We start from the raw sequence: 57,671 nt of genomic DNA on the forward strand, positions 1-57,671 counted from the left end.
AGAGTCTTGGCGGGACAAGAAACGAACAGGATCACGGGACGGGGTTCTGCGACAGCCGCCGGTAGCAGGCTGCCTGCAGGCACGCGAAACACCCAAGCTGGGCAGGCAGGCCGACTACTATGGTCAAGAACTCAAGCAAGCCTTGTGGCCCCGTGGTGAATACAAGCCCTACCAACCACCCCGCGAACAGGCTTATCCCAATCGTATACACTGCGGAGAGCAGGTTCACACAGGCCAGCCTGACACCGTATCCCTCGCCCATGGTCGTGCTCTCCGTCCAGGCGTTGCCCCGGCCCAGAGAAATACCCGTTAGGTAGAGCAGCTGCCTTTTAGCTATCACCAGCTGAGCCGCCAGATACGGCAGTACGAAAGCGAGAATGGTGCCCAAGGGGGCGGGAATACCTGGTTCGGGAATCTTCGAGAGCGCGAATCCCACGGCCAGGGCCGGCGCGGCACCCATCGCCGCGACCATCACCGTACCCAGGAAGTACCGCCATGTGTTGCGTTCTTTCAGCTGGGTACTCAAGGAAGACTGGCTCCCGCCAGGGGAAAGGACCATGCGGTGGACACGTATGGAAAAGGCTGAGGCGAGAGCCGCCACGAACAGAGCGCATACAAACGGGACGCCAAAGCCAAACAGTGGGGTGTCTGGGGCCAGGGCGATTGTCCCCACACCCAGAAGCCCTGTGGATACCACGGGAAGAGTCCAGAAGAGCATTTTCCCCGGATTGAACGCCGCCAAAGACAGGGCCTCGGCGAAAACAACGAAGACCGGCAGGTTTCGTGACAGGAGAGGGCCTTCCGGACCTTTCACCGCTTAATCGTCCGAAGCGGATTCGGACATGGCCAGCCCCGAACGCAATCGCCTGTACATGTTCGCTCCAGCCACGCAAGACACTATCAGAGTAGCGAAGCCGAGCGCGTAGCTCACCAGCGGGAACCACCAGCTCTCGGCCAAGCTCTTCCAAACCTCCCAGCCGCTCGCCAGATAAGAAAAGGCGTTGAGCGTGTGTTCCGGTGCCCATATCATGGCCATCACCGCCACCATGCGCCAGCGCGCCTTCTTGCCTGCCTCGCCCAGTCCGCCCGGCTTAAAAAGCAATCCCTGGCCTCCCATGGCCACTTCGGGAAACACCAGAATCACCCTGGGTGCGAGCACCGCATACAAAAGACCCAGCAGGACGAACATCCCCACTGCCGGTGCGACCGACTTGACCATCTCCGGCACTGAACCGGCCAGACCGCTCTTGGCCAGCGGCGCTGCAAACATCGCTGCGAGCAGGACTCCCGGCCCCATGAAACCGATGAACAGGCATATGACCCGGACATAGGCCCAGAGGTATTTCCAGGTTCTGGGTTCAATAAGATCAAGACCGTAGAAGTGGCCAGGGTCTTCATCCAGAAGGGCCTTGCGATAGAGCCTCACCTCCAGAGGGATCCTGATCCAGAGGAGGATAAAGCCCAGAAGAAGCAAGCTTGGCATGAAGCCGGAAGCATTCTCCAACCCTTCCGGAGAACTCGGCGAAAAGTAGTGGAATGCCAGACCGAAGGCCAGAGGCGCTAAAGCCCAACCAGCAATCGCCTTGAGGTGAAATGCCGTGAAGGCCAGGCTTTCGGTCACCACTGCCAAGGGTGAAAAACGCCAGGGAGCTTCCTTGCTCTCCCCCATGCAGAATCTCCTTGAAGCTCAATTGGCCGCAACACCTTCAGAACGCGTAGACGGGCGATTGAGCATATGTTGACAACTTTGCCCGGTGTGGCTTGGCTGGCTCGTTACACGAGCTTGGAACAACCAGGACGGGCAGGGGTTCTCTGGCACCCCCCGAGGGGAGCGTCAAGAGCGGGCGGTGAAGACCGTACTTACGGCTCAATTCGTTCCCGGCGGCGCATCATTCCCCTCGCCTCCGGCAGTGCCGGACGGAGCAGCCGAGTCGGGTGGGATTGTCTGGTTCGTGGTCCCAGTCTCATCAAGAGACTGCGGATCAGGCAAGCCGGACAGAATCCGGTACGCCACGGCGGGTACGCCCACTGAAGTCACGTAGCTGAAGAACGTCAGGATGACCTGTAACGGAACGACCGCCATGCTGATCAGCTGCGATTTTCCGGAACCGAACGCCTTGGCAAGAGAGTCGATCCCCTGTCCCAGAACGGCAAACAGGATTGCGCTTCCGACCACGCACAGAAACAGACGGAACTTTACATGCGCCCCCAATGAGTATGCTCGATTCAGGGAGGGCTCCCGTTCTACGGAAGCCGCAGGATAGATCAGGTTGAGCGGCGATGTCAGGATGAAAAACGCCATCATGAGCGTCACTGTGACCGCTCCTGCCATGACCACCCGCACCTGCCCGGCATCTTCAAGCCTGCCCACGCCCATCAGGATCACCGGCAGAGCCGAGATGACTATGCCGGCCACCTGGATGAAACCCACCAGTATGGCATACCCCAGATACCTGAGGCTTACGGAAGCGAACACCTTCTCCACATACCCGCCGGGTTCCACCCGGCCGGTAACCGCAAGCTGATTCACTCGGACCGCGTACGGCACCCAGGCCAGCATGCAGAATATGGCCGCCGGAACAAATGCCATCCACCAATAAGGAAAACCGGAACTCTCACCGCCCGCCGGCTGCAACCAGAGTCCCAAACCGAAAGCCGCTCCCAAGGCTACCAGGCTCATGATGATCGGGATGAGCGACCACCTGAAAAGTTTGCCGATGTGCAGGCCGAATATGGCCATGGCCTGGCCTATGGTGGAAAAAACAGGAAGGTGAGGCATCAAAGACCGCCGGGTTCGAGGTTGGGATTTCGGTCATGGTGACCAAAAACCCCGCCCGCGTCAAACCCGGCTGGCACTAAAATGCGCAAAGAAATCAATGTCCGTAGAACTTCTTCCGGCGCTCCTTGGCCTTTTCCATGAATGCGGTGAACTTCTCCTGCTGCCCCGGTTCCAGGACAGCTCTTATCCGGGCGGCCCCGTCCTTCAACGCTTGCTCTTCCCCGACAAGGCACGGTTCGCGGATTTCACGAATGCGGGCCAGAACATCATCGATGATCGGCCGGATGGCGTCCTTTTGATCGGAAGAAAGCTTGACAGCGTGATCCATGCGCTCAAGGAAGAAACCGGCCGGCCCTGCCTTGTCCATTCGGGCCATAGGCGACAGGCGAGCCTTGGCGAACCAAGCCATCCCGGCTCCGCCAGCCAATGCTCCAGCCAGGAAGATGCCTATTCCCAAAAGTATGAGTTTTCGTTTGTTCATCATGAAATCCTAGAATCCCGCCCAGGGGTGGCCTGAAACGAGAAGCGAGAGCTCCGAAATATATCCCGCCTGCCACAACACGGCCCAGGCCAGACCGAAACCGATGGAGGCGGCGCCTCCTCCGGCCATGAGCGGCACGGCCACCCTGCGCATGAACCAGCCTTCCAGGGCCATCTCGGCGCGTTCGCGAACGTGGGCCATCACCCTTCCGGCAAAGCCGGGAGGCACGGCCACGGTCTGGCGGCCAGAAACCACCTTTGCGCAAATGCGGTCCAATCTGTCGTTCATGGCTTCACTCCCTGGCCCAACAAGCGTTCGCACTTGCGGGCCATCTTCTTGCGGGCGCGGTGCAATCGCACCTTCACCTTGGACTCGCCCCAGCCCATCATCTCGCTGATCTCGGCCACGTCGTATTCCTCGGCATAGAAGAGCTCCACCGCAATGCGGTCCTCGGGTGTCAATTCTTCCATCAATGTGGCCACGAGCTTGGCGGCGTCCCTGCGCGCGGTCAATTCCTCGAACCTTGTGGAGGAATCCTCCACCATCACCTCTTCAAGCCAGGCCAACTCTTCGGCGCTGGAGAAATCGATCCCCCTTTCGGCACGCCTTGAATTCTCCCGCCAGAAGTCGGCCGAACGCCTGAGCGCTATGGAGGAGAGCCAGGCCTTGAACCTCTCGGGCTCACGCAGCTTGGAGAGATTGAGGAATGCGTCCAGCAGGGCTTCCTGAGCCGCCTCGGCCACTTCGCTTTTCGGCAAATGGCGAGACAACAGCCTGAAGAGATGCCCCTCGTGCGCGCGCACCAGCACCTCGAACGCCTCCGTATCTCCATCCAGGACGCGCCGAACCGCCTGCGCATCACTCGGGGGGGTCATTCCCACGTGAGCCTCCGCGGGGTATGTCGCGGTTGCGGTGTCATCTGGTTACAGGAAATTGAGGGGAAATCAGGAATCGCCCGATTGAGGCACATGCGCGGGCATTCCCCATTTGGCGCGCATGTGCACGCGCCGAAGCGGCCTGACCAGTGCGAACACGGTGCGCCGCTTCTCGCGAAGGACCTCGCGGGCAGCTTCCAACTGCGCCTGCTCGGACCCCTTGGGCTTGTATTTGACCTTGGCGGTCTGGAAAGCAACGGTGATCTTGTTCTCCTGGAGCTCCTGGTCGATGGCCGTGGCCAGGTCGGATTCCACGCGGTATTTGTCCCGGAAATCCTCGATCCAGACATACAGCTCAAACTCAAGCCCCAGTTTTCCGAACTGCCTGAGCATTACCGAGGGTGCCGGGTCCGTGAGCACGCGGTCCTGGGCCTTGGCGGTTTCCAGGAGAATCTTGCGGACCTTCTTGATCTTGGTGCCAGGCACCACGCTCACGGGAATAGTCAGACGGATACGCTTGTCCTGATAGCTCCAATTGATGATCTCGCCCTTTAAAAAACTGGAGTTGGGAATGATCACCATGGAGTTATCCAGGGTGCGAACGGTGGTGTTGCGCACGGACACGTTGGTCACTTCACCAAGGATTTTCCCGGTCTGAACCACGTCGCCCTTTTTGATGGAACCGCCAAAGAGGATGATTAAGCCCGAGACGAAGTTATTGATGATGTCTTTTAGCCCAAAGCCCACGCCTACTGACAGGCCGGAGGCAATCCAGGTAAGCCCGGTCAGGGGCAACCCCAAGATGTGGAGCATGGCCAACAGAAAGGCCAGCCACGTCGTATACGACGCCAGCGTTGAAAGCGTGTGCGACAGCGCCGGGTCCATTTGCTTTCCGGAAACACTGGCCCGCTCCAAGAAAGCCTCGAGCCAGGCCAGAACCATCCTGGCCGCGAAGAAAAGCACCGCCATGGCCGCCAGGGCGTCGAGCGAGAGCTTCACGGGACCAAGCGCAAGTTCCAGGGTGAACACGTAGTCCATGAACCCCGGGCCCCCCATGAACAAGAGCACCCAACTCAAATAGGCAACACCCAGAAGAGTCACGACTAAAGGGTGGACATACTTCAGCCACACTTCACCCCATCCGGCCAGCGTGGCCCTTACAGAGCGGGCAGACCCCACAGAGAGCTTGAACAAGAACCAGGCCTGAAGCGCAACCAAGCTCTGGGAACCGAAACCGCATAACGCAGCAAGGCCCAGCAGGGCGAGTCCGGCCGCATCCCCTTTCCTTTGCCGTTTCCAGCGATTCCAAATGGCAAAAGACAGGCCCAGCGGGATGACCAGGCAGAGCATTTCCGAAGGGAACAGGAGAATCTGAGCAACCGTTCCGGCAGCGTAGAGGCCCAGAAAAAACAACAGATCACCTGGAGGGAGATGGTGCTGAACGAGGATCGTTGCACCCAAAGCTCCTAATGCCACTACTCCAAGGTTCAGAGCATGGCTCGCTGTGAAAGGCAATTCCATCGTGACCAGCCATATGACCAGCCCGAACGACAGGAGAAACCATCCCAGGCGGACTCTCCGGTCACAGCCTACACCAGCTTTCGACACCCCCCAGAGCCCCACCAGCCAAAGGCCCAACCAGATCGGTACACCGTACAGGGCTAAGTCTCCCCAGTGAGTCCAGGCCAGGACAGGGGTGATGAACCTTGGAAAATCTGCTTGCCAATCGGCATAGCGGCTCTTGAGATACATCAGGCCGGATTGAGTGATAGCCGACGGAGTCCTGCTGAAAAAATGCTCTTTTAAGCTTGCTATGTATTCTTTGTTAAAATCCTTCCCAAACTCATTCAAAACGTTCTGCAAGGAATCGAATTGGGCCAGAGTATTGTCGATGTCGGCCTTGAGCAGGTCGACCTCGGTCTTCATTGCCTCAAGCTTCGCGGCCGGTGCTTCCAGGGCGGCCACGGTTGCGTTATTGTAGTTGTTGCTTGGCCCTTTGCGCCTGATTTCCCTGACTGTGGAGTTCTCTTCCTTGATGCGGTTCAAGTGTTCCTTGGCGATGTGGAGCTTCTGGGCGCTGGCGGCAAGATTTCGTTCCAGGCTTATGCGATGCCCCTTCAATGTCCGAAGCGCCCAAGGGGTGTACCCGGACACGCCTTGCAGGATGATCACCTGCGTCAGCTGGTTGTCGATACGGGCCAGCGAGTCCTGAGCCTCGGCGATCAGGCCAGGCAATTCGCGACGAATATCCTCCACCTCGGCATTGTGCCGGTCGATGTCCCGGTTGATTCCGCGCAGCACTTCTTCCCAGCCACGCCCATCCTGACCGAAGGACAATACCGGTCCTGTAAATACGAGGAAAAGCGTAAACATGATGGCCAAGCGAAGCATGTTCACCTCCAATCCTTTATGGCATCAAAGATTGGCACCGGTTTGTCCTGCAGCCTCACTGTCACATCGTTGCCTGAAGGATCGGCCAGTCCCAGACGGAAATTTCCCCCGGGTATCTGGAAAGGCCTGACGGAACGCGCGTCCAGATCGAATTCCGCCCACATCTTGTCCACCACCCGACGGTGCGACCACAACTGCGCGTCCTCGCCCGTGAGTTCGGCCTTGAGCATGAAGTGATTGACCGGCTCCCTGAAGTTCAACGTGGTTGCGTGTTTCTTGAACGTATCACTCCATTTGCCTGAACCTTCGCCGATGTAGCGCTCCACTTCCTGAAAGGTCTTTCCGTCGTCCGTGGAATAGGACAGCCTGACCATATTCTTGCCTGTGGGATCGGCCACCACCCTGGGGTACCATTCCAGGCGGGCCCGTTTCACGGGCAGGGCCGAAACGAACCGTGCGGTGAAATAACACGGGCGTTCCTCGCGGCAGGTGAGGCCTCCGTCGTTGTCGGCATCCGGCGTGGGGCGAAGATTCTCCGACGAGCTGAAATCGAGCTTGTCGAACACATCCTTTGAAAAGTCCGGAGACCAGATGAGCATGCTCCGCCCGCCGGGATTGAGCATGAGGGTCGATCCGGCGGGCGCCACGATGGGTATGTCCACCTTCTGGTCTCCCACGAGAAGCGACGGCACGTGCATGCGGCCGGAGAGGATGAGCCCGCGAGTCTCGAACGGACGAGAACTTGTCGTGGCGAATTCCGGGTCACGCCCGGAGAGTCGCAAAGGCAAATCGTAGAAATACGCCGCCGGTTCTCCGGAATCGTCCTTGAGGACATGAACCGGAGCCAGCTCGGGGTATCTGGCCTGGAACTCTCGAAGTTCTCCTGGCGACCCGAGCGGCTGCCCGGACCGTGCAAGCCCCTCCCTGGCGGCAAAGGCGAACAGACCGTCCAATGCGGCCGCGCCGGGCCGCCACGGCTGGACATGGTTGTTGGAAAGAAGGTTCGATAGTTCCAACTGTAGTCGAGACGTGCCACCCGTGGCTGCACCGGTTGTGTACACTTCGAAGCTTAGTTTTTCGACCTCCAGATACCCTTCTGATATTCCGGGTAAAAAACGGAACCCTATCCAGATGTCTCTTCCTAAACCGCCTGGAAGTTTACATGTCATACTCGTCTTCGCGCACGTCTGGTACATGGCTTGTTCTTCATATCCAGCACAGGAGCTGAGACTGAGTTGACCGGAAGGACCAACGAAATCACGCTGGGATAATATCCCTATGGGTTTTAAAGCATGGGGATCAGGCCCACCCAGAATTTCAATTTTTGAGTCCGATGGGTGTTTGCTGTTTTTTTTGTAAAGAACTGCATTCACTCGGAGAGAGGCGTCTTTAACAGCAACCCCATCCGGAACCTTAAAATTGTAGAACACTTCCCCTGTTTGCGAAGTCCGTACTGGAGCCATGTGACGCATGGTGAGGTCAGGAGCGACATTTGCCGCACTATAGGCATCAGAAAGCATCCGTAGAGTTGAGAAATCGTCTTCATATACGAACCGGCCAGCGTCATCTGGCCACACCTGAATGGGGGAACGCGACGTGATTGCGACCAACTGAGTTCGCGTGCGGAAAGGTCCGAACGACTCATCCCCACAAATTCGGGCTCCTGGGACGGCGATCGTCGGTTCACGGCCAGCTTGATTTTCAACCAGGAGTATCCGGGAGTACAGTGGATGGGAGAAATCGCCTGAACTTGCGAACAGACCCGGCAAGTACCATCGTGCACCAAACCTTTTAGATTTTCGTTTCCAACCTTCCACGGATAGTTTTTCTGTAGGTTGTGCCGTTGCCCAAACCCAATAGAGATAGTCTCTATCCAGGCTGATAGATCGTTCATAGACTTCAGGCAGTCGTTGAATCTGTGGCCAGCAAAGAGCAAGACACAATAACGTCCCTGTAGCTAAGGTGATTCGCTTACCGCCTGGTAAAAGACTTTCCAATAGTCCCCAAAGTCCTGCTGCAGGCAAGAGAGTCACTAACCCCATTAGGTTGAACAAATGCCGTGATGAGACAATCTCACTCATTACAGACTTTGATAAAAGCACAGATGCTGTGGGAAGCAATGACCACAAGAGTAATAGGCTGAGTTCTCTCGTTTTCCGAGCGAGAAGACAGTAGAGAACTCCTGATGCCATCAGAAGCAACAAGGTCGGAACGAACCAAGCCTGTGCGGGAAAAGCTGGATAAAAAAAGCCAGCCACGAGTTCCTGCACAAAACCCCAGGAAAGCTTTGAAAACGGATTTACTCCAGGATCGTGAAACATCTCCTGGAGAAAAACTACTGCAGGAACCCAAGGCAGATAGGTCAGGAAAGTAATAACCGCGGCCATTCCGGCAAGATAGAGTTGCTTTCCAGCACCAGGCTGACGCCGCCACCAACGCCCCCCCGTCACAGCAAGAACCCAGATCATTTGCCCCACAAAAGCTGGAAGACCAATGTAGGCCGAATAGACCATACCAATGGCCGTCAAACTCCAACCCGTCCAATACCAAACACGCCCTTGAATGGATGCGACGTATGCAAAAAAAACGGACCAGACGGAAAAACAATAAAACAAGCCATAAGCCTTGATGGCTCGAGAATACTCCACATGAAAAAGTGACAAAGTAAGTAGGAGCGCGGAAAGAAAACCTACTCCACATCCGAAGAGCTGACGCCCCAAGGCGAAAGTCCCCCATATGGCTAGTATTCCTGCTAAGACGCTTACTCCCCTAGCCGAGAAGGAGTTTTCGGAAATAGCAAGCGCAAGATGTGTTAGGGCAAACGATAATGGTGGCTGGAAGTCGTATGGTGTGTCCGCAGGCCCCTGCCATTTCTGGAATTCCCACATCCGGTCCAGAGGCATAAGCGCCCGGTCAATGTTGAGGTAATCATCCTCCCAAAGGGCCGGGCGGTCGAGCTGCCAAATCCTCAGTGCCGCTGCGACGACGAGAACGGTCACCAAGAGTATGGTCGTCGCTTTCGCCGTGAAATTGTTCTGATTCATTTGCGGGAAAATGTGACCCAGCATCGCCGCGATGTCAAAGCCTCTTGCCAGAGCGGCCCCAGCGACTTAACCAGACTGTCGCGGAGTACATCCATGGCCCTGACCAACAACCTGGACCTTCTCGAGGCTATCGACGCCGGCATTCTGGTGGTGAGTGCGGCCTCGAACGTCATTCTCCACGCCAATCCCAAGGCCCTGGAGCTGCTCGGCCGTTCCGAGGGTGACGTAGTTGGCCGGGAATGCCATGGGCTGGAATGTCTGTGCCATCCTGATCAAGCCCCGCCACTGGACCTCAACAAGCCCCTGCTTCCGCAGGAACGGATGCTTCAAGGTACCGGAGGGGGCCGACTGCCGGTACTCATCGCTGCCCAGCCCTTAGACACGCCGCAGGGCCGGGTGAGCATACTGACGTTCACAGACCTCACTCCGCTCAAGCAGGCCGAACGCAAGTACAAGTCCTTCTTCAAGAACGCCGTGGAGGGCGTTTTTCAGTCCTCAGCCGACGGGCGCTTCCTGGCGGTGAACCCTGCCCTGTGCGGCATTCTCGGTTACGACAACCCTGAAGAACTGATCAGTTCCCTCACCGACCTTCGCACCCAGCTCTACGTCGATCCGGCCGACCGGGACCACTTGATCGAAGAGCTTGAGACACATGGGCGCATAACCGGATTTGAAACCCGGTTTTGGACAAAAAACGGAGATATTCGCTGGATCATAACCAGCGCCCGCCAGGTTCGCGATCACAACGGAGCCTTTCTCTACATCGAAGGCCTGAACATCGACATCACGGAGCGCAAGAAGGCCGAGCAGTCGTTGCGCATGGCGGAAGTATCTCTTCGGGAGTCCGAGGAAAAATTCCGCCGCACGTTCGACCAGTCCCCCATCGGAGCGGCCATTCTTTCCCTGGATTGGACCTTCATCCGGGCGAACGAGGCCTTTTGCCGCATCACCGGATACGAGGAGCAGGAACTTCTCGAAAAAAACATCATCATGCTCACCCACCCCGATGATGTGGAAGGTGCGCTGGATCGCACTGCCAAACTGCGCGGCGGCGAAATAGACAACTATGAGCTGGACAAGCGCTACATCCACAAAAGCGGCAAGGTGGTGTGGGTGCACCTTTCAGCCGGGCTGGTGCGGGACGCTTCCGGCAAGCCCAGCTACTACCTGCCCATGGTGCAGGACATCACCAAACGCAAGGAGGCCGAGGAAAAGCTCGCCCGCACCCAGGCCCGGATAAAGGCGCTCATGACCAGCTCTCCGGCAGTCATCTATTCCAGGCGGCCGGTTGGAGAGCTTGAGCTGACGTTCATATCCGACAATGTGGAGGACCTGACCGGATTTAGCCCGAGCGACTTTCTGAACGACCACCGGTTCTGGCTCTCGCGCTTAAATCCCGAAGACGCCCCCATCATGGAGGCCGAACTGCGTCTGCAACTGGCCATGGGCCAAGGCACCCGGGAGTATCGCTTCACCAACGCCCAGGGTCTTACCCGCTGGATCCGCGACCAGTTCCGCCTGGTGCTGGACGACCTGGGCCGGCCCGCGGAAATCGTTGGCTACCTCACGGACGTTACTGCCAGGCGCCTTATCAAGGAGGCCCTTGAGTCGAGCGAAGCCCGCTACCGGGCCATAGTGGAGGACCAGACCGAACTCGTCTGCCGGTTCCGCCCGGACGGCTCCATCACATTCGCCAACGAGGCGGTGGCCCGCTACTTCGGCAAGACCAAGGAAGAGCTTATCGGCGCCCCTTTCATGCCTGATCTTCCACCTGACGAAAGCGAACTGCTGGAGCGGCATCTGCGTTCGCTTTCACCGTCCAACCCGGTGGGCACCATCGAATACCGGCTGGTCATGCCAAACGGCGAAGAGCGCTGGCTCTCGCGAAACGACCATGCCCTCTTCGACCAGCAGGGGCGGCTTGTCGAATATCAGTCCGTGGGCCGGGACATCACCGGCCGGGTGCTCTCGGAACGAGCCCTTGAAAAGGCCATGGATGAGAAAGAACGGCTGCGCTTGAACCTCGAAGCCGTTTTCCGCTCCATCCCGGACGCGCTTATCGTGGTGGACACCGAGATGAACGTCATCCAGACCAACCGGGCCCTTTCCGAACTGTGTTGCATCGGCGGGGAGACCACCCATGGCAAAAGCCTGCACCTTGTGGGCGGACACTGCAAACGGGCCTGTTTCGAGGTTATCTCCACCACCTTGAAAACCCGCGAGCCGGTTCTGGAATACCGCGTGGAGTGCAAGGGCAACCGACCCGGACAGACCGTGGTCATTAACTCATCGCCGCTTCTTGACCCCGAAAACAATTTCGTGGGCGCGGTGCTCGTCATCCGCGACATCACCCGCCTGGCGGATCTGGAAAAGCGCCTCACCGACCTGCACGGACACAGGGGGCTTATCGGCAAGTCCAAGGTCATGCATTCCATCTACGCCGTGCTGGACCAGCTCTCCGAGGTGGAATCCACCGTCCTGGTCACTGGGGAATCTGGAACGGGCAAGGAACTGGTGGCCGAAGCCCTGCACTACGGTGGTCCAAGATCCAAGGGGCCGCTCATCAAAGTGAACTGCTCGGCCCTGTCTGAGAGCCTGCTGGAAAGCGAACTTTTCGGGCATGTGCGGGGCGCGTTCACCGGCGCCATACGCGACAAACTCGGCCGGTTCGAGGCAGCCGAGGGCGGCACCATCTTCCTGGACGAAATTGGCGACGTTTCCCCACGTATTCAGCTGAACCTCCTGCGTGTTCTGGAGCGCAAGGAATTCGAACGCGTGGGCGATTCCAAGACCCGCAGGGCCAACGTGCGTGTCATCGCCGCCACCAATGCGGACATGACGGACAAGATCAGGCAGGGCCTCTTCCGCGAGGACCTCTACTACCGCCTCAAGGTCATGGTGATCAACCTGCCGCCACTTCGCGAGCGAACCGAAGACATACCGCTCCTGTGCGAGCATTTTCTGGGCTTTTTCCGGGCCAGCTTCGGCAAGCACATCGCCCGTGTCGGCGAGGAGGTCATGCGAATCTTCATGACACACCACTGGCCCGGAAACGTGCGCGAACTCCGTTCCGCACTGGAGCATGCCTGCATCCTCTGTCCCGGCGAAGAGCTTTTGCCCGAGCACCTTCCTCCGGAACTGTCCCGGGGTACCATGCCTCCAATTCTGGCCGCGCCAATTCCAGCCCGCCACATCCCGGAGCGTTACTTCCAGAGAGGCTTGAGCCGCGAGGACATCCTTGAGGCGTTGGAGCGTTCCGCCAACAACCGGGCCAAAGCAGCCCGAATGTTGGGGGTGGATCGGCGCACCCTGTACCGGAACATGGAAAAGTACTCCATCCAGTAACCCCAACCACGTGTGGCAGTCGCCACACATATGTGGCGACTGCCACACCAATCGCCACACTTTTCCCCACCCCATCAGATTCTCTTTCCCAGCCCAATTCTATTCAAACAGCCTAGATTAATAGCATTTTCTATCACCCTGCCGCCAAGACCCCACTGGCATGTTTATTGCCTTGTCCTGTGAACCGTTTTTGGGATAGTGTCCTTACAGCTTGAACCAACCTAACCAAACCCGGCCACCCTCCCTGGTCGGCTTTAGCAAGGAGGCCCGCGGCAAGTCAGCACCGTGAGGATACAGCGCCGCCCTGGACCAAGGTGGCAAGGTCCGCAACCAACGTTCATTTAACGAAAGCGCGATCGAGGAGAGGGAAATGGCAGGGAAAAAGATTTACAAATCGCTGTACTTTTGGGTTTTATTCGGCATCGCCTTGGGCATCGCCTTGGGCATGATCCCCGAGACCAAGGCATTCGCCGCAAAGATGGAGCCTTTTGGCAAAGCCTTCATTAAGATGGTCAAGATGATCATCGCCCCGATCATTTTCTGTACCGTTGTCACCGGCATCGCCAAAATGGGTGACATGACGAAGGTCGGCCGCGTTGGCTTGAAAGCCATGCTTTATTTCTGGACCATGACTCTCTTCGCCCTGGCCATCGGCCTTGTGGTCGTTAACGTATCCCAGCCAGGGGTGGGCCTCGACGACTACGCCGCGAAGATGCAGTCCAGCCAGGCTGAGGTTAAAAAAGTGGAGGCCTTCGCCGGGCAGACCGCCAAGGTCACCAGCACCGTCGACTTCCTGATAAACATCATCCCCTCTTCAGTGGTTGATGCCTTCGCAAAGGGCGATATTCTTCAGGTTCTTTTCTTCTCCATCCTCTTTGGCGTGGGATGCTCGGCATTGGGAGACCGGGCCCGCAACGTGGTGCAATTCATCGACGAATTCTCACGAGGCATGTTCAAGGTCGTCCACTACATTATGTACTTCGCGCCGTTCGGCGCTTTCGGCGCCATCGCGTTCGTGGTTGCTTCCCAGGGACATGACGCCCTTCTTGCCCTCTTGAAGCTCATGATGGACGTGTACATCACCTGCATCGCCTTCATCTTCATCGTGCTTTGGGCCGTCTGCAAGTTGGCCGGCTTCTCTCTGTGGAAGTACTTGAAGTACATCTCCGAGGAGATCCTCCTGGTGCTCGGCACCTCCTCCTCCGAGGCCGCCCTGCCCCGCATGATGGCCAAGATGGAGAACGCGGGCGCCAACCAGTCCGTGGTGGGCCTCACGCTCCCCATGGGCTACTCCTTCAACCTGGACGGGACCTGCATCTACCTGACCATGGCCGCCATCTTCCTGGCCCAGGCCACAAAAACTCCGCTGACCATGGGCGATCAGCTCTACATTCTGTTCATCCTGCTGCTCACGTCCAAGGGCGCGGCAGCGGTCACGGGCGGAGGCTTCATTACCCTGGCGGCAACTCTCCAGTCTCTGAGCGGCCCCAGCGCCATTCCCGTGGCCTCGCTCACACTGCTTCTGGGCGTTGACCGCTTCATGAGCGAAGCCCGCGCCATCACCAACCTGATCGGCAACGGTGTGGCCACCCTGGTGGTCGCCAAGTGGGAGGGCGCGTTGGACGAGAAGAAGCTCCAGTGCGTGCTTGCGGGTGACGTCACCGGCGACTTCGCCGACGATCCCGAGGAGATGCTCGCGGAGGGCAGATCCGTGACCAACGGGACCTGCCCCACCGACAAGGCATAGAAACAAACCTTGAGGGGCCTGGGGGGATGTCCGGTCACGGCGATCCTTCCAGGCCTCTGCAAAGCCTCAGAAAGACCGGAGGAATTACATGTCGATACCGTCCATCGCGACCCACCAACCCGTGTCCAGCTGCAAGTGCGCGGCCTATCTGGACTGGCTCCAGATGCTTTCCGGCGCGTGTCTGGTCATGTTCATGTGGGCGCACCTGTTCCTGGTGTCCAGCGTCATCCTCGGCCCCGGGGTCATGAACGCCATCGGCCACTTCTTTGAGTCCACCGGCATGGCCCAGGTGGGCGGCCCGGTGATCTTCGCGACGTTTTTGGCGCACTTCGTGCTCGCCGCCCGCAAGATCCCCTTCACCTCCAAGGAGCAGGGGCTCATGCTGGCCAACGCCAAACGCATGCGCCACGGCGACACCTGGCTCTGGGTCGTCCAGGCCGTAACGGCCATGGTCATCCTGATCATGGGCTCCATCCACATGTGGGTGGTGCTGACCGACCTGCCCATCACCGCAGCCAAATCCGCGGCCCGCGTCCAGGGCGGCTGGTGGATGCTCTTCTACCTGGTGCTTCTGCCCATGGTGGAACTGCACGTTGGAATCGGCTTCTACCGCATCATGATCAAGTGGGGCGTCATCGATTCCAAGGGCCGTTTCGGCTTCAAGAAGAAAGAAAACATGCTCACGGCCATCATGATAGGCATCGGCGTGGTCACCCTGCTGCGCTTCTGGTTCCTGGCCATCAAATAAGGATAACGCCATGCAAATCTTCCAAACCGACCTTTTGTGTATCGGAGCCGGCCTGGCTGGCGAACGCGTGGCCATCGAGGCCGCTGACAACGGCTTTTCCGTCATCTGCCTCTCCCTGGTCCCGGCCAGACGCTCCCACTCCTCCGCTGCGCAGGGAGGCATGCAGGCGGCCCTGGGCAACTCGGCCATGGGCGAGGGCGACTCCCCGGACGTGCACTTCGCGGACACCGTGAAGGGCTCCGACTGGGGCGCGGACCAGGAATGCGCACGCATCTTCGCGGACACCGCCCCCATCGCAATGCGCCAGATGGCCTTCTGGGGCGTGCCCTGGAACCGCGTGGTGCCCGGCGAGCAGACCTACTACAAGGGCGGCAAGCCCTTCACCGCGTACGAGAAGCCCGAGAATGAAGGCCTTATCCACTCGCGCAGCTTCGGCGGCACCGCCAAATGGCGCACCTGCTACACGTCCGACGGTACCGGCCACGCCGTTCTCTACACCCTGGACAACCGCGCCGCCCAGATGGGCGTTGAGGTTCACGACAAGACCGAAGCCATTGCGCTTATCCACGACGGCGAGACCTGCATGGGCGCCATCGTGCGCTGCTTAAAGACCGGCGAACTGCGGGCCTACCTCTCGCGCGCCACCCTCATTGCAACCGGCGGATTCGGACGCATCTACCGCGAGTCCACCAACGCCGTGATCTGCGACGGCGGTGGTCACATCGCCGCCTTGGACACCGGCGTGGTGCCCATCGGCAACCCCGAGGCCATCCAGTTCCACCCCACGGGCATCGTGCCCACGGACATCCTGGTGACCGAGGGCTGTCGCGGCGACGGCGGCACGCTCTTGGACGTGAACCAGTACCGCTTCATGCCGGACTACGAGCCGGAAAAAGCCGAGCTGGCTTCGCGCGACGTGGTCAGCCGCCGCATGACCGAGCACATGCGCAAGGGCCTGGGCGTCAAGAGCCCCTACGGCGACCACCTCTGGCTGGACATCCGCCACCTGGGCGAGAAGCACATCTCCACCAAGCTGCGCGAGGTCCAAGAGATCTGCGAATCGTTCCTGGGCGTAGACCCGGTGCATCAGCTCATCCCGGTGCGCCCCACCCAGCACTACTCCATGGCTGGCGTGCGCACCAACAAGGACGGCGCAGCCTACGGCCTTAAGGGTCTGTACTCGGCCGGCGAAGCCGCCTGCTGGGACATGCACGGCTTCAACCGCCTGGGCGGCAACTCCCTGGCCGAGACCGTGGTGGCCGGCATGCACGTGGGCGGCAAGGTGGTCGAGTTCCTGAAAGGCACGGACACCGTGTTCAAGACCGAGGCCGTACGCGAGGCCCACGCCAAGCAGGAGGCCCGCATCAAGGCCTTGATCGCCGGCACCAACGGCCGCGAGAACGTCTATGCCGTGCGAAACGCCATGTTCGACGCCATCATGAGCGGCGCCGGCATCTTCCGCAACGGCAAGGACTTACAGGACAGCGTGGACAAGCTCACTGAAATCCTGCAGCGCGCCCGCAAGGTCGGGCTTCGGTCCAACGGTCTTGGCGCCAACCAGGAACTGTCCTTAGCGCTTAAGATCGAAGGGATGGTCAAGCTGGCGCAGTGCGTGTGCTACGGGGCGCTTAAGCGCACCGAATCGCGCGGTGCCCACACCCGCGAGGACTTCCCCGAACGCAACGACCGCGATTGGCTGAACCGCACCCTGGCCACCTGGGCCAAACCGTCCGATGATCTTCCCACGCTCAATTACGAGCCCGCCACCCACGTCTTCGAGATTCCTCCCGGAGAGCGTGGCTACGGCGGCGGCAAGATCATCCCCATGGACAACGCGCCCACGGCAAAGCCCAAGGGCAAGAAGGCCTAAGGAAGCGAGGAGAGCAAAATGGCCAGAATGCTGAAATTCAACATATTCCGTTACAACCCGCAGGATCCGGCGTCGGTCCCGCACATGCAGAGCTTCGCCATCGATGAGACGGAGTCCATGACCCTGTTCATCGTGCTGAACCGCCTGCGTGAAGAGCAGGATCCGTCGCTGCAGTTCGATTTCTGCTGCCGCGCAGGCATCTGCGGCGCCTGCGCCATGGTGGTCAACGGCCGCCCGGGCCTAGCCTGCCACACCAAAACCAAGGATCTGCCGGATGAGGTCACCCTCATGCCGCTGCCCATCTTCAAGCTGGTGGGGGATTTGTCCGTGGATACCGGAACCTGGTTTCGGGCCATGTACAAGAAGATCGAATCCTGGTGCCACACCAAGAAGGTCTTCGACCCCAACGCTCAGGAAGAGCGCATGGACAACGCCGTGGCCGAAGCCATCTACGAGCTCGACCGCTGCGTGGAGTGCGGATGCTGCGTGGCCGCCTGCGGCACGGCGCTCATGCGCGAGGACTTCCTCGGCGCCACTGCCCTAAACCGCGTGGCCCGCTTCATCCTGGACCCGCGCGACGAACGTACCGAGAAGGAATACTTCGATATCATCGGCACGGACGAGGGCATCTTCGGCTGTATGGGTCTTTTGGCCTGCCAGGACGTGTGCCCGAAATACCTGCCCCTGCAGGACGTGTTGGGCAAGCTGCGCAAGAAGATGGCCTTTGCCGCCGTCAACAACATCTTGCCCAGCTTCCTGAAGCGCGAGATCAGCTTGTAGTCCGGCTCTGGGGATATCTGCCGCAACGCGACGGATGTCTTCAGGATTTTTGCTGAAGAGGCAATTCAATCGGCTTCTCCCTGAATGGGGAAGCCAGGAACTCTGGAAGTCCAGGGGAGAACACACCACCCCTGGAACCAGGAAGAAATTCCTGGACGGGGCGCGGGGCAAGCCCCCCGCCCCGGCTTCCAAAAAAGGAGATGCGATGCGTACCATTAAAGCGCAGACGATCATCGACAAGGTGGCCGAGATGTGCATCGCGGCCAACCGGGAATTGCCCGAGGACGTCTTGGAGAAGTTCAAGAACTGCCAGGCCGCGGAAGAAAGCCCGGCCGCAAAGGAAACCTTCCGCCAGCTCCTGGAGAACGCTCAGCTTTCCAAGGACACCGGCCTCCCTCTCTGCCAGGACTGCGGCTTGGCCGTGTTCTTCGTGGAAATGGGCGAGGACGTGAAGGTCGAGGGCATGGGCATCCGCCAGGCCATCAACGACGGCATGGTCAAAGGGTACAAGGAAGGCTACCTGCGCAAGTCCTCGTGCGACCCTTTCAGCCGCAAGAACACCGGCGACAACTCCCCGGCGATCATCCACTTCGACCTGGTCCCCGGCGACAAGCTGAAGATATGGATGATGGCCAAGGGCGGCGGTTCCGAGAACATGAGCCGCGTGATGATGTTCCCTCCTGCCGCTGGCTGGAAGGGGCTGCGCGAGTTCATCATCAACCGGGTGGCCGAGGCCGGCCCCAACCCGTGCCCGCCGATTCTGGTTGGCGTGGGCATCGGCGGCAACTTCGAACTGGCGGCCATCAATTCCAAGAAAGCCCTCCTGCGCGACATCGATGACACGCACAGCGACCCCGATGTCGCCAAGCTCGAGGAAGAAATCCTGGCCGCCATCAACAAGCTGAACATCGGGCCCATGGGCCTGGGCGGCAAGACCACCTGCCTTGGCGTAAAGATCATGGTCGCACCGTGCCATCTGGCCAGCCTGCCCCTGGCAGTGAACGTTCAGTGCCACTCCGCGCGGCACAAGGAGGTGGTGCTCTAATGGCCGAATATCAACTCAACACCCCGCTCACCGATGCGGACATCGAGAAGCTGAAGTCCGGCGACGTGGTGTACATCACCGGGACCATCTACACCGGGCGCGACGCCGCACACAAACGCCTGACCGACTCCCTGGACAAGGGAGAAGCACTGCCCTTCGACCTCAAAGGGGCGCTCATCTACTACGTGGGCCCGAGCCCGGCCCCTCCGGGACGCCCCATCGGCTCGGCCGGCCCCACCACCTCCTACCGCATGGACACCTACGCCCCCCGGCTGCACAGCCTGGGGCTCAAGGGAACCATCGGCAAGGGCAAACGCAGCCAGGAAGTGAAAGACGCCATGGCCAAGCACAAGGCCGCCTACTTCGGAGCCACCGGCGGCGCTGGCGCCCTTTTGTCCCTGGCCATCAAGGCCGCCAAGGTCATCGCATACGAAGACCTCGGCCCCGAGGCCATCCGTGAACTGACAGTGGAAAAATTCCCACTGCTGGTAATTAACGATTGCTACGGCGGGGAGCTCTACACCAAGCCGAACCTGGAGGCTGCCCTGGCGGGCTAGCCGATTGATTGGGGACCGGTCCGCCTTCGCCAACCCGGCGGACCGGCCTTCCCGCAAGCGGGCGAGGTTTCGTCCCTTTGCGGGGATGCTCGAACCCTCCTCCGAGGCTGGCTGGCAGGCACAAATCGCCTATGAGGATTGGCTGACTGGGTTTTTAGCATTCCACGGCGTGCGTGGGGGAAGCGTTTGGGAGGACGCCCCCCCTCGCCGCCAAAGTGGACGGGTGGTTCCCAACTGGAGTATCACCCCCGAGCGTTCCGGAGCTCTACCGGCCCGTCTCGGGGGAGTCGACGGAACCGCACGGACCCCACCGGCAAGTCCTACCATTTCAGGAGGAATTGTCAAAGCCCTGATGAAGAGACCGCCCAAGGAGTTAGGAGATGCCAAGTAGGATACTCAAGAAGAGAAGCCTCATACCGGGGCAGACAAGCGAGCTGGTTTTGGACGCCCCGCACATAGCGGCCAAGGCCAAGCCCGGAAATTTCGTCATCCTGCGTGTCTGCGAGAATGGAGAACGCATCCCCCTCACCATCGCCGACACTGACAAGAAAGCCGGTACCATCACCATCGTCTACCTGGTGCTGGGCAAGACAACCGCCCATCTTGAAACCCTCAAGGAAGGCGAGGAGATCCTCGACCTCTGCGGCCCCCTCGGCAAGGACACCGACATCCATAAGCTCAGCGGCCCGGTCATCTGCGTTGGCGGCGGAACGGGCATCGCGGCCATGCACCACATCGCCAAGGGCCATCACATGGTGGGAAACCACGTGGTTGCCATCATCGGCGCCCGCAACAAGGACCTGCTCCTGTTCGAAAATGAGCTCAAGCGCTTCTGCCCTGAAGTGCTCGTCTCCACGGACGACGGTTCCTACGGACACAAAGGCCTGGTGACCGAGCTTCTGGAACAGCGCCTCAAGGCGGACCCGACCGTGGGCGAAGTGGTTGCTGTGGGCCCGGTGCCCATGATGGCCGCCGTGGCGCGCACCACCAAGCCGTTTGGCGTCAAGACCACGGTGAGCTTAAACTCCATCATGGTTGACGGCATCGGCATGTGCGGCGCCTGTCGCGTCTCGGTAGGCGGCAAGACACAGTTCGCCTGTGTGGACGGCCCCGAGTTCGACGGCCAGCTCGTCGACTTCAAGGAGCTTTCCAGCCGTTTGTCCGCCTTCAAGGTCATGGAACAGATTTCCTACGAGGAGTTCAAGAAAAGCCATGTCTGCAAATGCTCCAGCTGATAAGAAAAAAGGCAAGACCCCTCGCACCCCCATGCCGGAACAGCCGGCCAAGGTGCGCGTCACGAATTTCAGCGAAGTGGCCCTGGGCTATACACCCGAACTTGCCCTAAAAGAGGCCCACCGCTGCATCCAGTGCAAGAAGCCCCTGTGCGTCAAGGGCTGCCCGGTGGAGATCAACATTCCCGGCTTCATCAAGAAGATCGTGGAAGGCGATCTCGACGCTTCTTATAAGGTACTGCGCGATACGAATTCCCTGCCAGCTGTCTGCGGCCGGGTCTGCCCGCAGGAGACCCAGTGCGAAGGCAACTGCATACTGGGCAAGAAGGGCGAGCCCGTGGCCATCGGCAGGCTGGAGCGCTTCGTGGCAGACACCTTCATGGCCAAGGATTCCTGCGAACAGCTCACCGGCGCCCAGGCCTGCGTTATGGAGCGTGAGGACCTCAAGGTGGCCTGCATCGGCGCTGGACCTGCCAGCCTCACCGTGGCCGGGTATCTCTCCGCCTTGGGCATCAAGGTTCACGTCTACGAAGCCCTGCACGAACTGGGCGGGGTTCTGGTCTACGGCATCCCGGAATTTCGTTTGCCCAAGGCCATCGTGCGCAAGGAGATCGACGCCATGCGCGCCCAGGGAGTGGAGTTCCACACCAACTGGGTGGGCGGTAAGACAATCACCGTGCAGGACCTCCTGGACCAGGGCTTCAACGCCGTGTTCATCGGCGTTGGCGCCGGACTCCCCAAGTTCTTGCGCGTTCCTGGCGAAAACCTGATCGGCGTGTTCTCGGCCAACGAATACCTTACCCGCGTGAACCTGGGCCGGGCCTTCAACTTCCCCAAGACCGACACCCCGGCCTACACGGGCAAGAACGTGGCTGTTTTCGGCGCTGGCAACGTGGCCATGGACGCCGCGCGCACCGCCAAGCGCCTTGGCGCGGACCGGGTCATGATTGTTTACAGGCGGACCGAAAAGGAAATGCCCGCCAGGCTGGAGGAGCTCCACCACGCCAAGGAGGAGGGCATCGAGCTCATGTGCCTGAACGCCCCGGTGGAACTGGTTGGCGACGAAAAGGGCTGGCTCAAGTCGCTTACCGTGCAGAAGATGATGCTGGGCGAGCCCGATGAATCGGGCCGGTGCAGCCCCATCGCCTGCGACGGGCAGTTCTGCGACATCCCCTGCGACATGGCTGTCATCGCCGTGGGCACAGGGTCTAACCCGCTTATCGGGCAGACCACCCCGGGGCTTGAACTCAACAAGTGGGGCTACATCGTGGTCAACGAGGAAACCGGCGAGACATCCATACCCGGAGTGTTCGCCGGGGGCGACATCGTAACGGGCGCGGCCACGGTCATCTCGGCCATGGGCGCCGGACGGCGGGCCGCCAAGGAGATCGCCAGAAAGCTTCTCAGCTGATGCATGCCGGGACGGCCTCTCCGCACCGCTTGGCGCGGATGTTTGGCGAGCGGGCGAGAGCGAACGGCGTGTTCGGCGGGTGGTCCGTCGGCACGTCTTCGATCCGCGCCAGGCGCTTCCGAGGGGCCGTCCCGGCTTTTCACATTAAATATATTTAATGTTTGACAAATCCAGCCCCCTCCGCCCTTAGCCGATACCAACACCTGGACTGACTCTTGCAGTTCGGAGGCCGTCGGATTTAGGTGTGTGCGACGTACCAATCACCCTCAAGAAAGGCTTGCACGGTTTCCATGAACGTCATCTCACTTAGCAGTACCCAGGACCGGAACTTCGTGGCCCAGGTGGAGAAGGAGTCCGGGCAAAGCGTGAGCCAGTGCTACCAATGCGGCAACTGCACGGCCGGCTGCCCCTACACCAGCGTCTATGACATTCCGGTGCATCAGGTCATGCGGCTTCTCCAGGCCGGGCAGAAACAAACCCTGCTCTCCTGCCGCTCAATCTGGTTGTGCGCTTCATGCCAATCCTGCACCACCAGATGCCCCAACAACATCGACGTGGCCCATGTCATGGACGTTCTGAGGCACATGGCCAGGCGCGAAGGCCATGCCACGGAATACGGGGTCAAATCCTTCGTGGACAGTTTCCTGGCCTCGGTGGAGCGAAACGGCCGGGCCTTTGAAATGGGCCTCCTGGTTTCCTACATCCTAAAAACCGGGAAGTTCTGGACCGACGTTGATCTGGCTCCCAAGATGCTTCCCAAAAACAAATTATCCCCTTTCCCGCACAAGGTTAAGAACCCCGAAGCCATTGCCAAGATTTTCGAGCGGTTCAGGCAGGAGGGCCACAAATGAGTTCGCGGCTGCGCTACGCCTATTACCCCGGGTGCTCCGCCCTGGGGACATCCAAGGAATACGACTCGTCCACCCGGGCGGTCTGCGAAGCCCTTGGCATGGAACTGGTCGAGATTCCGGACTGGAGCTGCTGCGGCTCCTCGCCGGCCCACACAGTGGACCACCGCCTCTCCTGTGCGCTGGCCGGGCGCAATCTGGCCCTGGCGGAGCTCATGGAGGACGTGTCCGCCATACTGACCCCCTGTCCGAGCTGTCTGACCAATTTAAAGACCGCCAGTGCCAAGCTGAAAAAGCCCGAGTTTGCCGCAGAGGTGAACAAGCTCCTGGACAGGCCAGTGCGCGCGACGCTCCCGGTCAAGTCAGTGCTCCAGGCCATCCATGAGGATGTAGGCCCGGACGCCGTCCGCCCCAAGGTGTTCAAATGGCTCACGGGGCTGAAGCTGGCCCCCTACTACGGCTGCATCATGAACCGCCCCCCCGAGCTCATGGCCTTCGACGACCACGAGAACCCCGTGGCCATGGACCAGCTCATGGATGCCGTGGGTGCCGAAACCGTTTCCTTCCCCCTCAAGGTTGAGTGCTGCGGCGCCTCGTACGGAGTGGCCCGGCGCGACATCGTGGAGAACCTCTCGGGCAAGCTCCTGGACCTGGCGGCCCTTAACGGTGCCCAGGCCATGGTCACCGCATGCCCGCTGTGCCAGATGAACCTGGACTTGAGGCAGGATCAGATCAACGCGGCCAACAGGACCAGCCACCGCATGCCGGTGTTCTACTTCACCCAGCTTCTCGGCCTGGCCTTGGGCCTTGGCGAGAAGGAGCTGGGAATGAACAAGCTGTCCGTGAGCCCGCATCCGGTGCTGGCTGGCATTGAGTCCGTTGGGACCGCCGGAAAGGGGGCAAGGCAATGAAGATAGGAGTTTTCGTCTGCCACTGCGGCTCCAACATCGCCGGCACGGTGGATGTGGTTCGGGTGGCCGAAGCGGCCAAGGCCATGCCCGAGGTGGCTTTCGCCTCGGACACCATGTACGCCTGTTCAGAGCCCGGCCAGGATGGAATCATCCAGGCCATTAAGGACAAGGGTCTGGACGGCGTGGTGGTGGCCTCGTGCACGCCGCGCATGCACGGCCCCACCTTCATGCGCACCGTGGCCCGCGCGGGCCTGAACCCGTACATGTTCGAGATGGCCAACATCCGGGAGCACGTCTCTTGGATCGGCAAGGACAAAGAGGCCAACACCCGCAAGGCCACCGACCTGGTGAAGATGGCCGTGGCCAAGCTGGCCCAAAACCGGCCCCTGTTCCCCAGCTCCTTTTCCATCAACAAGCGGGTCATGGTCATCGGCGGCGGCGTGGCCGGGATACAGGCCGCCCTGGACTGCGCCGAAGGCGGCCTGGAGGTCCTGCTGGTCGAAAAGACCACCACCATCGGCGGCAAGATGGCCAAGCTGGACAAGACCTTCCCCACCGTGGACTGCTCCAGCTGCATTCTCGGCCCCAAGATGGTGGACGTGGCCCAGCACCCGAACATCACCCTCTATGCCAACTCGGAAGTGGAAGAGGTGTTCGGTTACGTGGGCAACTATCAGGTGGAGATCCGCAAGAAAGCCACCTACGTGGACTGGAAGACCTGCACCGGCTGCGGGGCGTGCATGGAAAAATGCCCCAGCAAGAAAAGCCCGGATGCCTTCAACGAACACGTGGGTCGCACAACGGCCATCAACATCCCCTTCCCTCAGGCCATCCCCAAGAAGGCGTCCATAGACAGGGACTCCTGCACCAAGTTCAAGACCGGCAAGTGCGGCGTCTGCGCCAAGATCTGCCCGGCCAAGTCCATCGACTACGAGCAGCAGGACGAGATGGTCACCGAGGATGTCGGTGCCATCATCTGCGCCACAGGCTACGACCTCATGGACTGGACGGTCTACGGCGAATACGGAGCCGGGCGCTATCCGGACGTGATCACCTCGCTCCAGTACGAACGGCTGCTTTCGGCCTCTGGCCCCACGGGCGGGCACATAAAGCGCCCCTCCGACGGCAAGGAGCCAAAGACCGTGGTTTTCATCCAGTGCGTTGGCTCGCGCGACAAGTCTGTCGGCCGGCCCTACTGCACGGGCTTCTGCTGCATGTACACGGCCAAGCAGGCCATCCTCACCAAGGACCACATCCCGGACAGCGAGTCCTACGTCTTCTACATGGACATCCGCGCCCCGGGAAAGATGTACGACGAGTTCACCCGCCGGGCCATGGAGGAATACGGCACTCAGTACGTGCGCGGCCGTGTGTCCATGGTCTACCCCAAGGGCGACAAGATGCTGGTGCGCGGCGCCGACACCCTGGCCGGAACCCAGGTGGAGGTCGAGGCCGACCTGGTGGTCCTGGCCGTTGGGGCCGAAGGGGCAAAGGGCTCGCCCCAGCTGGCCGAGAAACTGCGCATCTCGTACGATTCGTACGGATTCTTCATGGAAGGCCATCCCAAGCTGAAGCCCGTGGAGACCAACACCGCCGGCGTCTACCTGGCAGGCTGCTCCCAAGGCCCCAAGGACATCCCCTCCTCCGTGGCCCAGGGCAGCGCCGCAGCGGCCAAGGTTCTCGGGCTCTTTGCCAAGGACCAGCTCCAGAGCGACCCGCAGGTGTCCAAGGTGGACATCAAGCGCTGCGTTGGCTGTATGAAATGCGCCATGACCTGCCCCTTCGGAGCCATCAAGGAACTTGAACACCGGGGCGAAATAAAGGCCCAGGTGATCGAGACCGTGTGCCAGGGCTGCGGCATCTGCACGTCCACCTGCCGCCAGGGGGCCATCCAGCTGCAGAACTTCACGGACAACCAGATTCTGGCCGAGGTCAACGCCCTGCTCCAGAGCGAGCTTGAGGAGGCTTAAGAGATGGACAAGGAACTGCGAATCGTCGGCTTCCTCTGCAACTGGTGCTCCTACGGAGGTGCCGATACCGCGGGCGTGGGTCGCTTCACCCAGCCCACGGACCTGCGCATCATCCGCATGCCCTGCTCCGGGCGCATCGACCCGCTCTTCGTGCTGAAGACCCTCATCGGCGGCGCGGACGGGGTGCTGGTCTCAGGCTGCCACCCCCGCGACTGCCACTACGCCGAGGGCAACTACTACGCCAGGCGCCGCCTGGAGGTGCTCAAGCGCTTCCTGCCGATCATCGGCATCGACCAGGGACGCTTCGAGTACACCTGGGTGTCGGCCTCGGAGGGCCAGCGCTGGCAGCACGTGGTCACCACGTTCACCAACCAGATCCATGCCCTGGGCCCCATCCAGCGCATCGGCAAGGACGCCCAGGCCAGGGCCTGCGCCTTCGGAAGAACCCTGGAAGTCGACGTTTCGGCCTAGGCGGAGGATACAATGCCGTTACTTGAAGAACTCAAGGCTCAAATCACCAGGCGGCTCCCTGAGCTGGACCTGGTTATCGGCTGGGGACAGGGCTACGACCCCTTGCACCACACGCCCGTCTTCATCAAGACCGAGGCGGATCTTGATAAACTGGTGTTCGACCCGCTGTGCGTGCACAACCTGTCAACCTATCTCACCCGCTACGTCCACGGCAAAAAGCTGGGCGTGGTGGTCAAAGGCTGCGACAGCCGCTCGGTAGTGGAGCTGTTGCAGGAAAAGCTCATAAAGCGCGAGGACGTCGTGGTCTTTGGCCTGCCCTGCGAGGGCGTGGCCGACCTGGGCAAGATAAAGCGCGCCCTGGCTGAACAGGACCTGGACATCGGCCGGGTCCGGACAGTCTCATTTGAAAAAGGCAGCCTCGCGCTCACCGTTGCCGGAAAGAACGTGGAGCTGCCCATGTCTAAGGTTCTGGCCGACAAGTGCGGCCGCTGCAAATACCACAACGCCGTCATCCACGACGAGTTCGCCGGGCAGCCCATTGAGGGTCAGTCCCAGGACGCCTACGAGGACGTGGCCGCCTTCGAGGGACAGACCCTGGAGGAACGCATGGAGTTCTGGCGCGAGCAGATGGAGCGCTGCGTGCGCTGCTACGCCTGCCGCAACGCCTGCCCCCTGTGCGTCTGCCGCGACTACTGCATCGCCCAGAGCCGCGAACCCGGCTGGGTGAGCCAGCGCGACGGTCTGGAGGAAAAGCTCTTCTTCCAGATGATCCACGCCACCCATCTGGCCGGGCGCTGCACGGAATGCGGCGAATGCGAACGGGCCTGCCCCGTTGACATCCCGCTGCTGCTTTTAAAGCGCAAGCTCAACAAGGAAATCCTGGACCTCTTCGACTATCGCGCCGGGACCGAGCCGGACGTCAAGCCGCCGCTCCTGTCCTTCAAGGTGAAAGAAGAAAACATCAACGAGAGGGGCTGGTAATGGCAGCCAAGTATCTCGCTTCGGAAAAACTTCCCGCGTGGCTGGCCGAACTGGCTGCCTCGCGCGTGGTTCTCGTTCCCGTTAAGGAGCGTGACGCCGTTGTGTTCAGGCCCTATTCCGAGGGGGTAAAACCCGTGCTGGACCGCCAGGCCAACGTGCCGCCCAAGGCCAGCATTTTCCCCGCCTCGGAAAGCCTCATGAGCTTCAAATACATTAAAAACCCGGAAGATCTGGGACAGGTGGCCGTGGAAGTCCATGAAACCGTGGATGCCCCGCCAACCGTGGTGTTCGGCGGACGCCCCTGCGACGTACGCGGATTCAACATCTTCGACAGGGTCTACGACTGCCCCAAAGTACAGGACCCCTACTACAAGGCCAGGCGCGAAAACACCCTGTTCGTGACCCTGGCCTGCGAAGACGCCGAGAACGCCTGTTTCTGCCACTGGGTCGGCAGCTCTCCCTCCGACCCCGTGGGCTCCGACGTTCTGCTCACGCCAATCCAGGGCGGGTATCTGGTTGAGGACGTCTCAAAGCGGGGCAAGGCGCTTCTCTCAAGCAAGCTCCTGGCCGACGGTTCCAAAAGATCCACCGAGGCCAAGGCCGTGCACAAAGCCGCCCTGGAGTCCCTGGGCGAGGTATGGAATCCGGAAAAAGCCCCGGCCAAGCTCCTGGAAAAGTTCGACGACATGGGCTTCTGGGAAGACGTGTCCGCCAAATGCGTCAGCTGCGGCGCCTGCACCTATCTCTGCCCCACGTGCTACTGCTTCAACGTCACTGACGAGCGTTCCGGCATGAAGGGCGAGCGCATCCGCACCTGGGACAACTGCATGTCCTACCTGTTCACTTTGGAGGCCAGCGGGCACAACCCCAGGCCAACCAAGGCCCACAGGCTCAAAAACCGCGTAGGACACAAGTTCAGCTATTATCCGGACATCCACGAGGGCATCTTCGCCTGCTGCGGCTGCGGCAGGTGCATCAAGCTCTGCCCCGTGAGCGTGGACATCCGCGAGATCGTCCGCCTGGCAGTTGAACGTCCCACCGCCAAGCCTGAAAAGTCGTAGGGAGCCCGACGTCATGACCACATTGCCTAATCCCTATCTTCCGGAGATCGCCACCGTGGTGGAAACCTTCCCGGAAACACCAAGCATAAAAACCTTCCGGGTGGTGCTCAACAACCCGGAGCGCATGAAGGCCTTCAGCTTCAAACCAGGCCAGGTAGGCCAGTTGTCCGTGTTCGGGGTGGGGGAAGCCACCTTCGTCATCAATTCCCCGCCCACGCGCATGGACTACCTCCAGTTCACGGTCATGATGGCCGGAGAGGTCACCTCCAAGCTGCACAGTTTGAACGTGGGTGACCAGGTTGGGGTGAGAGCGCCCCTTGGAAACTGGTTCCCGTACGACACCTTGAAGGGCAAGAGCGTGGTGTTCGTGGGCGGCGGCATCGGCATGGCCCCGCTGAGGACCCTGCTCCTCTACATGCTGGACAACCGCAAGGACTACAAGGACATCACCCTCCTCTACGGCGCGCGCAGCCCGGACGACATGGCCTTCAAGTACGACCTGCCGGACTGGACCACGCGCAAGGACATGTCCACCACCTTGACCATCGACCGGGAAGCCCCGGGCTGGGAGCACAAGGTGGGGCTTATTCCCAACGTGCTGCTGGAGATGAACCCATCGCCCAAGAACACGGTGGCCATCACCTGCGGCCCACCCATCATGATCAAGTTCACCCTGCAGGCCCTGCAGAAGCTGGGGTTCGGGGACGACCAGATCATCACCACCCTGGAAAAGCGCATGAAGTGCGGCGTGGGGATCTGCGGGCGCTGCAACATCGGCACGAAATACGTGTGCATGGACGGCCCGGTGTTCACCTATGCTGAATTGAAACAACTGCCCAACGAACTGTAGGGCGGACAACGACGACTTCCTCCCTGGCGGGTATAACCACCCGCCATGGACGTTTGGATTCAAGGCATGCTGCCGGGCTTGGCAGTTTCTCTCCCAGGCCCGGCAGTACGCCAAGTGTGATACGAAGCTCCAGTACCTGGTGGTCCCTCCCCCGCTGTCCGGAAACAATGCCTTTTCCTTCATCCGGACGAAGCGCGCCGCCTGGCAGTTGCGTATTTCTGGTATGGAATCTCTTACATTTCCGTGGTGTTTGCGCTAACATATCGAAGGCAAAGCTTTTTCCGACCCTCCTAGTCGGATTGCTTGCCCAATCCATGGTCTGCCAGCCAGGACATTCCGTAGGCTTGTGTTGTTAGAGTCGCTACGTGACCGGCTCTCAGTACTTTATCCGTGGAGGTCTTACCATGAGGCTGACGTTGAAGGCCAAATTCCTCGCTCCTGTTCTCCTGGTGGTGACTGCCGGTCTGGTTGGCCTGGTATGGCTCGGCGCCAACGCCACCCGCGACTCGGCCCTGGCCATGATGCGCTCCGACCTGCCCATCATCGCCCAGGTTATCGTCAAGGATGTCTCTGATTCCATGCGCCTGAAGACCCAGGCCCTGACAACCTGGACAGACATCGCGGTGGTCAAGGAAGCGGCCGCCGGGACCGGTGACCAGGAATCCTTCCAAAAGCGGATGCACGCCACCGTGGCCGGGATGAAGGGATTGGGCATCGACTACGTGAGCCTTTATTCAGCCAAAGGCGACCTTGTGGGCTCCAGCCTGCCCGGCCCCCTGGCCAAGACCAACATGGCCGACCGGGACTACTTCAAGGCTGTGGCCACCGGCGGCAAGCCCTACTTCATATCCAAGGCCATCATGAGCCGCATATCCAACAAGGCGGTGCTGGTGGTGGCGGTGCCGGTCAAATCGGCCGAAGGCGCCGTTACGGGAGTGCTCACCGCAGCTGTTGACCTTATGGCTCTTACTGGCGACGTTTCCTCCACGAAAATCGGTTCCACAGGGCACGTGCTCATTTACGAACCAAGTGGAGTGGCCATAGCACACCACGACAGCCAGCAGATATTAAAAGACGAATCCTCCAAGAACGAGCTTGTTCAAAAAGCGTTGGCCGTGTCGGACAGCTCCCTTCTCACCTCGGAAGACGGCCGCCTCACTGCCGTGCGCAAGGACTCCTTCACGGGCTGGACCTTCTTGGTCCTTGCCCCCATGGAGGACATGTTCGAGCAGGTGAGGGGTTCCATCAACCGCCAGGCTGTGCTGGCCGCAGTGATCACCTTCGTGCTTTCCGGGGCCATCTGGCTTTTGTCCTCGGCCGTGGTCACCGGCCCCCTTACCCGCTGCCTGGGTTTCGCCAAGGCCGTGGCTGGGGGCGACCTGAACCAAGAAATCAAAACCGAAACCAGCTGTGTGGAAATGCGCGAGATGTCCCTCTCCCTGGGCGACATGGTGTCCACCTTGAAAAGCAACCTGGCCAGCATTGCCGAGAAGGAGGCTGTGGCCCATGCCGAAGCGCAGAAGGCCCAGGAAGCCCTGCGCCAGGCTGAGATTGCTGGTTGCAAGGCAGAGAGCTCCCGGCTGGAGGGGCTCATGGAAGCGGCATCGCTTCTGGATGAAGTGGTCAGAGGTGTGAACGATTCCTCGGAGTCCCTCACCCATCAGATGAACGAGGCCATCCAGGACGCACAGACTCAGCAGGACCGTACCATCCAGACAGCCACCGCCATGGAACAGATGAACGCCACCATCCTCGAAGTTGCCAAGAGCGCCCAGGGAGCGGCGGAACAGACCGGCCTGGCCAGCCAGAAGGCCGGCAGCGGCAAAGATCTGGTGGAAGAGGCCGTCAAGGCCATCTCCGGCGTGGACGCCCTGGCGGCGGAACTCAAAAAGGCCATGGACGGGCTTGCCACCCAGACCAGGGCCGTGGACCAGGTGCTCACGACCATTTCAGACATCGCCGACCAGACCAACCTCCTGGCCCTGAACGCCGCCATAGAGGCCGCCCGTGCCGGCGACCACGGCCGGGGGTTCGCTGTGGTTGCGGACGAGGTGCGCAAACTGGCCGAAAAAACCATGACCGCCACCAAGGAAGTGGGGTCGACCATCACCGCCATCCAGAATGGAACCCTGGACAACGTCCAGCAGGTGGAACGCATGGCCGAAGCGGCCACCCAGGCAAGCGCCCTGGCCAGAAACTCCGGAGGGGCGCTGGCTGAAATCGTCTCTCTGGTGGAAACCGCATCGGATCAGGTTCGGGCCATAGCCACGGCGAGCGAACAGCAGTCCGCGGCCAGCGAGGAGATCAACCATTCCGTGGACGAAATCCGCACGTTGGCCAACCAGATCTCCGATGGCATGACCCGCTCCGAAGGGATTCTCCAGGAGCTGGGCACCCAGAGCGAGGCATTGGAAAAGGTGATCGGACAGCTGCGCGGCAACCAGCTGGAGGCCTAAGCCCCTCAGTGCTGGCTGAACTAGCCGAATACATTCTTACGCCATGTCCGGCACCGGCTCGAAAGCTCGGCTACCTCAAGGAAGCCGTGGCCATAGGCGCCAGGTATCGGCGGCAGCGTTTGGCTTGGCGAAGCCACCTCGAGAACAGCCGCGCGGTCATCCTGGAGGCCGCCCGAGCCAGTGCCGCGCACGGGCGGGCCCTTATTCTCGGGTCTGGCTCCCTCCTGGACATCCCGATGGAAGAACTCTCGGGCATGTTCGGCCAGGTGGTGCTGGCCGACCTTGTCCACCCGCTCGGCGCCAGGTGGAGAACACGCTCGCTGCGAAACGTCCGCATGGACACAGTGGACCTGACCGGAACCGTGACTGAGGCGGCTCGCGGGCACATGCCCGCTCCATCCCCTCCTGCCTGCTACCTTGACCAACAGTGGGACTTCACTGTTTCGGCCAACATATTGTCTCAATTGCCGCTTCTTATAGTGAAGCGGCTCGAAACCACCGGGGGGTATTCACCCGAGGAAATGGCCATTCTGGCCAGGGACATCCAGGCCGGGCACATCGCCTGGTTGGACAGCCTTTCCGGATCCGTCTGCCTCATAACAGACACGTCCTGTATGGACGCAGACGTGGCTACCGACCCCCTCCCGGGTATCGTTCTGCCAGAGCCTACCCGTACCTGGATCTGGAACATAGCCCCCAGACCCGAGCTTCATCCGGACCGGGACGTGACGCACACTGTGTCCGCATTCGTCCGTCCCTTACTCGGTAGTGGCAATTCCTAACGTGGCGTCCCTGATCCCCACCGATTAAAGCGCTTTCTCCCAAAACGCGATGGCGCTATGTTGGGAGCATGATCCGCACCACCATACTCGCATCGCTTATTCTCGCGGCTGCCTGCCATGCGGCTTTGGCGGCAACCTTCACCCACACCATCGATGCTTCCTTCGATCCCGCAGCCAGGAAGCTCACGGTTACCGATACCCTGTTCATCCCCGAAGGCGCTCCCGAGAAACTCATTCTCACCCTCTCGCCGCGCGCCGCAGGATTCCAGGTTCTGGCCGGAACATCCCCGGTTCGCTTCAAACGTTCGGGCGAGGCAGTGGAACTGGGGCGGCCCAAAAACACCGCCGAACTTGTCATCCGCTACGCCCTGCCCCTGGACGCTCCGCCCAAATCCCTGCCGGCCACCCAGGACAACCCTGGCGCCCTGGCCTCGGACGCCGCCGCGGGCCCGGACTGGGCCATGCTCATGCCCGGCAGCCTGTGGCATCCGGAAGTCCAGAGCGATCAAAACACGTACGTTATTCGTCTTATAGCCCCACCCGGCATCAAAGCCGTCACCCAGGGTGAATTGAAAGGATTCTCTGAAGGCACCGCAGGAACCGCAAGTTCCTGGAGCGTTCAGCGGCCGCTGGGCAGGCTAGGACTGTGCCTGGCCCGTTACACCTTCGAAGAATCCCGGGACAGCCCGGTCCCGGTCCAGACATTTCTCTTGGAGGCAAACCGGCAACTGGCCTCCGTTTATCTGGCCGCATCGGCCAGGCATCTGCGCTTCTACCAGGACCTGCACGGCCCCTACCCGCTGGAAAAGTTCGCGGTGGTGGAAAACCCCCTGCCCACTGGCTACGGCTTTCCGTCATACACCCTGCTTGGCTCACAGGTACTGGCTCTGCCATTTATTCCGGAGACCAGCCTGCGTCACGAGATCGCCCACGACTGGTGGGGGAACGGCGTGCTGGTGGACTTTGCGCAGGGCAACTGGTGCGAAGGTCTGACCACCTATGTGGCCGACTATCTGGCCCAGGCCGAAGCATCCCCCAAGGCGGGCAGGGCCTACCGAATAAAGACCTTGCGGGCTTTTGCCGACCTTGTCCGCCAGGGTGGCGACCTGCCCCTCGAGCGTTTCGGGTCGCGCTTCTCGCCAGCCAGCCAGGCCGTGGGCTACGGCAAGGCCCTGTTCGTTTTTCACATGCTACGCGGCTTCGTGGGCGACGAGGCATTCTGGCAGGGGCTTCGCCGCATTTACACGGACAAACTTTTCAAACCCGCCTCCTGGGAGGATTTCAGGCGCGTCTTCGCCGGCCTGGAGGGTTTTGACGAGGCCACGAGCCTGACGTTTTTCAAACAGTGGATCACCCGGACCGGGGGGCCAAAGCTGTCGATCACCCGCGCCGAAAGCGCCACCAATCCCTCTGGCGGATATCTCGTCCGGGTCACAATTGCCCAGGAAGGACAGCCCTATCTGCTCAAGCTTTCTCTCCGCGTGGACACAGACGTTGGACCCATGGAGCGAAGCCTCATCCTGGATGGCTCCGAAATGGAAATCGCCCTGGATGTGCCGGGCAAGCCCACGCGGCTGACGCTGGACCCAGGCGCCGACTGTTTCCGTCTGCTCGACCCTGCGGAAGTCGCACCCACGGTGAATTCCGTGAAGGGAGTTCAGAAGCTCACCGTCATCGTGGCTGATTCGGCAGGGGACAGACTGCGCCAAGCCTTGCCCACGCTTCTGGCCGGGCTCGGCCAAGAGGGCGCCAAGGTGGTTGAAGAGCGCGACATCGCTCCCGGATCAATCGCCTCTTACGCCAAGGAGGGCCTCCTGGTGGTCGGGCACCCACGGCTCGACATCCCCGGCCTGCACGACGTGCTGCCCCAGACGCAGGACGCGGACACAGTGTTCGCCGCGTTGCCAAGGACCGGCGGCTTCACCTCGGTGTTCCAAGCCCGGCCGGAGGCCAAGCCCCAGGATGTCAACACAGCGGCGTCCAAGGTGACGCACTACGGATCGTTCAGCCTTCTTGGCTTTAAGACGGGGCGCAACGTGGCCAAGGAGACCCTGGATGCGCCCGGTTCGCCGCTGGTGAAGGAATTTTAGGAGTGCAAGATGCCTCCGGCGGCCAGGGGGAGAGCCTACCCACAGGGTCATAACGGCTCCTACCCCCCCTCAGGTGGCAAGGATCCGTAAGCCCCTGGACCCGGCGTTTTCTCCATTCGAGTTCGTGAGTTCTTGTAGCCGGTTCCATGAGACGTTGCTTTCTTATTGGGCGTGGTGCGCCAGACTTATCGCCAGCAGCCTAAAAGAATCAATAACTGCGGGGTCTGGGGGGATCATCCCCCCAGCGGGTGCAGGGCAGAGCCCTGCGAATCCTAAACTTTCCTAGCTATTCCCCAGTTCACGCAGCGCGTCCCGGGCGATCCATCTGGCGGATTTTGAATCAAGCAGCAAAAGTCTTTTGGCCGAAGCCACAGCCTTCAACCGCAGATTCTGGTTTCGTTTTCCGATCTGGCGCAGAGCCCAGTTCACGGCCTTTTTCACGAAGTTTCGTTCGTCGTATGCAGTTGCCTCGATCAATTCCAGGAGTGGTAGGAACTCCTTGTCCTGGGCGGCCTTGTCGTGAACGGCTAGTTGAGCCATAAGCGAAAACCCGGCTCGGCGCACGAACTCTTCAGGCCGAAGAGCCCAATCTGACGCCAAGAGCCACGCATATGGGGTCTTCACCACCAGCTTGTTGCAGAATTGGTCCGTTATATCCCAGGAATCGAGGTCTTGAACCCAGCGCGCAAGCTGTTCCAGACTTGCCCGCCCAGGATCCTCTATGAGGCAGGCCAGGATGCGGGCTTCGTGTACACCGGTTTCCCAGAGTTCCTCTGCCAGGGTATGGTCTCGTCTGTACTCCCGGGCAAGTGGACGCAGGGACGCCATGCTCACCCCGCAAGCATTGGCCACGTTTATGCCGAAACGAGCCATGCCTTGCCGATTCTTCTCGCTGCCAAGGGCCTTTAGGGTGTCGAGAATCTCGCCCGCAGTCATCGCGATTCCTAACTCGATGTGGCCGTCTGAGCGACGGTTTACGATGCGCCTTCGTCCAGCTGCCGGATCGACTCTACCACCCACGTGCCCCACGCCTTAATGCCAGCATACCCTGCGGCACCACTATCCCGCATAGTAATAGGCCACGCCCACGACAAGAAGGCTCGCTGCCCGGAAGCTCTGGTTGTGTACGATGAGCTTCATGGCCAGGGCAGGCTTGAAGATGCCCGCATAGTACGGGAACTGGTGCCTGAAGGCCCGCATGGGAGTTGAGAGCAGATTTCCGATCAAAAGGGCCAGCACCACGTCCTTCACCGGCAGCTCGCCCCCTTGCAGAAGCGCTCCGGCAGCGGCCAACCCGGCAGTGAACTCGGCGGCCATGCCAAAGACCACGATGGAAGCCGCCTTGGGCGAAAGCCAGTCCATGAAGCTCAAATTGTCCGCGATGAATTTCTCGGCTGCCGCGAAAAAACCCCAGGAATTGAGCCCAACCATGGCCGCGTAGATGGGAGCTGTAATCAGACAGATCTTGGTTATACGCTTCTTGAATCTTTGCCAGCTCTTGCGCAGGGCCTCATTCAAGGTGGGGCCCTTCTCCGGGAGCTGGCACTCCACGCACCCTTCCGGAAGAGGCGGCAAGAGCACCCTTCCGGCCAGGACGATGCCCAGAGAGCGCAGCAAGGCCGCGCCCAGGGTCATGCCCACGTAGATGACGGCCGACGTGCCAAGAAAAGGCACGGTCACGAAGATCATGGTGGGCAGGTGCAGGAAATAGGTGGGCAGGGAATTAAAGAGGTTGGCCAGGATCAGCTCCTTGTCCGTGAGCCTGCCTTGCTGGTGCGCCTCGGACAGCATGGTGTTGGCCGCCATGCCGGAAAAAAAGGCCATGGAGAAGCTTGCCCCCACCACATCCTGCATGTGCCCGGCCCTGATGAGCGGGCTGGCGAACCGGGCCAAAAACCTGGTCCAGTTGAGGGTTTCGATGAGGTTCGCGGCGAGAAGGCTCAAGGAGAGCGCACCAAGCAGCTTGAGAAGCGGCCACGCAGTGGAATGCCAGATGGTTTCAAGAGTCATGGGAGAAGGATGATAGCCGCTCAGGCACGCCTTGCCAACGGGCAGCATGACGGTCCGCTACTCGTCACCAAAGTCCTCACACCCGCAGTCCTCTTCCGTGTCCGGCGGTGTTTCATCGCAATCGTCGTAACCCCCAGGGTCAATGTCCGCATCATCTCTTTGCCCCGCCCTGTTCGGGTGTTTGGTCGAAGAAACGGTTTCTTTGGCCCCAAGTACCTGTTGAACCGACCCATCTTTCCATTTTTTTAACGTACCCGAATCAATTCCAGGGAGGAATCATTGACATCCTTCAAACCACGATTTAAACACTGTTTAAATCACAGCTTGAAACGAGGTTTGCCATGGACCTGAGCGACACCACAAAACGCATTCTCGAAGCCGCCATCGAAGTATTTCTTGAGAAGGGATACGACGCGGCCACCATTCGCGACATCTGCGCCAAGGCCGAGGCCAACGTGGCGGCTGTGAACTACCATTTCGGGTCCAAGGACGCCCTGCACGCGGCAGTGCTCGAGCACATCATGCTCGCCTGCCACGAGCGCTATCCCATGCACGAGGGGATGGAGCGCTGCAAGGAACCTGAAGAGCGCCTGCTCAGGTTCGTGGTCAATCTCCTGCGCATGGATTTTCCCGAAGACCCAAAACTCGCCCGGGAATCCAAGCTCTTCTGGATGGAGATGGGAAATCCGAGCCCGGCCCTCAAACCCTTGGTGGAGCGCTTCATGCGCCCCATCAGGGACATGCTGGAGGCTATACTCAGGGAGAACCTGGGGCCAGGAGCAGATGACGAAACCGTACGGCTGTGCGCCGGGTCCGTGGTCGGCCAATGCTTTTTCCATGCCCAGAACCGGGTGATCATAAGCGAGCTCTATCCGGACAAGACCTATCATCCGCACGATGTGGACCAATTGGCCAGACACATATTCCTCTTTTCCCTGGCGGGAATCGAGGCCGTGCGCCAGAGCATCCGGAGGCAGGCATGAACAGGTTCATGATTTTTGCCCTTCTCCTTGCTGCATGCTCCTGCGCGCAGGAACGCCGCATCGAAAAGGCTCCACTGGCCGTGTCCGTGCAGCCCGTGGCCGCTGTGGCAGCCACTTCCGGAGAACAGTCCGCCCTGGCCAGCAGGTATACGGCTGTGCTCGCTCCCCGTGAGCTGGTGAACCTGGCCTTCAAGGTCCCGGGCTATGTGGAGGAAATCTCTCCTAAGGCCCTGGACAAGGGAAGCAGGGTGCAAAAAGGGCAGGTGCTCGTGAGGCTTCGGGAAAACGACTTCAAGGCCAAGCTGGCCCAGGCCCGGTCGAGCCTGGACGAAGCCAAGGCCTCCCTGGTTCTGGCGCGCAGGGACCAGGAGCGAAACGCCAAGCTCATTCAAGGGGAGGTGATCTCGCGCAGCGAGTTCGACCGCACCCAGGAGCGTCTGGAAGTGGCCCAGGCCAAGGTCGCCCAATACGCGGCCGCCCTGGAGCAAGCCGAGATAAATCTACGCGACGCGTCCCTGGCCTCCCCCATGAACGGCCTTGTGGTTCGCCGCGACGTGGAACGCGGAAGCCTGGTGAACCAGGGGAGCGTGGCTTTCGTGCTGGCCGACCTCTCCTCCGTGAAAGCCGTGTTCGGCCTGCCTGACCAGGACATCCCGAGGGTTGGCCTCGGGAGCGGCTTGACCATGACCACTGACGCCCTGCCCGGCAGGGAATTCACCGGCACGGTCACGGCGGTCTCTCCGTCGGCCGACCCCAAGAACCGCACCTTCGACGTGGAGGTGACCATCCCGAACCCGGAAGGCATATTGAAGGACGGCATGGTCGCCAGCGTGAACAAAAGTCCCGACAACCAGCGCCCGTCCCTTGCGGCCGTACCGCTGCACGCCCTGGCCCGCCCCAAGAGCGGGAGCGAGTTCGTGGTCCATGTCCTCTCCGAAAAAAACGGGAAGACATACGCATCAGCCAGGACCATCACCGTGGCAGGAGTGGCCGGCGACATGGTGACCATCGTGTCCGGCCTCGCTCCCGGCGAAAAGGTCATCACCAGGGGAACCACCTTGGCCACGGATGGCCAGGAAGTGCGCATCATCCGCTAGGCAGGCATCCTCCATGCTCGATAAACGCAACATGGCCCGCTTCTTCGTGGAGCACCGCCACGTCTCCTGGGTGCTTCTCGTCGCTGTGCTGGCCTGGGGAGTCTTCGGCTACGTCAAGATGCCCCAGCGCAAGGACCCGGAGATTCCGGTGCGCGTGGCCGCCGTTCTGTGTCCGTGGCCGGGGATACGCGCGGAAAAGGTCGAGGAGCTCGTCACGCGGGTTATCGAGCAGCGCGTTGCCGAGAACGACAAGGTGGACAGGGTGGAATCAGTGACTCGAACGGGCATGTCCGTGGTCACGGTGAAGCTCCGGGACGAACTCTCGCAGACCGGGGAAGTCCTGGACGACATCAACCTGAAGCTGGCCGCAATCAGGAACCTGCCGGACGGGGCGGGACCGGTGACGTTCATAAAGGACTTCGGCGACACGGCCACACTGATGCTCACCGTGGCCTCTCCCAAGGCCGGTCAAGCCGAGACCGCCCTGCGGGCTGTCCAGGCCAGGCGCATTATCGAAAGGCTGCGCCAGGGCATGGGTGAACCGAGGATGTCTATGGTTCTGGTGGTTCCCCCCGGAGTTCCCCAGGCCCAGGTGGAGCGCAAGCTGGCATTGTTCGAGCGGCATCTTGCCACCAATACCATGGTGTCCGACGTCCGCACTGGATCGGAACCCGGAGTCGTGGTCGTGGACGTGGCCACGAAAACAAGTCCGGTGGAATTTCGCGATCTCATCATGCGCTTCGCCCACGAAGGGATCAGACATTCCGAGCTCAACCCTGACCTGTGGTCCCCGATCATAGTCGCTGATCCAGCCCAGACAGAAGAACTCATTTCATCCCAGGCAGGGGACAAATTCACTTACAGGGATCTGGAAAGCTTCACGGACACAATAACCCGTACGCTGCTCGGCGTGCCCGAGGTGGCCAAGGTCACCCGCTGGGGAGTGCGGCAGGAAAGCCTTTTCCTTGAATATTCCCAGGAACGCCTGGCTTCCTACGGTGTCCAGCCCTGGCGTATACGGGACGCTTTAGCCGGACGAAACATTACTCCGAACGGGGGTGTGGCTGATTTTGGCGGACGCAACGTGGCCCTTGAGCCCACTGGCGAATTTTCCTCGGAAAAGGAGCTGGGGGGGACGCTTGTGGCCAACGGCCTCTATCTGCGCGACCTGGTGGAATTGGAACGCAGCTACGAGTCCCCGGCAGACACTATAAACCGCTACTCCTTCCGGGACGACACAGGCCGCTGGGCCAACGGGAAAGCCATCACCCTGGCCGTCACCATGCGAGCCGGGGAACAGATCGGCAGGTTCTCATCCTCAGTGGACAAAGCCCTGGACGGCCTCAAACAGCGCCTCCCCGAAGACCTGATCATGGCCCGCACTTCGGACCAGCCCAGGCAGGTGACCGAAAGCGTGTCGCTCTTCATGAACAGCCTCTACGAGGCCGTCATCCTGGTGGTCCTGGTGGCGGCCATCGGTTTCCGGGAATGGCGTTCGGCCCTGCTCATGGCTCTGTCGATCCCAATCACCTTATGCATGACCTTCGGCATGATGCACATGCTTGGCATCGACCTGCAGCAGATTTCCATCGCCTCGCTCATCATAGCCCTGGGACTTCTGGTGGACGACCCCGTGGTGGCCGGCGACGCAATCAAGCGCGAACTGGCATCTGGAATTCCTCGCCTGGAAGCGGCCTGGACTGGCCCCACCAAGCTTGCCAAAGCCATCCTTTATGCCACCATAACCAACATCGTGGCCTATCTGCCCTTTCTTCTCCTCTCAGGCGACAAGGGGCGTTTTCTGTACAGTCTCCCGGTGGTGGTCACCTGCTCGCTCGTGGCTTCGCGCATCGTGTCCATGAGCTTCATCCCCTTTCTCGGCTATTATCTGCTGCGTTCGTCGAAAGATTCACCCCGGCCTGACCAGGGGTTCGCCAAGCTCTACTACCGGCTGGGCGGCTGGCTCATCGACAACCGGTGGAAGGTGCTGGCCGTTTCCCTGGTTCTCGTGGGAGCCGGTTTTTTTGCCAAGAGCCTGTTGAAGCCCATGTTTTTCCCCATCGACCGCTCTTACCTCTCCTACGTCGATGTGACCCTGCCCGAGGATTCACCCATCGACCTCACCGCGCGGACAACCGTGGAAGTTGAACAGGCCATTGCCCGTGCGGCTGATGATTTCGGTGTAGCGAACAAGGACTATCCCGACCCGCTAATGTCCATGACCACCTTCATCGGAGGAGGCGGACCACGCTTCTGGTTCTCTGTGACGCCTGAACTCAAAAAGCCCAATTACGCCCAGATACTTCTTCAAGTGCAAGACAAGCGCGTCACTGAGCTCTTCTGCGATCCCTTGCAGGCCAGGCTGCAGGCGGTGATCCCGGGAGCCCGGGTGGATGTGCGCCGACTCGAGACCGGCCCGCCTGTGGGCATCCCGGTGCAGATCCGTATCTCAGGCGAGGACGAGGAAGCGCTTCGCATGCTGGCGGAACGCATGAAGACGATATTGCTGGGTCTTCCCATGGCCGACAGGGTCAGCGACAACTGGGGATCCTCCAGGTTCACGGCCCGCATAAGCATTGATCCGGACCGGGCCAACCTGGCCGGAGCCACCAACCAGGATGTTGCCCGCTCCACGGCCATGGCCATGAACGGGCTCACGGTGACTAGCCTGCGCCAGGGCAGACTCTCCTTTCCCGTTGTTCTGAGACTCCGCGGAGAAGAGCGGGGCAAACTCTCCGACCTGGCAAACCTCTACGTCTACCCGCAATCCTACGAACACAAAGTCCCCCTTACCCAAGTGGCAGACATCACCTGGGGGATGTACACGGAACGCATTGCCAGGCGCAACCACTTCCGCACCATCACCGTGTCCTGTTTTCCTTTGCCCGGTGTTTTGGCCTCAGAGGTGATTACGGTCGCCATGCCCGCCATCAAGGATCTGGAGTCGGATATGCCGCCTGGGTGTTCGCTTGAAATCGGAGGAGAGCACGAGGAGCAGGTGAAGGGGTTTGCTGAAATGGGCATGGTCATGGCGGTTTCCGTGGCAATGATCTATCTGGCCCTGCTTTTTCAGTTCAAGAACGCGGTGAAGCCGTTGCTGGTGTTCGGGGCCATACCCTATGGGGTGGCCGGGGCCTTCGCCGCCCTGGCGATCATGGGCCAGCCCTTCGGTTTCATGGCCTTTCTTGGCATAGCAAGTCTTATCGGAGTGATCGTGAGCCATGTGATCGTGCTCTTCGATTTTATCGAGGAAAGGCTCCATGCCGGCGAGCCCCTGCGCCAGGCCATCCTGGATGCCGGCATCCTGCGGCTTCGTCCGGTGCTCATCACCGTGGGAGCCACAGTGACGGCGCTTTTTCCCTTGGCCAAAAACGGCGGTCCGCTCTGGGAGCCCATGTGCTACGCCCAGATCGGCGGGCTGGCTGTTGCCACCTTCGTCACATTGCTCATGGTGCCGGTGCTCTACGCCATCGCGGCCTTTGACCTGAAAGCCTTTAAATAGTCTCCGTCGTTCATCTGCTTTGATCCCCACCCCAGCCATCACGCCTATCTGTGTTACGCCGGGTGGCGCAACTCCGCATTGGTGGGTTACTGCGCGAGACTAGGGTTTTCTGCTCGTCCGCCCCTCAAGTGTTTTCTCCCGGTATCGCCGGGGATTGAACCCGCCATACACGACTGGCTTCACAGACGACTTTCACATTCGGCTTTACAGAACCCTAAAAGCGTCATATCGTCATATCGCGATATGGGGGTATTATGAAATCATTCACCAAGGCGGCCAAGGCCCTGGGCGATCCGGCCCGGGTTAAAATTCTCAAGATGCTCGAGGTAAAGCCCTTATGCGTATGCGTGGTTCATTTGGTCTTAGGCCTTGCCCAATCCACTGTCTCCAAGCACCTGAAAGTACTGGAGGAGGCCGGCTTGGTGGTCTGGACACGCAAGGGAGCCTGGGTCCATTATTCGCTGGCGCCAAAAGACGGCAGCCACGCCGGACGCATGCTGGCGCTGCTGTCCCAATGTCTTGAAAACGATCCCGAAATCATGTCGGTCCGCGAGGCGGTGTCCAAGGTGAGCGACGGCCCGTTTCTTAAAGCTGTGGCCGACCAGGGCCCATCTCAGGCCGCGTGCGGATCAGGCGAGAAGAACCGGTGGTGATCCATGAAACCATTAGATGACACGCTCCAAAAAAGGCCGCCCGCTCCTTCTCTGGGGGATCTGCGGCACTCACCGTCCGGTGATACTTCTACGGCCGACGCTTCGAAGCTCGCTGACAAGCCTGACGCTGGACCAGCTGCAAACCGGGCCGACAAGAGAGATGCCCACCCCTCGACCACGCGACTCATCCTCACAATAATCGCCGCACTTGTGGCCTGGTCCGGAATCTATGCCCTTCTGCCGTCCTTGGCTCGTTCGCTTGCCTTCGGACTGCTTGGGCTCGAGCCCACATCCCGGCTCGGCCAGGCCGTGGAATTCTTCCTCTACGACACTCCCAAGGTGCTCCTGCTCTTGGCGCTGGTGGTGTTTGCCATAGGAATCGTGCGTTCCTTCTTCACCCCGGAACGAACCCGGCGCTTCCTGGCCGGTAAGCGAGAATTTTCCGGGAATGTGCTGGCGGCCCTGCTGGGCATTGTCACCCCTTTCTGCTCCTGCTCTGCGGTGCCGCTGTTCATCGGCTTCGTAACCGCCGGAGTGCCGCTTGGCGTCACCTTCTCCTTTTTGGTGTCGGCTCCCATGATCAATGAGATCGCCCTGGTTCTCCTCTACGGCCTGCTCGGCTGGAAGATCGCCGCCTTGTACCTGGTGACGGGTCTTGCCGTGGCCATTGTCTCCGGGTGGGTTATCGGGCGTTTTGGCATGGAGGCCCACATCGAAGACTGGGTGCGACTTGTGCGTGCCGAGAACGGCCAGTCCATGGAGCAGGCTCCCATGGGTGTGCACGAGCGGGTTCGCTACGGCCTGGACTGCGTTCGCGACATCCTGGGCAAGGTCTGGCTCTATGTGATCCTGGGCATCGCCGTTGGCGCGGGCATCCACGGATACGTCCCCGAAGGTTTTCTGGCCGGCATCATGGGCCGAGATGCCTGGTGGTCCGTTCCAGCGGCCGTTCTTATCGGCATCCCCATGTATTCCAATGCAGCCGGAATCGTCCCCGTGGTGCAGGCTCTCTTGGAAAAGGGAGCCGCCCTGGGAACGGTGCTGGCATTCATGATGGCCGTCATCGCCCTGTCCCTGCCGGAAATGGTCATCCTGCGAAAGGTATTGAAACCGCGCCTCATCGGTACCTTCATTGCCGTGGTTGGCTTGGGTATCCTGCTGGTCGGCTATTTGTTCAACTTCATCGTTTAAACTCCAGGTGAAATCATGATCATTAGCGTACTGGGCCCCGGTTGCCCGAAGTGCTCCGAAGCGGAAAAGATCGTCCGGGCTGCGGTTGCCGAATCCGGTGTGGACGCTCAGGTTGAAAAAGTGACCGACTTCCAGAAAATTGCGGCCATGGGAGTTTTCTCCACCCCGGCGGTCGCTCTTGACGGAAAGGTGATGTGCACGGGACGAGCGCCCGCCAAGTCCGAAGTTCTGGCCTGGCTTGCATCACAATCATAAAAAGAAAGAGGAAAGCGATATGAACGCAACATGCTGTTCACAAAATGGCGAAGTGATGCTTCTGGCTTGTTCCGGAGGGTCCAATGTGGGCCAGTTGACCAATCAGGCGGCTGTGGAACTCACCCGCGAGGGGTTCGGCAAAATGTACTGCCTGGCCGGAGTCGGCGCGAAGCTCAAAGGTTTCGTCAAGGCCACGGGGGAGGCCCCGGAAATTCTCGTGCTGGATGGATGCCCCGTGGGCTGCGCCAAGGCGATCATGGAGAACGCCGGCCTGCCCATGGGCGCCTATATGGTGGTTACGGAATTGGGCATAGACAAAGTCAAGGACCGGGCCCTGGCCCTCTCGACAGAGGACTTGGAAACCGTGAAACAGGCCGCCCGGAGCATGAAAGACGCCTCCGCTGTAAAACGCACCTGTGGTTGTGCCTGTGGAGGTGCTGAGTGAAGTTTACAGCCTTTGCCTGCTCGGCCGCGCTTTTAGTCGCATGCTCCCTTTTCTCCCAGGCATTGGCCGCCCCGCTTCCGGAGGTTCCGGCCAAGAATACGGTGACCATGCTGGACCTGGGCGCCAAGTCCTGCATCCCCTGCAAGATGATGATCCCTATCCTGGATGCCGTTGAGAAAGAATACTCAGGCAAGGCGGCTGTCATATTCATCGATGTGTGGGAAAATCCGGACCAGAGCAAGAAGTACGGATTGCGGGCGATTCCCACCCAGATCTTTTATGACCGGCAAGGCAAGGAGGTCTTCAGACACGAGGGATTCTTCGACAAGAAGTCCATATCGGAAGTTTTGGACAAGCTGTTGGCCCAGTAGAGGCGCACTATAATGCTTGACCAACTCTTTTTGACCATCAACGCCTGGATGGTGGATAGTTTTGCCATCGCTGCCGTGGGCTGCTTTCTCTGGGGCGTGGTGAGCGTGCTTTTCAGCCCTTGCCACCTGGCCTCAATTCCTCTCATCGTAGGATATGTAGCCGGGCAGGGGCGACTCATACAAGGGCGGGAGGCCGCCAAGTACTCGCTTGCCTTCACAGGGGGCCTTTTTCTGAGCATTGCCGCGGTTGGCGTGAGCTGCTCGCTGATGGGTCGCATGCTCGGCGACATTGGCCCCTACTGGACCATCCTCGTCGGGGCTGTTTTGATCTGGGTTGCCCTGGATATGCTGGGCGTGGCCAAATGCACCATCTCCGGCGGGCTCATGGGCCGCATGAAGGTTAAAGGCCACTGGGGAGCGTTTCTGCTTGGCCTTGCCTATGGGGTTTTATCGGGCTCATGCACCTTCGGCTTCATTGCGCCCATTCTGGCAATCATCACCATCCAGCAGAAAATCATGACAGGTGTGGCGCTCGTTGCCTTGTTCGCCTTGGGCCACTGCCTGCCCATTGTAGTGGCTGGCAGCTCCACGACCCTTGTTCAACGTTGGATGGAAGCCGGCCCCATCCGCCAGGGAGGGGTATGGTTTCGTCGCACTGCTGGGCTGATGATCGGGCTTATGGGCGTGTATTTCGCAGCCAGGCCTTTCGTTGGCGTGTAAAGCGGTACGCCATCCACATTTTCAACACCAAGGAGACGACCATGAGACCCATACACCACGTGATTCTGCTCTTGGCCTTCCTCTGCCTAACCACCCCAGCCATGGCAGCTGAACCTCAGAGCCTGGACCGCTACGTCCGGTCCTTCGACTATGCCGCACGCAAGGAAATGAAATGTTCCGGCAAGGAACTCTTGGCCATGCTGGCCAAGAATGAGGCCGTGCTCGTAGACATCCGTTTTCCTGAAGAAAAGCAGGCTTGGGACATGAACTTCGGCCTGCACATTCCGCTTAACGAACTCCCGAACCGCCTGAACGAGCTGCCCAAGGACAAGATCATCGTCACGGCCTGCCCGCATATGGACCGCTCGAACATCGCCATGGTCTACCTGCGCACCCAGGGCTACACTTCACGCTATCTCGTCGATGGCCTGGTTGGGCTCACCGAACTTCTGCGCGGAGACGCGGCCCGTGATTTCATGGACGCCCTAAACAAGAAGAAGTAATTTCCACCTGGCGAATCCTGCAAACCTTCATGGAGACACCATGTCTGACGTAACAAAACGCCTCTCCTTTCTCGACCGCTGGCTGACCCTGTGGATCTTCTCGGCCATGTTCGCCGGGGTGGCCATCGGCTATCTTTACCCCGGCGTCCGAGGCATTCTGGACCGCTTTCAGGCAGGAACCACAAACGTTCCCATAGCCATTGGGCTTATTCTCATGATGTACCCACCCCTGGCCAAGGTGCGCTATGAAAAGCTCGGGCAGGTTTTCAGGGACTGGCGTGTTCTGATGCTCTCCCTGGTGCAGAACTGGCTGATCGGGCCGGTCTTCATGTTCATTCTGGCCGTGGCTTTTCTCTCGGGGCAGCACGAATACATGGTCGGGCTCATTCTGATCGGCCTGGCCCGGTGCATAGCCATGGTCATCGTCTGGAACGACCTGGCCCAGGCCGACCGCGAATACTGCGCCGGGCTGGTGGCCTTCAACTCCATCTTCCAGGTGCTGTTCTTTTCGGCTTATGCGTGGTTCTTCATCGGAGTGCTGCCCGGCTGGATTGGTCTTACGGGGATGGATGTGGCCATCTCCATGGGGCAGATCGCCGAGAGCGTCTTCATCTACCTGGGGATTCCCTTCATTGCCGGCGTGCTCTCGCGGGTGGTGGGGATAAAGGCCATGGGCATCGAGTGGTACGAAACCAAGTTTATACCTAAGATCAGCCCGATCACGCTCATCTCCCTTTTGTTCACCATCCTGGTGATGTTCTCCCTCAAAGGCGAAGCCGTGGTGCGCCTGCCCCTGGATGTGCTTACTATCGCAGTGCCGCTCTGCGTATACTTCCTGGCCATGTTCGCAGTCTCGTTCTGGCTCTCCAAAAAGGCCGGAGCCACTTATGAACAGTCAGCCACCCTGTCCTTCACGGCCGCATCCAATAATTTCGAGCTGGCCATCGCCGTGGCCGTGGCTGTCTGGGGGATCGATTCCGGCCAGGCCTTTGCCGCGGTCATCGGTCCCCTGGTGGAAGTGCCTGTGCTCATCGGGCTGGTCAATGTGGCTCTGTGGGTCCGCAGGCGATACTTCCCCCATGCCGTCACCACGCCCATGGGGGTGTGCCACGTCTCCTGCAAGCCGTAGGACCTGCTGGCTCACTCCACTGCCAGGGCTATCCCGTGGCTGGAAAAGGAAATGCCCTGCTGGCCGGTGGTGCCGATCATGACCGCTTCCACGAAAAGCGGATTGGCCGGAGGATCAGCCGACCAGAGCACAATGAAGTTGGCCCCGGAACCACCTGCGGTGTCGGTCTGACCCACGATGAATTCCCGGGTCATGAGGGGGGCCATTTGCACGGGCGTATCCAGATAGCGCCTGACGAGCTTGCCGGCAGTGTCATAAAAATCCACTGCGGTCAGCGTCACGCTGCGCTTGGGGTCGATGTTTCGCACCGAGAGCGTGATGGTAAGGTCTATGGGGCGGGTTCTGATGCCATGGTAGATTTGCGAATAGCACGGAACATAGACAGCCTGGCCGGAGATAAGCTCGGCCCCGGAGGCTTGTCCGGCCAGAAGGCAAAGAACCAAGGCTAACACCATTGCGGCCGGACGGATCGTACTGTTCATCGTTCCTCCAGGGACTTCAGTCTTGCACCAAAGGGTACGGCACTCTGGGGCAGGCGGGCAACTTGAAATCTCGTGAGCGTAGGGCCTCGCAAGCCAGCAGTCCTTGCCATGCCCGGAGATTTTTGGTTCCCTGTGAAAGACACTACACAGCACCGGCGCGTCAAGCCAGAGGTTCCCACATGCATACCACCCCGGTTACGGACATCATGACCCCTGCCGAGGATTTGCCCTCGATAACTGCCCGGACCAGCCTGATGGAAGCAGCAGAGACACTCAGGCGGAAGACTGCTGACCCTCAGGCCCGGTTGGTCGCGGTGCGCGGCCAGGACGGGGCAGTGGCGGGCATCCTTGGCATGGTTGACCTTCTGCGCGGTCTTAATCCCAAATACGCAGACGCGGGCTTCTTCTCGGACATGGCCGAACATGGAGTAGGTTCGGACATGCTCGGAATGTTCGTGGAGCAATACACCCTGAACCCGGAATCGCTTGGCGCCCTCACCCGGGCCGCATCCACCAACACTGTGGAAAGCTTGCTTGGAGCACCCTCCGAGGACGAAAGCATCGATGCCATGGCCACCCTGGACGTGGCAATCGACCTTATGGTGCTCAAGCGCCGGGACTATCTCCTGGTTACCAGGGGCGAAGAGACCATCGGCGTTATAGACGCTGCCAGCGTGTTCGACCTCCTGTTGAAACAAATCCCGGACGTGAACTCCTAGCGCTGCACCACTTCGGCCTTCAGTATCTCCACCGGCTCGCGGGGCACGTTTTCATAGCCTCCTTTGGTGCCGGTTGGCACGGCCTTGATGGCGTCCACCACCTCCTTGCCTTCCACCACCTTTCCGAAGACCGCATAGCCCCATCCGGCAGGAGTCTTGGCCGTATGGTTCAGCATGGTGTTGTTCACCACGTTGATGAAGAACTGTCCAGTGGCCGAGTGGGGATCGCTGGTGCGGGCCATGGCCACGGTATAGGCCTCGTTTTTCAGGCCGTTGTCAGCCTCGTTTTTTATGGGCGCACGTCCGGGCTTGAGATTCATGTTCTTGTCCATGCCCCCACCCTGGATCATGAAACCGTTGATGACCCGGTGGAAGATAAGGCCGTTGTAATAGCCGTCCTTCACGTACTTCAGAAAGTTCTCAACCGTGGCCGGGGCCTTGGCGGCGTCCAGCTCAAGCACGATGTCGCCCTTGGTGGTGGTCAGCTTCACGAAGTCCTTCTTGCCCTGAGCCAGCGCCGCGCTGGCCCCAAAGGGTGCCGCAGCGCAGGCAAAGCCCAGCAGCATGGCACCGATGACAGCGACAAATCGTTTCATTGCGTTCTCCTCGGGGGTTCATGTGGTTTTTTCGTACCCCGTTAAGAGGATGATACCGCGTCCAGCCCTTGTGGGGAACCCCTGGCCGCAGTCTAGGCAAGAAAAGGCCGCCTCTGGAAAACCCAGAAGCGGCCTGCGACCATCTGTTGCCGATGCACATCAGCCGTGATGCTCTACCTCTCGGAAACCGGGGCGGCCTCGGGCACTCTCTCCGTTTGATCCCCCCTGGCGACGGCTTCAAGCTGCTGAAAGACTCCGCTTGGCAGGGTTACGTCACCCATGGGGGCTTCGCGGTTGAGGAAGAGGTATTTCTGGGTGCCCAGGCGATGGTAGGGAAGAACCTCGTAGGTGACGTTCGGATAGCCTGAGACGAGTTCCCTGATGGCCGAGATGTCCTCTTGCGTATCGTTGAATCCGGGAATGATGGGAGTGCGGACATGCACTGGAAGTGACTGGAAAGCCCCGACAATACGCTTGAAATTGTCGACAATGAGGTCGATGGGCACACCGGTGAATTCCTTGTGGCGCTCCGAATTCAAGCTCTTGATGTCGAACATCAATGAATCCAGCAGACCGCAGACTTCCCGGACCACCTCCCAGGGGGCGTTGCCGCAGGTTTCCATGGCCGTGTTCAACCTGCGACGCCGGGCTTCCCGTAACAATGCCAGGGCGAAGTCCGGCTGGGCCAAGGGCTCGCCGCCGGAGAGGGTGATGCCGCCGCCGGAGCGGGTATAAAACGCGGAGTCCTGTTCCACCACGCGTAGTATATCGTCCACGGTCTTTCGCTGCCCATAGGCGATAACGCCGGAGGCGGGGCAGGCGTCTACGCAGTGTCTTTCGCAGCTGGCGCAGATTTCCCGGTTGAACACCGGTTTGTCGTCCAGCTGGGCTATGGCCTGGTTCGGACAGGCGTTCAGGCAGCGCACGCACTGGGAGAAACCGAGGCAGCGCCCGTCGTTGAAGGCCAGCTCAACCTTGAAGGACTGCGATTCCGGATTGCTGCACCAACGGCAGGACAGGGGGCACCCCTTGAAGAAGACTATGGTGCGGATACCGGGACCGTCGTGGACGGAGTACTTCTGGACGTTGAAGATCACCCCGCTCGTCTTTTTGTCCTCTTGCGATGTCATGTGGCACATCCCGTTCGCCCCTGCGGAGCTGGTTGTAAATTGCGCCGCGTTGCCCTTTATCCGAAACGCAGAAGGGAGACGCCCCTTTTCAGGGCGTCTCCCGCTGCGGCGGCTCTCGCCGCGAAGACAAACCTAACAGGTCTCGTGCACAGTGCGCGCGATCAGGTCGTTCTGCAGATCGGGCGACAGGTCCACGAAGTAGGCGCTGTAGCCGGCGATGCGCACGATAAGGTTGCGGTACTTTTCCGGGTCCTTCTGAGCCGCAACCAGGGTCTCGCGGTTTATCACGTTGAACTGCACGTGCCAGAGCTTCAGGTCGCAGAAGGTGCGGATGAAGGAGATCATCTTGCGCGTTCCCTCATCCCCGGCCAGACACTTGGGGGTGAACTTGATGTTGAGCATGCGGGCCGCGCGGTCGCGGTAGCCGTAGTTCTTGGACGTGTAGTTGGAGAGCAGCACAGCCGTGGGTCCGTTGACGTCCGCGCCGTGGGAGGCCGAAGAGCCGTCGGACAGGGCGGTGAAGGCCCGGCGGCCGTTGGGAGTGGCGCTCACCACCTTGCCGAAGGGCACATGGGAGGTGAAGGGCACGTAGCGCACGTCGTTGTGCATGCCGAGTTCCGGCGAGTACTTGTTGCCGTATTTGACGGACAGGATGTCGATGTCCCTGGCGATGGAGTCGGCGTATTCGTCGTTATTGCCGTAACAGGGCGCGCTCTTGAGCAGGGCGCGCACGTCTTCCTTGCCCTCGAAGTCGTTCCCAATGGCATCGAGAAGCTCGTCCATGGTCAGCTTCTTGTCCTCGAACACTAGCTTCTTCATGGCGGCCAGGGAATCAACCACCGTGCCGTATCCGATGTACTCGAAATAGCCGAAGTTGAGCCCCTCCGGGATCTGCGGAGTGTGCAGGTCCAGGCAGTGCTTCATGCACAGGTCGTGCAGCACGGAGCCCATGGGCTGGGCGAAATGCTTGGCGCGCAGGTTGATGATGACGTGCTGCTGGTAGAAGGCTGTTTTCAAGAACAGCTCGTGCTGCTTGACGTAGGCGTTCCAGAGATCGTCCCAGGTCTTGAACGAGCGGGGGTCTCCGGTTTCCAGGCCCAGCACCCTGTCGCCGTATTTCTTCATGCGGCCGTTGTAGAGCACCATCTCCAGGGCGGCAGCGAAATTGATGTAGGCTCCACCGCTGGTGTAGGTGTCACGATTTGGCATGCGCGCCTCGGTGCAGCCGGACACCGCGTAATCGTAGGCTTCCTCGAAGGTAGCCCCCTTGGACACGTAGAGAGGAATGACCTCTTCGTCGTTAATGAGCTTGGGGAATCCAGCGCCGTCCTTGATAGTCTCGGACACTTCCCACAGGTAGCGCTCGGGGGAGCGCGAGTGGATTCGCGCCGCCAAGTCCGGATAGTGCAGCGGGAACTCGCGCTTGGACTTGAGGAACAGGTAGGTCAGCTCATTGGTGGCGTCGCGCCCGTCCGGGGTTTGGCCACCAATGGTAACGGCCTCCCAGTGGGCGTAGCCTTCGTTGAAGGCGCCGCCAGTGGGGGAAATGTAGAGGTCGATGAACTGGGCCATGCCCACCCACATGCACTCCAGAAGCTCCACGGCCTTTTCCTCGGTCAGGAGGCCTTCTTCCATGTCCTTCTGATAGAAGGGATAGAAATACTGGTCCATGCGTCCGTTGGAGATGATGGTGCCGGTCTTCTGCTCGATGCGCGAGAACATCTGGGTGAACCACTGGGACTGCACGGCCTCGTGGAAGTTGCGGGCGGGGTGTTCAGGCACGCGCTCGCAGATATCTGCCATGGTCAGCAGTTCCTGCTTGCGAGTGGGGTCGGACTCCTTGGCCGCGACCTCGCGGGCCAGGACGGCGTGGCGCTTGGCCCAGTGCACGATGGCGTCGCACACGATGACCATGGCCTCCAGGAAGGGGCGCTTCTCCACGTTGTCCACGGGGCTAAGGGGATCAAGCGCCTCGAGCTTGGCCAGAGCTTCGTCCTTGAGGCTCTTGAAGCCGCGCTTGAGCACCTTGTCGTAATCGTGCACCCACTGAATGGAGGACCTGAAAGACGCGGTCTCGTTCACCACGAAGCGGGAGGCCAGACCTTCGGGGTCGTTGTAGGTCAACTTGTGGACGTCGGGCGGCAGCGCCTTGTTGAGGGCCTCGTGGAAGGTCTTGCCCTTCCAGTAGGGGGCGATCTCCTCGATGACCACCTTGGCGTCTTCGGGAGTGATGTAAGAAGGGGATTCCTTGCGCTTGGGCAGCTCTTCGATGGCCAACCCAAGGAAATCGCCGTCCAGCTCGGGATACAGGATGCCGTAACGCCCCTGGCACCCGGCCCGGCCGGCAAGCAACTGGTTGTCGTCGATGTAGACGGTCATGTTCTCGGCAATGTGCTTGAGCGCCTTGGCCCAACGCAAAACCAGAGCCTGTCCTTCGGTCTCTTTCATGGACTCGGTGAAATATTTGGCCCGCTCCACGTCGATCCGGGGTTTTACCCCGTCGAAGCTCTCAAGGATGGTGAACACCCTTTTGTGCGTTGCCCGGAACTTGTCTTCCTTCCCCTCGATCTTGTCCTGGAGACGTTGCTCGTGCGAACTGTAAGCTTCGCAACAGATAGGATTCAACATGGCGTACCCCTCTCCTACCGATGTATTTGAAATGCGGTTTTGTTGGACGCGTGAACCGGCGTCATGGGGCGTCTTGGAGCACGCCCTCAAACATCCTTAGCAACGCGTATGCCGGTTTCTTCGGTCAAGAGCTGGGGAGAAGGCTGCTCAACACATAAAGCATTATATCTTAGCATGTTGCATACAACATCTTTTTAATTGGCCGATTCTTTCGCGCAAACACCGCAAGAGACTTACAGGTGATGCAGAAGAGATTAGTTCATATATAACAGGATGTTAGTTTGGCCCATTTGGAATCCCCCTCATTTACGTTCAATCGGGGGCCTCCCTAGGCGCATGAGATTTGAATGTTGAAAAGGAACGAGCTGCTGCATATTTGCAACACATCGTGCCCCACACCTGAACAAGTTACGTGATTTAAATGTGTTAGACTATGTTGCAAAAATGCGACATGATGCAATTTTTAGCTGCATCACAATGCAAAAGAATTCGCCCAAGAAATGGACTCTGCAGAGCTTCGAATACCCTCTTGAGCAGATTCTAATCAGACTCGTTTCCAGAGGTACCCGAATCGGACTGGGTCGAAGGCTGCTCGGGGTCTTTGATCTGGAGTTTCCGGAAAATGGTGGTCCTGTTCACTCCGAACAGCTTGGCCACCTTGCTGACCGACCCGTGGGTGTCGAGCGCATCCTGGATGAGACCCCGTTCTATGTCCGCCATGATCTCCTTGAGCGGCTTGCCCGAGGCGGTGTCTATGTGGCAGGCCAGGGAAGCTGCCAAAACCATGGGCTTCTGCTCGTCGAGCATGGCCCCGGGCAGGTCGCTCAATTCAACCGCCTCCCGTTCGCAGGTGATCACCAGGCTCTGGACCATGTTCTCCAGTTCGCGGACGTTTCCCGGCCAACGATAGGCCTTCATGGCCTCTTCCACCATGGGCGAAAAGAATCTGCGCTTGCGATATCTTGTGGCGTATTTCTCCAGAAAATGCCTGGCCAGAGGCAGGATGTCCTCCGGCCTCTCCCGCAGAGAAGGAATGTTGATAACGGCCACGCGAAGCCTGTAGTAGAGGTCGCTTCGGAAGTTTCCGCGCTTCACCTCCTCGGCCAGATCGCGGTTGGTGGCGGCAATGATGCGCACATCCACCTTCTTGGACTGTGTGGAGCCCACCCGGACCACTTCCTGGTCCTGCAAAACCCGCAAAAGCTTTGACTGCATGATCTGGGGCAATTCGCCGATCTCATCCAGGAAGATAGTCCCCTTGTCCGCCATTTCGAAGAAGCCGATCTTGCCCTTGGTGAGAGCTCCGGAGAACGCGCCGGGGGCATAGCCGAACAGCTCGGATTCAATGAGGTTTTCCGGGATGGACGCGCAGTCGACCTTGAAAAAAGGCCTGTCGTGGCGCGTGCTCTGTTCGTGGATGTTCCGAGACAGCACGTCCTTGCCCACGCCGGTTTCGCCCAGGAGAAGCACCGTAGCGTCGGTCGGGGCGATACGCTGGAGCTGCTCGACGACCCGGGTCATCTCCTTGCTGGTGAGGATGAGCGGGCAGCGCTGAGTCTTCTGCTTGTTCAGGTAATCGAAGTTTTTGTGATACTTTTCGATAAGTTCGCGCTGCTCGGCGATCTGATCCTTCATCTGGGACATGATGGTGATATCCCGGGCGTAGGTGACCACCAACGCCACCTCCCCCTTGTCGTCGAAGATGGGGTATCCGCTCAAGACCATGCGCCGCCCGTGCATATTGGTCTGCACCCGCGTCACTGGCTTCCCGGTCTCCACTATCTCCGGATTCAGGGCTATGTTGTAGACTCCCCTTTCCTTCAGCTCCCGAACATTCAGTCCCAGCAGTTCCTCGCGCTTGAGCCCCGTAAGCCGCTCGTACATGGTGTTGACCCTAAGGGACGTGCCGGATTTGTCCGTGATGTAGACACCATCCGAGAGTGTGTCCAAAATGCTGTCCAAATAGCCACAGAGCATGGACGCTGTCTGATCACCATTGTTCATCGCGCGCACCCCTTTGGGCGGTATGGTATACCTGTAAAAGCCGGCGGTCTGCACCGGCACATGCAAAGCTCGTGCGTTTCAAGCCGGATTCAGCACACGGCTTACGGGTTTGACTTAAATATAAATCCTGTATAATCAGGGAATTAGCAAAAGCAGCCTGTTTTCCCCGACCCCCAGCCTTTCTGCGTATGAATATCGCAAATATCGTCGTTGCAAATTCGCACCACAGTTGCATTATCGCAACGCTATTCGAGAGACAACACCCTGGCTTGTGAATTTTGTGTCATTAAGAATAATACCTATTATCCAGAGTTGCAATTCTGCACCACCGGTGCGCCGGGTTTCTTCCCGATTCCTTAACACGAAGAGGGAACTGCCGGACAACCCAGCAATCAAGCCCTTCTGCGCCGGTACAGGCAACGTAAACAGGTTGGTACCGGTTTTGCTCTTATACTTTCCGCCAAGACCAGCCCGACGTTCCGCGCAGCTTAAGCTGAGGTCTGGCGCAACTTTACAGGGCTTTAACAGGAGGAACATCCTGAAACAGTGGGGATAGGACGATCCGGACCGCACCGGCCGCAAGCCGGGCGCCGGAGGGGCCTGAAACGCTTCAGGCCTTGCCGTGCAACCGAAGGAGGGAACAATGAAAGTGTTTCGACGCATCTTCGGATTTTTAGCTCTGCTAACGCTTTTCGCCGCCAGCCAGGCCTTGGCTGAAAAATTCGTGGTCGGCTACCAGCCCTATGACACCATCTCCTACCAAGCCATCATCAACTCCGAACTGGGCCTTTGGAAGAAGTACGTCCCCCAGGGCACTGAAATCGAATTCCAGGGTGCCCTGCAAGGCACTGTCGTGGCCAACAACATGTTGGCCGACAAAGCCCACATCGGCTACATGAGCGTGATGCCCGCAACCATCCTCTGCTCCAAACCCGAGCAGGCGGAAATAAAGATGGTGGCCACCGCTGGCATGTCCGAAGGAACCCGCTGTTCGCTGGTCCTGGTCAAAAAGGACGCCCCCCAGTTTAAAAGTAACGAGGAACTGGCCCGCTGGCTCGACGGCAAGGTCATCGCCGCTCCCAAAGGCAGCGCTTCGGACCAATACCTGCTCAAATTCTTTGAAAAGTATAACGTCAAACCCGCCGAATACCTGAACCAGTCCATCGAAGTCATCGGTACCAACTTCCGCATCGGCAAGCTCGACGCGGCCTCCCTGTGGGAGCCCACGCTTTCGCGCATCGCCTCCGATGTGGGCGAAGGCGTGTCCCGCATCGTGGCCGACGGCCGGGCCTGCGACAACCCGGACCTGGGCATGGTGGTCATGCGCAAGGATTTCATGGACAAGTATCCTGAAGTGGCCAAGGGCTACCTGCGCGCCGAACTGGAAGCCCAGCGTTACCTGCTCGATCCCAAGAACTGGTCCAGTGTTATCGATATGGTGTCCAAGCACGCCACCGGCGTTCCCAAGAAGGTGCTCTGGTACTCCATCTACGGCCAGGTTCCCGCAGACTCCAAGAACCCCGTTCGCGAGTGGAAGTCCTTCTACTTCAACGAAGCGGAAAAGAAGAACATCGCCGAAGTGGCCCCGTTCCTCTTGAAGGACAAGAGAATCAAGGACGTTCCCAAGCCCGGCACCGTGGACGACTCCATGGCCCGCCAGGTGTTCAAGGACGCCGGCTACACCCCGGTGAGCGACAAGGTCACCTTGGGCGAGATCAAGGGCGCACCCGCCAGCGCTTGCCCCTTCAAGGATTAGGACACGCCCCCCGGGCCGACCCACACGGCCCGTCCGTCCCCAGGCGCGCGGCGCTCGCCGCGCGCCCTTCCGGGGAGGGCGACCGGCCAAGCGGACGAAGTATGTCTTCGCTTGCTTGAGGCCCTGGCAACAGCCCCCGCAAAGACGACACTGCGGGAAACGACAAGGTGGAGGCCTTTCCGTGACTAACGCAGAAGCGACAACGGCGAACCAGGGCAATGCCCCGACCTCCTGGCAGATCACCCTGTTCAGCCTCAGACAGTGGCTAAAAAGCACTGGACCGTATCTGAACCTCGCGGGCATCGTGGGATTCATCATCCTCTGGTATCTTTTCACCGAGAAGTTCAAGCTCCCGTGGTTCAACAAGCTGCCCGGCCCCTTGATGGTCTACAGGGAATGGGTATCCCCGGACCCGTCCTACGGGATATCCATCTATACGCCTGAGTATTACCATCACATACTGATCAGCATCTGGCGCGTGATCCAGGCATTCCTGCTGGCCACAATCCTGGGCGTGCCCATCGGGCTCTTCATGGGGTGGAAGAAGGTCTTCAAGGACTACACCTTCCCCTTGCTCGAGACCCTGCGCCCCATCCCCATGCTGGCCTGGGTGCCGCTGTCCATACTCATGTGGCCAGGCCGGGAAGCCTCAATCATCTTTCTGACCTTTTTGGGTTCTTTTTTCGCCACGGTGCTCAACACCCTGCTGGGCGTGGAATCCATCGACGAGGTGTACTTCAGGGCCGCAAGTTCGCTTGGCGCCAAATCCAAG

At 59.9% G+C, this 57,671-nt stretch carries 48 protein-coding genes (1 of these 48 running past the window's edge); 33 read left to right on the forward strand and 15 right to left on the reverse strand.

The genetic code is table 11. The annotated features are described in order from the left end of the window. Window positions 1–31 precede the first annotated feature (31 nt). The 8 genes from HY795_03650 to HY795_03685 form a co-directional block, all read right to left on the reverse strand. Window positions 32–814, reverse strand: a complete 783-nt coding sequence (locus tag HY795_03650; GenBank protein MBI4804310.1) for a hypothetical protein — start codon at window positions 812–814, stop codon at window positions 32–34. A 3-nt stretch (window positions 815–817) separates the two neighbouring features. After that, on the reverse strand, window positions 818–1,669 hold the full coding sequence (locus HY795_03655; protein ID MBI4804311.1) for a hypothetical protein: 852 nt from the start codon (window positions 1,667–1,669) through the stop codon (window positions 818–820). Window positions 1,670–1,867: 198 nt separating this feature from the next. After that, complete coding sequence (locus HY795_03660; protein ID MBI4804312.1) at window positions 1,868–2,779, reverse strand: hypothetical protein; 912 nt, start codon at window positions 2,777–2,779, stop codon at window positions 1,868–1,870. A 94-nt stretch (window positions 2,780–2,873) separates the two neighbouring features. Then, on the reverse strand, window positions 2,874–3,260 hold the full coding sequence (locus HY795_03665; GenBank protein MBI4804313.1) for a hypothetical protein: 387 nt from the start codon (window positions 3,258–3,260) through the stop codon (window positions 2,874–2,876). Window positions 3,261–3,269: 9 nt separating this feature from the next. Next, window positions 3,270–3,548 (reverse strand): hypothetical protein, encoded by a 279-nt coding sequence (locus HY795_03670; GenBank protein MBI4804314.1) that lies wholly within the window; start codon window positions 3,546–3,548, stop codon window positions 3,270–3,272. After that, entirely contained in the window at window positions 3,545–4,141 is a 597-nt protein-coding gene (locus HY795_03675) for an RNA polymerase sigma factor (GenBank protein ID MBI4804315.1), read from the reverse strand. The genes HY795_03670 and HY795_03675 overlap by 4 nt, the downstream gene beginning before the upstream one ends. A gap of 63 nt (window positions 4,142–4,204) precedes the next feature. After that, a complete protein-coding gene (locus HY795_03680) occupies window positions 4,205–6,526 on the reverse strand; it encodes a mechanosensitive ion channel (GenBank protein ID MBI4804316.1) in 2,322 nt (773 codons plus the stop codon). Between the two features lie 2 nt (window positions 6,527–6,528). Next, the gene (locus HY795_03685; GenBank protein MBI4804317.1) at window positions 6,529–9,594 is read right to left on the reverse strand and encodes a glycosyltransferase family 39 protein; all 3,066 of its coding nucleotides are present in this window, start codon (window positions 9,592–9,594) and stop codon (window positions 6,529–6,531) included. A gap of 297 nt (window positions 9,595–9,891) precedes the next feature. On the opposite strand from HY795_03685, the gene HY795_03690 reads away from it, so the two are divergent. The 19 genes from HY795_03690 (at window position 9,892) to HY795_03780 (ending at window position 34,725) form a co-directional block, all read left to right on the forward strand. Further along, window positions 9,892–12,915, forward strand: coding sequence for a PAS domain S-box protein (locus HY795_03690; protein ID MBI4804318.1), 3,024 nt, complete (start codon window positions 9,892–9,894; stop codon window positions 12,913–12,915). 370 nt (window positions 12,916–13,285) lie between these two features. Beyond that, window positions 13,286–14,662, forward strand: a complete 1,377-nt coding sequence (gene dctA, locus HY795_03695) for a C4-dicarboxylate transporter DctA (GenBank protein MBI4804319.1) — start codon at window positions 13,286–13,288, stop codon at window positions 14,660–14,662. A gap of 88 nt (window positions 14,663–14,750) precedes the next feature. After that, window positions 14,751–15,410 carry a succinate dehydrogenase/fumarate reductase cytochrome b subunit gene (locus HY795_03700; GenBank protein MBI4804320.1) on the forward strand — a complete coding sequence of 220 codons (660 nt, stop codon included), beginning with the start codon at window positions 14,751–14,753 and terminating at the stop codon, window positions 15,408–15,410. Window positions 15,411–15,420: 10 nt separating this feature from the next. Beyond that, window positions 15,421–17,280, forward strand: a complete 1,860-nt coding sequence (locus HY795_03705; protein ID MBI4804321.1) for a fumarate reductase flavoprotein subunit — start codon at window positions 15,421–15,423, stop codon at window positions 17,278–17,280. An 18-nt stretch (window positions 17,281–17,298) separates the two neighbouring features. Beyond that, entirely contained in the window at window positions 17,299–18,060 is a 762-nt protein-coding gene (locus HY795_03710; protein ID MBI4804322.1) for a fumarate reductase iron-sulfur subunit, read from the forward strand. A 205-nt stretch (window positions 18,061–18,265) separates the two neighbouring features. Further along, window positions 18,266–19,105 carry a fumarate hydratase gene (locus HY795_03715; protein MBI4804323.1) on the forward strand — a complete coding sequence of 280 codons (840 nt, stop codon included), beginning with the start codon at window positions 18,266–18,268 and terminating at the stop codon, window positions 19,103–19,105. Beyond that, the gene (locus tag HY795_03720) at window positions 19,105–19,662 is read left to right on the forward strand and encodes a Fe-S-containing hydro-lyase (GenBank protein MBI4804324.1); all 558 of its coding nucleotides are present in this window, start codon (window positions 19,105–19,107) and stop codon (window positions 19,660–19,662) included. Before HY795_03715 ends, HY795_03720 begins: the two co-directional genes overlap by 1 nt. A gap of 380 nt (window positions 19,663–20,042) precedes the next feature. Further along, window positions 20,043–20,897, forward strand: coding sequence for a sulfide/dihydroorotate dehydrogenase-like FAD/NAD-binding protein (locus HY795_03725; GenBank protein MBI4804325.1), 855 nt, complete (start codon window positions 20,043–20,045; stop codon window positions 20,895–20,897). After that, the gene (gene gltA, locus HY795_03730; protein MBI4804326.1) at window positions 20,875–22,305 is read left to right on the forward strand and encodes an NADPH-dependent glutamate synthase; all 1,431 of its coding nucleotides are present in this window, start codon (window positions 20,875–20,877) and stop codon (window positions 22,303–22,305) included. The genes HY795_03725 and gltA overlap by 23 nt, the downstream gene beginning before the upstream one ends. A 290-nt stretch (window positions 22,306–22,595) precedes the next feature. Next, window positions 22,596–23,156, forward strand: coding sequence for a 4Fe-4S dicluster domain-containing protein (locus HY795_03735; GenBank protein ID MBI4804327.1), 561 nt, complete (start codon window positions 22,596–22,598; stop codon window positions 23,154–23,156). Further along, complete coding sequence (locus tag HY795_03740) at window positions 23,153–24,064, forward strand: CoB--CoM heterodisulfide reductase iron-sulfur subunit B family protein (protein ID MBI4804328.1); 912 nt, start codon at window positions 23,153–23,155, stop codon at window positions 24,062–24,064. The genes HY795_03735 and HY795_03740 overlap by 4 nt, the downstream gene beginning before the upstream one ends. After that, window positions 24,061–26,034 carry a CoB--CoM heterodisulfide reductase iron-sulfur subunit A family protein gene (locus HY795_03745; protein ID MBI4804329.1) on the forward strand — a complete coding sequence of 658 codons (1,974 nt, stop codon included), beginning with the start codon at window positions 24,061–24,063 and terminating at the stop codon, window positions 26,032–26,034. Before HY795_03740 ends, HY795_03745 begins: the two co-directional genes overlap by 4 nt. A 3-nt stretch (window positions 26,035–26,037) precedes the next feature. Continuing rightward, a complete protein-coding gene (locus HY795_03750) occupies window positions 26,038–26,505 on the forward strand; it encodes a hydrogenase iron-sulfur subunit (GenBank protein MBI4804330.1) in 468 nt (155 codons plus the stop codon). A gap of 12 nt (window positions 26,506–26,517) precedes the next feature. Further along, window positions 26,518–27,486, forward strand: a complete 969-nt coding sequence (locus HY795_03755) for a 4Fe-4S binding protein (GenBank protein MBI4804331.1) — start codon at window positions 26,518–26,520, stop codon at window positions 27,484–27,486. Continuing rightward, on the forward strand, window positions 27,486–28,547 hold the full coding sequence (locus HY795_03760) for a 4Fe-4S dicluster domain-containing protein (GenBank protein MBI4804332.1): 1,062 nt from the start codon (window positions 27,486–27,488) through the stop codon (window positions 28,545–28,547). Before HY795_03755 ends, HY795_03760 begins: the two co-directional genes overlap by 1 nt. A gap of 13 nt (window positions 28,548–28,560) precedes the next feature. Beyond that, window positions 28,561–29,397 (forward strand): FAD/NAD(P)-binding protein, encoded by an 837-nt coding sequence (locus tag HY795_03765; GenBank protein MBI4804333.1) that lies wholly within the window; start codon window positions 28,561–28,563, stop codon window positions 29,395–29,397. Window positions 29,398–29,801: 404 nt separating this feature from the next. Further along, the gene (locus HY795_03770; GenBank protein MBI4804334.1) at window positions 29,802–31,853 is read left to right on the forward strand and encodes a methyl-accepting chemotaxis protein; all 2,052 of its coding nucleotides are present in this window, start codon (window positions 29,802–29,804) and stop codon (window positions 31,851–31,853) included. 8 nt (window positions 31,854–31,861) lie between these two features. Then, complete coding sequence (locus HY795_03775) at window positions 31,862–32,635, forward strand: hypothetical protein (GenBank protein MBI4804335.1); 774 nt, start codon at window positions 31,862–31,864, stop codon at window positions 32,633–32,635. 68 nt (window positions 32,636–32,703) lie between these two features. Beyond that, the gene (locus tag HY795_03780) at window positions 32,704–34,725 is read left to right on the forward strand and encodes a hypothetical protein (GenBank protein ID MBI4804336.1); all 2,022 of its coding nucleotides are present in this window, start codon (window positions 32,704–32,706) and stop codon (window positions 34,723–34,725) included. Between the two features lie 282 nt (window positions 34,726–35,007). On the opposite strand, the gene HY795_03785 is transcribed toward HY795_03780, so the two are convergent. Both HY795_03785 and HY795_03790 read right to left on the reverse strand, forming a co-directional pair. Further along, window positions 35,008–35,661, reverse strand: coding sequence for a DNA alkylation repair protein (locus tag HY795_03785; GenBank protein ID MBI4804337.1), 654 nt, complete (start codon window positions 35,659–35,661; stop codon window positions 35,008–35,010). A gap of 123 nt (window positions 35,662–35,784) precedes the next feature. Further along, a complete protein-coding gene (locus tag HY795_03790) occupies window positions 35,785–36,735 on the reverse strand; it encodes a hypothetical protein (GenBank protein ID MBI4804338.1) in 951 nt (316 codons plus the stop codon). Between the two features lie 341 nt (window positions 36,736–37,076). On the opposite strand from HY795_03790, the gene HY795_03795 reads away from it, so the two are divergent. The 11 genes from HY795_03795 to arsB all read left to right on the forward strand — a co-directional run bounded on the left by HY795_03795 (window position 37,077) and on the right by arsB (window position 47,584). Further along, window positions 37,077–37,718 carry a CerR family C-terminal domain-containing protein gene (locus HY795_03795; GenBank protein MBI4804339.1) on the forward strand — a complete coding sequence of 214 codons (642 nt, stop codon included), beginning with the start codon at window positions 37,077–37,079 and terminating at the stop codon, window positions 37,716–37,718. Continuing rightward, window positions 37,715–38,815: an efflux RND transporter periplasmic adaptor subunit gene (locus tag HY795_03800; protein ID MBI4804340.1), complete on the forward strand. Its 1,101-nt coding sequence runs from the start codon at window positions 37,715–37,717 to the stop codon at window positions 38,813–38,815. Before HY795_03795 ends, HY795_03800 begins: the two co-directional genes overlap by 4 nt. Further along, window positions 38,787–42,317 carry an efflux RND transporter permease subunit gene (locus HY795_03805; protein MBI4804341.1) on the forward strand — a complete coding sequence of 1,177 codons (3,531 nt, stop codon included), beginning with the start codon at window positions 38,787–38,789 and terminating at the stop codon, window positions 42,315–42,317. Before HY795_03800 ends, HY795_03805 begins: the two co-directional genes overlap by 29 nt. A 254-nt stretch (window positions 42,318–42,571) precedes the next feature. Beyond that, window positions 42,572–42,970 (forward strand): winged helix-turn-helix transcriptional regulator, encoded by a 399-nt coding sequence (locus HY795_03810; GenBank protein ID MBI4804342.1) that lies wholly within the window; start codon window positions 42,572–42,574, stop codon window positions 42,968–42,970. 3 nt (window positions 42,971–42,973) lie between these two features. Further along, window positions 42,974–44,161 (forward strand): permease, encoded by a 1,188-nt coding sequence (locus HY795_03815; protein ID MBI4804343.1) that lies wholly within the window; start codon window positions 42,974–42,976, stop codon window positions 44,159–44,161. A gap of 15 nt (window positions 44,162–44,176) precedes the next feature. Next, entirely contained in the window at window positions 44,177–44,416 is a 240-nt protein-coding gene (locus HY795_03820) for a TM0996/MTH895 family glutaredoxin-like protein (GenBank protein MBI4804344.1), read from the forward strand. Between the two features lie 19 nt (window positions 44,417–44,435). Beyond that, the gene (locus tag HY795_03825; GenBank protein ID MBI4804345.1) at window positions 44,436–44,861 is read left to right on the forward strand and encodes a putative zinc-binding protein; all 426 of its coding nucleotides are present in this window, start codon (window positions 44,436–44,438) and stop codon (window positions 44,859–44,861) included. Beyond that, the gene (locus tag HY795_03830) at window positions 44,858–45,232 is read left to right on the forward strand and encodes a thioredoxin family protein (protein ID MBI4804346.1); all 375 of its coding nucleotides are present in this window, start codon (window positions 44,858–44,860) and stop codon (window positions 45,230–45,232) included. Before HY795_03825 ends, HY795_03830 begins: the two co-directional genes overlap by 4 nt. A 12-nt stretch (window positions 45,233–45,244) precedes the next feature. Then, window positions 45,245–45,952 (forward strand): cytochrome C biosynthesis protein, encoded by a 708-nt coding sequence (locus tag HY795_03835; protein ID MBI4804347.1) that lies wholly within the window; start codon window positions 45,245–45,247, stop codon window positions 45,950–45,952. 101 nt (window positions 45,953–46,053) lie between these two features. After that, entirely contained in the window at window positions 46,054–46,455 is a 402-nt protein-coding gene (locus tag HY795_03840) for a rhodanese-like domain-containing protein (protein MBI4804348.1), read from the forward strand. A gap of 40 nt (window positions 46,456–46,495) precedes the next feature. Next, window positions 46,496–47,584 carry an ACR3 family arsenite efflux transporter gene (arsB, locus tag HY795_03845; protein ID MBI4804349.1) on the forward strand — a complete coding sequence of 363 codons (1,089 nt, stop codon included), beginning with the start codon at window positions 46,496–46,498 and terminating at the stop codon, window positions 47,582–47,584. An 11-nt stretch (window positions 47,585–47,595) separates the two neighbouring features. Here the strand turns inward: arsB and HY795_03850 are convergent, their stop codons facing one another. Beyond that, window positions 47,596–48,039 (reverse strand): DUF3124 domain-containing protein, encoded by a 444-nt coding sequence (locus tag HY795_03850; GenBank protein MBI4804350.1) that lies wholly within the window; start codon window positions 48,037–48,039, stop codon window positions 47,596–47,598. Window positions 48,040–48,245: 206 nt separating this feature from the next. On the opposite strand from HY795_03850, the gene HY795_03855 reads away from it, so the two are divergent. Then, the gene (locus HY795_03855) at window positions 48,246–48,785 is read left to right on the forward strand and encodes a CBS domain-containing protein (GenBank protein MBI4804351.1); all 540 of its coding nucleotides are present in this window, start codon (window positions 48,246–48,248) and stop codon (window positions 48,783–48,785) included. Here the strand turns inward: HY795_03855 and HY795_03860 are convergent. The 4 genes from HY795_03860 to HY795_03875 all read right to left on the reverse strand — a co-directional run bounded on the left by HY795_03860 (window position 48,782) and on the right by HY795_03875 (window position 55,116). Then, window positions 48,782–49,381: a peptidyl-prolyl cis-trans isomerase gene (locus tag HY795_03860; protein MBI4804352.1), complete on the reverse strand. Its 600-nt coding sequence runs from the start codon at window positions 49,379–49,381 to the stop codon at window positions 48,782–48,784. The genes HY795_03855 and HY795_03860 overlap by 4 nt on opposite strands. A gap of 173 nt (window positions 49,382–49,554) precedes the next feature. Next, window positions 49,555–50,511, reverse strand: coding sequence for a glycyl-radical enzyme activating protein (locus HY795_03865; protein ID MBI4804353.1), 957 nt, complete (start codon window positions 50,509–50,511; stop codon window positions 49,555–49,557). Between the two features lie 132 nt (window positions 50,512–50,643). Continuing rightward, window positions 50,644–53,139 carry a glycyl radical protein gene (locus HY795_03870; protein MBI4804354.1) on the reverse strand — a complete coding sequence of 832 codons (2,496 nt, stop codon included), beginning with the start codon at window positions 53,137–53,139 and terminating at the stop codon, window positions 50,644–50,646. Between the two features lie 540 nt (window positions 53,140–53,679). Beyond that, window positions 53,680–55,116, reverse strand: a complete 1,437-nt coding sequence (locus tag HY795_03875) for a sigma 54-interacting transcriptional regulator (protein ID MBI4804355.1) — start codon at window positions 55,114–55,116, stop codon at window positions 53,680–53,682. 670 nt (window positions 55,117–55,786) lie between these two features. Here HY795_03875 and HY795_03880 point away from each other — a divergent pair. Next, window positions 55,787–56,899 carry an ABC transporter substrate-binding protein gene (locus tag HY795_03880; protein MBI4804356.1) on the forward strand — a complete coding sequence of 371 codons (1,113 nt, stop codon included), beginning with the start codon at window positions 55,787–55,789 and terminating at the stop codon, window positions 56,897–56,899. A 181-nt stretch (window positions 56,900–57,080) separates the two neighbouring features. After that, on the forward strand, window positions 57,081–57,671 hold the 5' portion of the coding sequence (locus HY795_03885; protein ID MBI4804357.1) for an ABC transporter permease. Its footprint extends 282 nt past the window's final position; only the first 591 of its 873 coding nucleotides appear in the window; it begins with the start codon at window positions 57,081–57,083; its stop codon lies off the right edge, out of view.

The sequence above is a fragment of the Desulfovibrio sp. genome (assembly GCA_016208105.1).
In the GTDB taxonomy this organism is placed as follows: Bacteria; Desulfobacterota; Desulfovibrionia; order Desulfovibrionales; family Desulfovibrionaceae; genus Fundidesulfovibrio.

What these genes read in the sequence shown, in the direction of transcription:
- HY795_03870 (MBI4804354.1), bottom strand. Translation starts at nt 53,139, where the DNA reads ATGTTGAATCCTATCTGTTGCGAAGCTTACAGTTCGCACGAGCAACGT.
- HY795_03750 (MBI4804330.1), top strand. Translation starts at nt 26,038, where the DNA reads ATGGACAAGGAACTGCGAATCGTCGGCTTCCTCTGCAACTGGTGCTCC.
- HY795_03710 (MBI4804322.1), top strand. Translation starts at nt 17,299, where the DNA reads ATGGCCAGAATGCTGAAATTCAACATATTCCGTTACAACCCGCAGGAT.
- gltA (MBI4804326.1), top strand. Translation starts at nt 20,875, where the DNA reads ATGTCTGCAAATGCTCCAGCTGATAAGAAAAAAGGCAAGACCCCTCGC.
- HY795_03770 (MBI4804334.1), top strand. Translation starts at nt 29,802, where the DNA reads ATGAGGCTGACGTTGAAGGCCAAATTCCTCGCTCCTGTTCTCCTGGTG.
- HY795_03720 (MBI4804324.1), top strand. Translation starts at nt 19,105, where the DNA reads ATGGCCGAATATCAACTCAACACCCCGCTCACCGATGCGGACATCGAG.
- HY795_03815 (MBI4804343.1), top strand. Translation starts at nt 42,974, where the DNA reads ATGAAACCATTAGATGACACGCTCCAAAAAAGGCCGCCCGCTCCTTCT.
- HY795_03850 (MBI4804350.1), bottom strand. Translation starts at nt 48,039, where the DNA reads ATGGTGTTAGCCTTGGTTCTTTGCCTTCTGGCCGGACAAGCCTCCGGG.
- HY795_03840 (MBI4804348.1), top strand. Translation starts at nt 46,054, where the DNA reads ATGGCAGCTGAACCTCAGAGCCTGGACCGCTACGTCCGGTCCTTCGAC.
- HY795_03690 (MBI4804318.1), top strand. Translation starts at nt 9,892, where the DNA reads ATGCTTCAAGGTACCGGAGGGGGCCGACTGCCGGTACTCATCGCTGCC.
- HY795_03705 (MBI4804321.1), top strand. Translation starts at nt 15,421, where the DNA reads ATGCAAATCTTCCAAACCGACCTTTTGTGTATCGGAGCCGGCCTGGCT.
- HY795_03800 (MBI4804340.1), top strand. Translation starts at nt 37,715, where the DNA reads ATGAACAGGTTCATGATTTTTGCCCTTCTCCTTGCTGCATGCTCCTGC.
- HY795_03670 (MBI4804314.1), bottom strand. Translation starts at nt 3,548, where the DNA reads ATGAACGACAGATTGGACCGCATTTGCGCAAAGGTGGTTTCTGGCCGC.
- HY795_03765 (MBI4804333.1), top strand. Translation starts at nt 28,561, where the DNA reads ATGACCACATTGCCTAATCCCTATCTTCCGGAGATCGCCACCGTGGTG.
- HY795_03825 (MBI4804345.1), top strand. Translation starts at nt 44,436, where the DNA reads ATGAACGCAACATGCTGTTCACAAAATGGCGAAGTGATGCTTCTGGCT.
- HY795_03780 (MBI4804336.1), top strand. Translation starts at nt 32,704, where the DNA reads ATGATCCGCACCACCATACTCGCATCGCTTATTCTCGCGGCTGCCTGC.
- HY795_03880 (MBI4804356.1), top strand. Translation starts at nt 55,787, where the DNA reads ATGAAAGTGTTTCGACGCATCTTCGGATTTTTAGCTCTGCTAACGCTT.
- arsB (MBI4804349.1), top strand. Translation starts at nt 46,496, where the DNA reads ATGTCTGACGTAACAAAACGCCTCTCCTTTCTCGACCGCTGGCTGACC.
- HY795_03665 (MBI4804313.1), bottom strand. Translation starts at nt 3,260, where the DNA reads ATGAACAAACGAAAACTCATACTTTTGGGAATAGGCATCTTCCTGGCT.
- HY795_03740 (MBI4804328.1), top strand. Translation starts at nt 23,153, where the DNA reads ATGAGTTCGCGGCTGCGCTACGCCTATTACCCCGGGTGCTCCGCCCTG.
- HY795_03700 (MBI4804320.1), top strand. Translation starts at nt 14,751, where the DNA reads ATGTCGATACCGTCCATCGCGACCCACCAACCCGTGTCCAGCTGCAAG.
- HY795_03805 (MBI4804341.1), top strand. Translation starts at nt 38,787, where the DNA reads ATGGCCAGGAAGTGCGCATCATCCGCTAGGCAGGCATCCTCCATGCTC.
- HY795_03755 (MBI4804331.1), top strand. Translation starts at nt 26,518, where the DNA reads ATGCCGTTACTTGAAGAACTCAAGGCTCAAATCACCAGGCGGCTCCCT.
- HY795_03785 (MBI4804337.1), bottom strand. Translation starts at nt 35,661, where the DNA reads ATGACTGCGGGCGAGATTCTCGACACCCTAAAGGCCCTTGGCAGCGAG.
- HY795_03655 (MBI4804311.1), bottom strand. Translation starts at nt 1,669, where the DNA reads ATGGGGGAGAGCAAGGAAGCTCCCTGGCGTTTTTCACCCTTGGCAGTG.
- HY795_03745 (MBI4804329.1), top strand. Translation starts at nt 24,061, where the DNA reads ATGAAGATAGGAGTTTTCGTCTGCCACTGCGGCTCCAACATCGCCGGC.
- HY795_03715 (MBI4804323.1), top strand. Translation starts at nt 18,266, where the DNA reads ATGCGTACCATTAAAGCGCAGACGATCATCGACAAGGTGGCCGAGATG.
- HY795_03760 (MBI4804332.1), top strand. Translation starts at nt 27,486, where the DNA reads ATGGCAGCCAAGTATCTCGCTTCGGAAAAACTTCCCGCGTGGCTGGCC.
- HY795_03735 (MBI4804327.1), top strand. Translation starts at nt 22,596, where the DNA reads ATGAACGTCATCTCACTTAGCAGTACCCAGGACCGGAACTTCGTGGCC.
- HY795_03865 (MBI4804353.1), bottom strand. Translation starts at nt 50,511, where the DNA reads ATGACATCGCAAGAGGACAAAAAGACGAGCGGGGTGATCTTCAACGTC.
- HY795_03860 (MBI4804352.1), bottom strand. Translation starts at nt 49,381, where the DNA reads ATGAAACGATTTGTCGCTGTCATCGGTGCCATGCTGCTGGGCTTTGCC.
- HY795_03855 (MBI4804351.1), top strand. Translation starts at nt 48,246, where the DNA reads ATGCATACCACCCCGGTTACGGACATCATGACCCCTGCCGAGGATTTG.
- HY795_03810 (MBI4804342.1), top strand. Translation starts at nt 42,572, where the DNA reads ATGAAATCATTCACCAAGGCGGCCAAGGCCCTGGGCGATCCGGCCCGG.
- HY795_03725 (MBI4804325.1), top strand. Translation starts at nt 20,043, where the DNA reads ATGCCAAGTAGGATACTCAAGAAGAGAAGCCTCATACCGGGGCAGACA.
- HY795_03790 (MBI4804338.1), bottom strand. Translation starts at nt 36,735, where the DNA reads ATGACTCTTGAAACCATCTGGCATTCCACTGCGTGGCCGCTTCTCAAG.
- HY795_03835 (MBI4804347.1), top strand. Translation starts at nt 45,245, where the DNA reads ATGCTTGACCAACTCTTTTTGACCATCAACGCCTGGATGGTGGATAGT.
- dctA (MBI4804319.1), top strand. Translation starts at nt 13,286, where the DNA reads ATGGCAGGGAAAAAGATTTACAAATCGCTGTACTTTTGGGTTTTATTC.
- HY795_03660 (MBI4804312.1), bottom strand. Translation starts at nt 2,779, where the DNA reads ATGCCTCACCTTCCTGTTTTTTCCACCATAGGCCAGGCCATGGCCATA.
- HY795_03820 (MBI4804344.1), top strand. Translation starts at nt 44,177, where the DNA reads ATGATCATTAGCGTACTGGGCCCCGGTTGCCCGAAGTGCTCCGAAGCG.
- HY795_03795 (MBI4804339.1), top strand. Translation starts at nt 37,077, where the DNA reads ATGGACCTGAGCGACACCACAAAACGCATTCTCGAAGCCGCCATCGAA.
- HY795_03685 (MBI4804317.1), bottom strand. Translation starts at nt 9,594, where the DNA reads ATGCTGGGTCACATTTTCCCGCAAATGAATCAGAACAATTTCACGGCG.
- HY795_03680 (MBI4804316.1), bottom strand. Translation starts at nt 6,526, where the DNA reads ATGCTTCGCTTGGCCATCATGTTTACGCTTTTCCTCGTATTTACAGGA.
- HY795_03875 (MBI4804355.1), bottom strand. Translation starts at nt 55,116, where the DNA reads ATGCTCTGTGGCTATTTGGACAGCATTTTGGACACACTCTCGGATGGT.